We start from the raw sequence: 55,782 nt of genomic DNA on the forward strand, positions 1-55,782 counted from the left end.
TCTCTTTCAGCCTGATCATCCGGGTCGAGCCCGGCGTGGATATGTCGACGCTGCTCGCCGCGCTGTTCCTCAGCTTCACGACGCTCGCGGGCTGGTCGGCGCTCTATTTCGGGATCAATTTTTATCTGATCCTTGAGGACCAGATCGACCAGATGGAGCATCTGGAGAACCAGGCGTCATCGGCGCAACTGGCGATGCTGCGCTATCAGCTCAACCCGCACTTCCTGTTCAATACGCTGAACTCGATCTCCACGCTGGTGCTGCTCAAGCAAACCGAGCGCGCGAATGCGATGCTGAGCCGGCTGTCGTCGTTCCTGCGCTACACGCTCGCCAACGAACCGACCGCGCATGTCACCGTCGCGCAGGAGGTCGAGACGCTGAAGCTATATCTCGAGATCGAAAAGATGCGCTTCGAGGATCGGCTGCGCCCCAAATTCGACATCGACCCAGCGGCCGAAAAGGCCCGCCTCCCCTCGCTGCTGCTCCAGCCGCTCGTTGAAAACGCGATCAAATATGCCGTCACGCCGCAAGAGGATGGCGCGGAAATCTGCGTCAGCATTCGGCTCGTCGGCGACAGGGTGCTGCTCGGCGTATCCGATACCGGCCCGGGTTTGATGCCGACGAAATCGCGGCCAAGCCTTTCAACCGGCGTGGGCATCGCCAATATCAGGGAGCGGCTGGCACAGGCCTACGGGCCGGACCACCGCTTCGATGTGCGGGCCATGCCGACGGGCGGGTTCGGGGTCGAAATCGAGATCCCGTACCAGCTCGAAGTACCGAACAGAGAGGTGTGATGACCATTCGTACCATCCTCGTCGACGACGAGCCGCTTGCAATCCAGGGGCTCGAATTGCGGCTACAGGCGCACGACGACGTCGAGATCATCGCCAAGTGCCAGAACGGCCGCGAGGCGATCAGCGCGATCAAGACCCACAAGCCCGACCTCGTCTTCCTCGACATTCAGATGCCGGGCTTCGACGGCTTCTCGGTCGTCCAGGGTTTGATGGACGTGGAGCCGCCGCTCTTCGTCTTCGTCACGGCCTATTCCGACCATGCGATCCGCGCGTTTGAGGCGCAGGCGACCGACTATCTGATGAAGCCGGTCGAAGAGTCGCGCCTGGCCGACACGCTCGACCGCGTGCGCCAGCGGCTGTCGGAGCGGCAGAGCGCGGGCGAGGCCGAGAAGCTCAAGGAGGCGTTGGCCGAACACGCGCCCGAAGCGGCCGCCGAGATCGCCGACGGCGGCGATGCGGTGAACGCCAGCCGCTTCGAAAAAATGATCAACATCAAGGATCAGGGCCAGATCTTCCGGGTCGACGTCGACACGATCGAACGCATCGACGCGGCGGGCGATTACATGGTGATCTACACCGGCGACCGGAACCTGATCCTGCGCGAGACGATGAAGGATCTCGAAAAGCGGCTCGATCCGCGCCGGTTCCAGCGCATCCACCGCTCGACGATCGTCAACCTCGATCTCGTCAAGCAGGTGAAGCCGCATACCAATGGCGAATGCTTTCTGGTGCTGGATTCGGGCGCCAACGTGAAGGTCAGCCGCAGCTATCGCGACGTGGTGGCGCGCTTCGTCCATTGATCCGCGTTTCCGCACTTTATCGCTTCGCCCGCTTCGACGATCCGCACGCGCTGCGCGAGCCCTTGCTGGCCGCGGCGCGCGGCGCGGGGATCAAGGGCACATTGCTGCTCGCGGGCGAAGGCATCAACGGCACGATTGCAGGCGCGCCCGACGCGCTCGATACCGTGATCGCGCACATCCGCGCGCTACCGGGCTGCGCGGACTTGTCGCTCAAACATAGCTGGGCCGAGTCGATGCCGTTCCACCGGCTGAAGGTGAAGGTAAAGCGTGAGATCGTGACGATGGGCGTGACCGTCGACCCGCTCACCGACGCCGGCACCTATGTCGCTCCGGCCGAGTGGAACGCGCTGATCGCCGATCCCGAGACGTTGGTGATCGACACACGCAACGATTATGAGGTGGCGGTCGGCACGTTTGCCGGTGCGGTCGATCCCAAGACCGCCGGTTTCTCCGACTTTCCCGACTGGTTTCGTGCGCAACGCGAGACGTTGCTGGCCGGCAAGAAGCGGGTGGCGATGTTTTGCACCGGCGGTATCCGTTGCGAGAAGTCGACCGCTTTCCTCAAGGCCGAGGGCGTGGAGCAGGTCCACCACCTCGACGGCGGTATCCTGCGCTATCTGGAGGAAGTCCCGGCGACCGAAAGCACGTGGCAGGGCGAATGTTTCGTCTTCGATCAGCGGGTCGCGGTCGGCCATGGGCTGGTGCCGGGAACGCATCTACTGTGCTTCGCCTGCCGGATGCCGGTCAGCCCGGCGGATAGCGCGTCGCCCGACTATGTCGAGGGCGTGAGTTGCCCTGCCTGCGTCGGCGAGCGGACCGCGGAGGATCGGGCGGGCTATGCCGAGCGGCACCGGCAGGAGCGGCTGGCGGCAGCCCGCGGCGAGGCGCACGTCGGTCGTGCGTCCGATCAGGAGTGATGCGCCGGCAGGGAACGCCTGACTCCATATCGCGGACCTAATCCAGATCGGTAGCGTTTCCCTGCTGTAACGACATGATGATACCGGGGGCTTCGTAGATGGCGATCGATCGACAGCGCGTCGAGAATGGCGGGCTGATCCTGTTCCTGCTGCTCGTCTCGGTCGGGTTGCTGCTGGTCGTCTCGGGGTTCCTCGGTGCGCTGCTCTGGGCGGCGCTGGCGGCCTTATTGTTCCAGCCCATCTTTCAGCGGTTCGCACGGCGCTGGCCCACACGGCGCAATGTCGCGGCAGCACTGACCTTGCTGGTCATCACCTTCGCCGTGGTGATCCCGGCGTTGATCCTTGGCAGCATGATCGTCGACCAGGCCGCTGGCGTGTACGAGCAGATCCGCAGCGGCCAGATCGACTTCGCGATGTATTTCAAGCAAGTGCATGACGCACTCCCCACGCGCTTGCAACAATTGCTGGACAGCGCAGGGCTGAACAGCCTTGAGCGTGCGCAGGCCCGGGTCACCGCGACACTGAGCAACAGCGCGAGCGTCCTCACCCGTCAGGCGCTATCGATCGGCGCCAACGCCGCGGCGTTCCTGCTGGCGTTCGGCGTCGGCCTGTACGTCACCTTCTTTCTGTTGCGCGACGGCGAACGGATCGGCCCGGCGGTCGTCCGGGCGCTCCCGCTGGAACGTACGGTCGCCGAGCGGCTGGCGGAAAAGTTTGTCGCTGTCGTGCGTGCGACGATCAAGGGATCGGGTGTCGTGGCGCTGGTGCAGGGCGCGTTGGGGCGCGATCACCTTCTGGATCGTCGGGTTGCCCGCAGCCTTGCTGTGGGGCGTGCTGATGGCGGTCGCCGCGCTGCTGCCTGCCGTCGGACCGGCGATCATCTGGGGTCCGGTGGCGGTGTACCTGCTCGCGACCGGCGCGATCTGGCAGGCGGTGGTGGTGATCGTCTCGGGGGTCTTCGTGATCGGGCTGGCCGACAACGTGTTGCGCCCGATCCTCGTCGGTCGCGATACCGGACTGCCCGACTGGCTGGTGCTGGTAACGACGCTGGGCGGGATCGACCTGCTGGGGCTGAGTGGGATCGTGGTCGGGCCAGTCGTGGGGGCGCTATTTCTGACGGGATGGACGATCCTCAGCGAACAGCGCGGCGTGGCAACGACGACAATGGAGGGCAGGGCCGGCTGATCTCCGCCGCCTCCCTTCCCCCTTTCCGCGCGATCGGCTACAGGCGCGCACATGCTTTCTCTTAACGGCATCACCGTGCGGCTCGGCGGGCGCACGATCCTCGATCGCGCCAGTGCCGCCCTCCCCCCCGGCAGCCGCGTCGGGCTGATCGGCCGCAACGGCGCGGGCAAGTCGACGATGGTGCGCGTCATCGCCGGGCTGCTCGACCCCGATGAAGGCTCGGCCGACATGCCGCGCGGCGCGCGGATCGGCTATATCGCGCAGGAGGCGCCTGCGGGCGATGCGACCCCGCTGGAAACGGTGCTCGCCGCTGATACCGAGCGCGCCGCGCTGCTCGCGGAGGCCGAGGCGTTCGACGGCACCGGCTGCATGGACCGGCTCGGCGAGGTGCACGACCGGCTGATCGCGATCGACGCTTATGCCGCACCGTCGCGCGCCGCGCGCATCCTCGTCGGGCTCGGCTTCGACGAAGAGGCGCAGAACCGGCCCCTCGACAGCTTTTCGGGCGGGTGGAAGATGCGCGTCGCGCTCGCCGCCTTGCTGTTCTCGCAGCCCGACCTGCTGCTGCTCGACGAACCCAGCAACCACCTCGATCTCGAAGCGGTCATGTGGCTGGAGGATTTCCTCAAAAGCTATCGCGCAACGATCGTGGTGGTCAGCCACGAGCGCGACTTCCTCAACAACGTCGTCGATCACATCCTGCACTTGCAGGGCGGCAAGACGACGCTTTACCCGGGCGGCTATGACGCGTTCGAGCGCCAGCGCGCCGAGCGACTGGCGCAACTCGCGGCGGCCAAGGCCAATCAGGACGCACAGCGCGCCAAGCTGCAGGATTATGTCGCGCGCAACTCGGCACGTGCCTCGACCGCGAAGCAGGCGCAGAGCCGCGCCAAGATGCTCGCCAAGATGCAGCCGATCGCCGAGGCGGTGAACGACCCGACGCTCAGCTTCGACTTCCCCAATCCGACCGAGTTGCGCCCCCCGCTCATCACGCTCGATCACGCCGCGGTCGGCTATGGCGAGACGCCGATCCTCTCGCGCCTCAACCTGCGGATGGACCCCGAGGACCGGATCGCGCTGCTCGGCCGCAACGGCAACGGCAAGACGACGCTGGCGCGGCTGCTCGCCGCGCAACTCACCCCGATGAGTGGCGAGATGAACGCCACCGGCAAGATGAAGGTAGGCTATTTCACGCAATATCAGGTCGAGGAACTCGAAGCCGACGATACTCCGCTCGCGCATATGACGCGCGTGATGCCGGGCGCGACGCCAGCGGCGGTGCGCGGCCAGCTCGGGCGGTTCGGCTTCTCGGGCGATCGTGCGACCGCGCGCGTCGGCAGCATGTCGGGCGGCGAGCGCGCGCGACTGGCACTGGCGCTGGTCACGCGCGAGGCGCCGCACCTGCTGATCCTCGACGAACCGACCAACCACCTCGACGTCGATGCGCGCGAGGCGCTGGTGCAGGCGCTCAACGCCTATACCGGCGCGGTGCTGCTGGTCAGCCACGACCGGCATATGGTGGAGCTGAGCGCCGACCGGCTGGTGCTGGTCGACAATGGCACCGCGAAGGAGTTCGACGGCAGCCTCGATGATTATATCGCCTTCGTGCTGGCGGGCGACGGCAAGGGCGCGGACAAGCCCAAGGGCACCAAGCAGGACCGCAAGGCCGCCGCGGCGGCGCGCGAGAACGACAAGGCGCTCAAGAAGGAAGCGCGCGACGCGGAGGCGGAACTGGCCAAGCTGACCGCCGAGCGCGCCGCGGTGGATCAGGCGATGTTCGATCCGTCGAAGGCGGAGGCGAAACTCGCCAAGCTGACGATGACCGAGTTGATGAAGCGCCGCGCCGATCTCAACGATCGCATCGAGGCGGCGGAAGCGCGGTGGATGACGGCCAGCGAGGCGCTGGAGGCGGCGTAGAGTCGCTCGCTTCCGTCATTCCCGCGCAGGTGGGAATGCAGGACTGCTGACCTCCCACTTCTACCGACAGACCTGTGCGTCTGGATCCCCGCCTTCGCGGGGATGACAGTAGGAAGTCAGTACGCCTTACGCCACTTCCGGATCACCGGCGGCGTCGCCACCCTCGGCAGCATTCTCGAAATACGCTTCGACCGGGCCGGTCAGCTTGATCGTCAGCGGACGGCCGTGACGGTCGACCTTCTTGCCGAGCGCGACGCGCACCCAGCCTTCGGACATGCTATATTCCTCGACGTCGCGGCGCTCGACGCCCTTGAAGCGGATGCCGACGCCACGTTGCAGGGCGTCCTGGTCGAAGAACGGGCTCGACGGATCGATCGACAGATGGTCGGGAGGAGTATCGCTCATGCCGCGCCCTTGCCGCAAAGCGACGCGCGCGGCCACAAAAAAAGCGGCGCGGGGATCGTCTCCCTGCGCCGCCGTTCGACTCACCAGCCGTAATAGCCGGGCGCGTCATAGCCGCGATAATAGCCGCGCGGCTCGTAATAGACGCGCGGGGGCGGCGGCGCGTAATAACGCTCGCGATAGTAGACCCGCGGCGGCGGCGCGTAATAGGAGCGATCGTCGTAATAATAGCCGCGATCGTCATAGCGCCGGTCGTAGTAGCGATCGCGGTTGCTCGACGCGATCGCCGCGCCGAGCCCCAGCCCGATCACGCCACCGATCAGCGCGCCCGCCGCGGTATCGCCGCCCCGGTCGCGGTGCCGCCAGTAACGCTGCGCCTCCGCGGGCGCGGCACTGGCCAGGGCTGTCGCCATCAGGCCGGTGGCCAAAACGGTCTTCTTCAACGCAGACATAAACCGGACCTCCTGCACTCGCTCGCCTGTTGGACTGAACGCATATCTGTGCGAGCCTGTGCCCTGCCTATGAACCGCAACGGCTGAACCGACGCGGAATGGGGCATTCATGCACGGTTTAATCGAGAAGAGCTGTGGCACATTGGCTGCTGAAGACCGAACCCGACAGCTACGGATGGGACGATCTTGTCCACGAAGGCGAAACCGAATGGACCGGCGTGCGCAATCACGCCGCCGCAGCGCATCTACGCGCGATGGAGGTGGGCGATCTGGCGCTGATCTATCACAGCGGCGCACAGAAGGCGGCGGTCGGCGTCGCGGAGGTAACCCGTGCCGCGCGGGTGGACGGCGCTGCCCCATGGGTGTCCGTTGCCGTAACGGCCCGCAATCCGCTGCCAGCGCCCGTAACGCTCGCCACGATGAAGGCTATGCCGGCGCTGGCCGGGATGGCGATGCTGCGACAGTCACGCTTGTCGGTCAGCCCGGTGACCGTCGCGGAATGGGCGGCGATCACCGGGCTGGCGGATCAGATGAGCTGACCCGTCCGCGGGGCCGACCGCCGACGCAGCGAATAGCCGACCACGCCGAAGCCCAGCATCATCATCGCCCATGTCGCCGGCTCCGGCACCGCGGCGCTGAAGCGGACGTTATCGAGTTCGAGCGAGTTGACGTTCGACGTGAATCGTAGTCCGGTCAGTTGTTCGTTGTTGCCGGCGCTGAAGGTCACCAGGCGATTGGTGGCTGCCGCACTCTGGTTGCCGCTTGCAGAGGCCGGGGCGATCAATTCCGAACCGGTGAAGCTCTTCAGCACGCTGCCGCCCAGCCCCAGCACCTCGACCTTGTTGCCCGCGTCGATCGAACCAAGATAAACCGAGATGTTGCGGAACGCCGACGCGACCGACGAAACGGTCGCGCTGCCGTTCGCCAGGACGTACAGGTAGATGTTGCTATCGGGTGCACCGAACGGGTTGGCCGACTTGCCCGCGACCGCCTGCGTGCTGCCGCCGCTCACGCTGAAGCCTGTATCGGCCGCCTTGTCGAACGTGGCCTGAGCGCCAACGGCCGATGCCGCGAACACGTCGGCCGAACCATTGAGGGTGACGAAGGAAACCGCCGAGGCCGGCGCGGCGGCAAAAAACGCGGAAGCAACGACGCTGGCAGAAAGAAGCGTCTTCATGATGATCGACTCCGGTGAGAGATGTTCGCTCGTGTTGAACGAGCTGATCCCACCGCGCCGATGAGCCGACAACTGGTACCAAAATCGGTAAACACTTCGTTTACTTTGCGGTTCGACTGCCGGGTCAGCGGGCGCCAGGCGCAAAATTCCGCCAGATACAGGGTTAAGGCGCCTTTGGAGAGCCAGCCCCATCGTTCCATTCCGATACAGCCGCCCGTGCGATCGTGCAGCACGGACACATACGGAAAGATTCCGTTACTTTTCATGATGTGGACACAATCGCCCCCTAGCGGCCGCCGCAGGAAGCCGACGCCTCGGCTCGGAAAGTGCCGCATCAGCCGGTACGCCAACGAGGCGCCTCTCCATTGTTCCATAAGGGGTTATCATGCGTCGTTCGTCGAAATCGATCTTGCTCGCCGGCCTTGCCGCCGGTGTTGCCCTATCCGCCCTCCCCGCCGCAGCGCAGACCGGCAGCACCACGCCTGCGACGACCGATGCGACGTCGGAAGCGGGTGATGCCGGGCTGGGCGAAGTGGTGGTGACCGCCGAGCGCCGCACCGAGAACCTGCGCCGCGTGCCCGTGTCGGTCGCGGTCGTCAACGGCGACGACCTGCGCACCTTCCAGGCGGGTGGCGAGGATGCGCTGGCGCTCGCCGGCCGCGTACCGGGCCTGTATGCCGAGACCACGACCGGCCGCATCTTCCCGCGCTTCTACATCCGCGGGCTGGGCAACATCGACTTCTACCTCGGTGCCTCGCAGCCGGTGTCGATCATCCAGGACGATGTCGTGCTCGAGCATGTCGTCCTGAAGTCGAACCCGGTCTATGACGTCGCCAATGTCGAGGTGCTGCGCGGGCCGCAGGGGTCGCTGTTCGGACGCAACACCACCGCGGGCATCATCAAGTTCGACACGATCCGCCCCGGCCAGACGTGGTCGAGCCGCTTCAACGCTTCCTATGGCTCGTACAACACCGTCACCTTCGACGGCGGCGTCGGCGGGCCGATCGTGCAGGACAAGATCGCGGTGCGGCTGTCGGGGCTGTACCAGCATCGCGACGACTGGATCGACAACAGCTACACCGGCGTCAGCCGTGACGGCACGCGTCCTGGCCGTGACGCGATGGGCGGCTTCGACGAGCGCGACGCGCGCCTGCAGGTGCTGCTGACCCCGACCGAGACGCTGTCGGTCAACCTGTCGGGCCATGTCCGCTCCTATGAGGGCACGTCGACGGTGTTCCACCGCGGCGCGCTCATCAAGGGGCAGAACAACATCAACCTCGAACCGCGCGACCGTGTCGCGCTCGACGAGGGCGCGAACAACCCGCAGGCGTACAAGACCTATGGCGGGTCGGTGAACGCGGCATGGGATTTCGGCGCGGCGACGCTGACCTCGATCACCGCCTATGAGACCACCTCGGGCTACAGCCGCGGCGACACCGACGGCGGCGCGGCGACCAACTTCGGCGGGGCCGGCTATGGCGAGAGCATGGGCCGCGTCCGCGACCTCGACCAGTGGACGCAGGAAGTGCGGCTGGCGAGCAACGGCGACGGCGCGTTCAAATGGCAGTTCGGCGGCTTCTATTTCGACAGCCGCGACGTCACCGAATTCTACCAGCGCGGCTATTTCCTGCTGCCGGGCGATGCGCAGCGCAACGTCAACAACTGGGTGCGGCTGCGCAACGTCAACACCAGCTGGGCGGTGTTCGGGCAGGCGAGCTATCGCCTTGCCGAGCGGCTGACGCTGACCGCCGGGGCGCGCTACACCGAGGACGACAAGGAGACGCGGCTGGTGCGCGCCGGGCGCAACGCCGCGGGCACGGTCGACACCTTCCCGGCAACTGCGCCGCGTGCGGTCAAGCTGACCGGCAAGGAGCCGAGCTGGGATCTGTCGGCGCTGTACGAGATCGACCCGACCGCGAGCATCTATGCCCGTGTCGCGCGCGGCTTCCGCGGCCCGACCATTCAGGGGCGCTCGGCGGTGTTCAACACGCCGTTTTCGACCGCGAACAGCGAGACGATCATGTCGTATGAGGCGGGCGTGAAGACGCAGCCGACCTCGAAGCTGCGCCTCAACGCCACCGCCTTCACCTACCGGGTCAACGACATCCAGCTGAACGGCAATGACGCAAACGGCAACGGCACGTTGTTCAACGCCGACCACGCCAATGCCTATGGCGTCGAGGCGGAGATGGACTGGCGGCCGATCCGCAACATCACCTTCTCGCTGGGCGGCAGCGCGATCCACACCGAGATCAAGGACAAGAACGTCTTCGCACAGGTGTGCCAGTTCGGTCGCGACCTGACGTGCACGGTGCTGAACCAGACGGTGCCGGCGACGATCTTCGGCCAGCCAGCCACCTTGGCCCGGATCGACGGCAACCCGCTGCCCAACGCACCGCGCTGGCAGGTCGATGCGGCGGTTCGCTACGACATCCCGCTGTCGGATCGCGGCAACTTCTTCGTGGCGGGCGACGTCAACATGCAGGGCTATACCAACTTCGTCCTGTACAAGACCCGCGAGTTCTTCGCCGACGATAATCTCGAACTGGGGCTCAAGGCCGGTTTCACCACCGCCGACGGCCGCTATGAGATCGCCGCGTTCGCGCGCAACATCACCAATGAGAAGAACCTGAAGGGCGTGATCGAGAACTATAACGCCGCGGTGTTCAACGAACCGCGGATCGTCGGCGTCTCGCTGAGCGGCAAGTTCGACTGAGGTAACGTTCGGGAGGCTTCGGCCTCCCCTCTTTTCACGTCATTCCCGCCTGCGCGGGAATGACGGATATCAAGCGTCCCCGATCTCCTCGATCCAGTCCGGCAACTCCGCCAGCCGCGCCAATTGCCGGAAGCGCGGGTGGTCGGTCGGGGCGGTCGCCACCTCATGCACCCAGGCCAGCGGCTGCGGGATGTACGCGCCCCACGCCCCCGCTTCGAGCGCCGGCAGCACGTCCGAGCGCATCGAGTCGCCCGCCATCACCGCCCGCTCGGGCGCGCAGCCATAGCGGTGGAAGACGCGCACGAAGGTTTCAGCCCGCTTGTCGCTGACGATCTCGATCCCCGTGAACAATTGCCCGAGCCCGGACGCGGCGAGCTTCACCTCCTGGTGGAGCAGGTCGCCCTTGGTCACCAGCACCAGTCGCCCGATCCCCGCCAGCCGTTCGAGCGTCGCGCCGATCCCGTCGAGCAACTCGACCGGATGCGCGAGCAACTCGCGCCCGATCGCGAGGATGCGGCGGACGCTCGCCGCCGGCAGATCGTCGCCCGCCAGTTCAAGCGCGGTTTCGATCATCGACAGCGTGAAGCTCTTCGCACCATAGCCATAGTGGCGCAGGTTGCGGATCTCGATCGCCTGCATCCGTTCGCGCGCCGCGGCATCGTCGGCATAGGGCGCGACCAGTTCGGCGAACGCCTGCTCCGCCGCGGCGAAGAAGCGCATGTTGTGCCACAGCGTGTCGTCGGCATCGAGGCAGATAAGGTCGATCGGCATGGCGGCGCTTCTACCGGCGTCAGAGTTCGCGCACCAGCCGCACGCCGAGCGTCGGGCGCGCGCGGTGATGGCGATGCTTCTCGACCCCCGCCGCCGCCTGCACATTGACCCTGGCGGCCAATCGCTGGTGCAGCTGCGGCGCGACGCGCACCAGCCGCTCGCGCCCGCCGGCCACATTCAGCTCGACTCCCGCGATCGTCCCCGCCGCGACGTCGTAGAAGGTGGCATGATTGAGCAGCAGCGCGTTGCGCCCGTTGCGGCGCTTGAGCGCGATATCGTCGACGCCGACCATGTTCATCATGCTCCATCGCGCATCGAAGCGATGGCCGGCCATGTAGAGCAGCGAATTGCTGTAGCGCCCGGTCTCGCGGTCGTAGATGCGGAGATATTGCACGCCATGCGCGCTACGCCCGTCCGCCGACGCGCCGAATGCCGCCTGTAGGCCGAGCTTGAACGCCTCCAGCTTCGCGCCGTTGAACGGCAGCTCGAACTCGATCGCCTTGCCGTCCGCGAAGGCATATTCGACCTCGGGCGCCCATTCGGCGGCGCGCGGGCGGAAAGGCGAGGTGGTCATCGCCAGCGCATTGATCTCCATCTCGCCTCTCTGGGCACCGAGCGGGCGCATCATGTCGAAGATCATCGGCTCCGGGATCACGGGATAGGCGGTCTGCGCCGCCGCGCCGGTCGCGGCGAGCAGGGTGGTGGCGAGCAGGGTCATGGCGGTGGCGATACGCATCGGGGGCTCCGCTGGAAATGTAACGCGCCGTCCTATCCGGGTGGCGCGGCGCGAGCGTGGATCGTCGGTGACGATGTGTTGCCGGATCAGTGGGTTGCCGGCGCGAATGTTGTGAATGTTGAGACGCTGGCGGGGTGCGCGCGCGGGTCGCGGCGGGGCGATGAGGGCGTGACGCGGAGTCGGGTAGTGGGTCGGCATCACCGGAAATTACCACGCGGTCGCGGGCGTAGGACAGGCGCGCGGTTGACGTCGTGGCGCATGACGGGCGATCCGCCGGCCTCCCGCGCCGTCGCCCCTGCGCAGGCAGGGGCCTATGGCTGTCGCGTCATGCGGTTCGGCTGACACAGGCGCGACGTTTTTGTGTCGGCCGCATCGACGCACGACAGAGACATGGGCCCCTGCCTGCGCAGGGGCGACGGTGGAAATGGTGCGCTGCTGCGCGAGCCGCGAAATGAGAACGGCCACCGCCGGGCGGGCGGTGGCCGTCTGATCTCTCGCTGAGCCCGCCCACGGGCGAAGCCCGTGTCGTCGGACGGCGCCGTAGCGCCGCCGGCCGGGCGAGGCTGTTGCTCGCGGGCAGCGTTGCTGCCCGCTTGCCGCCTCGCCTTAAGCCGCCTTGGCGCGGCTCGCGCGCTTGCGCTCGTGCGGATCAAGATGGCGCTTGCGGAGACGGATTGACTTCGGGGTCACCTCGACCATCTCGTCGTCGTCGATGTACGCAATCGCCTGCTCGAGCGTCATCTTCTTCGGCGGGGTCAGGCGGATCGCATCGTCCTTGCCTCCGCTCGCACGGAAGTTGGTCAGCTGCTTGGCCTTCATCGGATTGACCTCGAGGTCATCCGTCTTGGCGTTCTCGCCGATGATCATGCCCTCGTAGAGCGCCTCGCCGTGGCCGACGAACAGGATGCCGCGATCCTCGAGCGGGCCGAGCGCATAGCCCTGCGCCTCGCCCGCGCCGTTCGAGATCAGCACGCCGTTTTTGCGGCCCTCGATATTGCCCTTGTGCGGGCCGTACTTCTCGAACAGCCGGTTCATGATGCCGGTGCCGCGCGTGTCCGACAGGAACTCGCCGTGATAGCCGATCATCCCGCGCGATGGCGCCGAGAAAGTGATGCGCGTCTTGCCGCCGGTCGACGGGCGCATGTCGGTCATCTCGGCCTTGCGGAGGTTCATCTTCTCGACCACCGTGCCCGAATGCTCCTCATCGACGTCGATGATGACGGTTTCGTACGGCTCGGTCTTGCTGCCGTTCTCGTCCTCGCCGAACAGCACGCGCGGACGGCTGATCCCCAGCTCGAAGCCCTCGCGGCGCATCGTTTCGATCAACACGCCGAGCTGAAGCTCGCCGCGGCCGGCAACCTCGAAGCTGTCACGATCGGCGGCCTCGGTCACCTTGATCGCGACATTGGTCTCGGCCTCGCGCATCAGGCGGTCGCGGATCATGCGGCTGGTGACCTTGCTGCCCTCACGCCCCGCCATCGGCGAATCGTTGACCGCGAAGCGCATCGACAGCGTCGGCGGATCGATCGGCTGCGCCTGGATCGGCGTGCTGACCGAGGTATCGCAGATCGTGTTGGCGACCGTCGCTACCGCCAGGCCGGCGAGCGAGATGATGTCACCCGCGCGCGCCTCTTCGACCGGCACGCGCTCCAGCCCGCGGAAGCTCATCAGCTTTGACGCGCGGCCGGTCTCGATCACATTGCCCTGGTTGTCGAGCGCGTGGATCGGCTGGTTGAGCTTGACGACGCCCGACTGGACGCGGCCCGTGAGAATACGGCCGAGGAAGTTGTCGCGGTCGAGCAGCGTGACGAGGAAGCTGAAGGGCGCGTACTGATCGAGCGACGGCGGCGGCACGTGATCGACGATCTTCTGGAACAGCGGGGTCAGCGTACCCTCGCGACGGTCCATGTCCTCCGAGGCATAGCCGTTGCGGCCCGAGGCGTAGAGCACCGGGAAGTCGAGCTGCTCGTCGTTCGCCTCCAGCGCGACGAACAGGTCGAACACCTCGTCGAGCACTTCCTGAATGCGCGCGTCCGACCGGTCGACCTTGTTGACGACGACGATCGGGCGCAGTCCTAGCGCCAGCGCCTTGCCGGTGACGAACTTGGTCTGCGGCATCGCGCCCTCGGCAGCGTCGACCAGCAGGATCACGCCGTCGACCATCGAGAGGATGCGCTCCACCTCGCCGCCGAAGTCGGCGTGGCCGGGGGTGTCGACGATGTTGATGCGCGTGCCTTCCCACTCGATCGAGGTCGGCTTTGCGAGAATGGTGATCCCGCGCTCCTTTTCGAGGTCGTTCGAATCCATCGCGCGCTCCTCGACGCGCTGGTTGTCGCGGAACGTGCCGGACTGACGGAACAACTGATCGACGAGGGTGGTCTTGCCATGATCGACGTGCGCGATGATGGCGATATTGCGCAGGTTCATACGGGTTCCTGAGGGTGGCCCGCTTGTCCGCAGGCAGTTTCGCCGCGGCGCATAGCGGAAAGTTCCATCGGATGCCAGTGCCTCGACAGCCACCACTTGGCGTATTACATGAACAACACAGTTGAAAGCCGGCCGCGGACGAAGGACAATGGCCGCGCAAGAGAAGGATGACGTGACGATGGCGACCGCTCCGAACGACGCGACCGAGCCGACTTTGGTGCTCACCCCGCCCGATCCGGTGCCCGAGGTCCGCGCCGAAAAGGCCGCCGGGCTGGTGCCGGTCGACGACAGCAAGCGCAGCGAGCTGGAGCGGCGGGTCGATGCGTTCGTCGAGCAGCTCGTCAACGAGGACGTCAATTCGCCCGAGTTCGGCAAGCGCGTCGATGCGATCACCGCGATGGGGCAGAAGGAAATCCGCGACGCCGCCGGCCAGTCGAACCGCTTCCTCGACCGCCCGGTGCGCGCGATGGATCAGGAGGCCGGGGTCGGCAAGGATCTCGCCGAGCTGCGCCGCGTCGTCGAGGATCTCGATCCCGGCAAGCGCGGCAAGCTGACCGCGCCGCAGAAATTATTCGGGGTGATCCCGTTCGGCAACAAGGTCCGTAACTATTTCGACGGCTACAAATCGTCGCAGACGCATATCGCCTCGATCCTGAAGAGCCTGGGCAGCGGCAAGGACGAGCTGCTGATGGACAATGCCGCGATCGATACCGAGCGCGCGAACCTGTGGACCGCGATGGGGCGGCTGGAGCAGATGATCCATCTGTCGCGCACGATGGACGCGCGGCTGGAGGACAAGGCCAACGAGCTGGACCACACCGATCCCGCCAAGGCCAAGGCGATCCGCGAGAGCGCTTTGTTCTACGCGCGGCAGCGGACGCAGGACCTGCTGACGCAGATGGCGGTGACGGTGCAGGGCTATCTTGCGCTCGATCTGGTCAAGAAGAACAATGTCGAGCTGATCAAGGGCGTCGATCGCGCGAGCACCACGACGGTCGCGGCGCTGCGCACCGCGGTGACGGTCGCGCAGGCGCTGACCAACCAGAAACTGGTGCTGGAGCAGATCACGCAGCTCAACACCACCACCGCCGGGCTGATCGATTCGACCGGCAACCTGCTGCGCCAGAACACCGCGCGCGTGCATGAGCAGGCGGCGGCGTCGACGATCCCGCTGGAGACGCTGCAACGCGCGTTCCAGAACATCTATGACACGATGGATGCGATCGACACCTTCAAGCTGAAGGCGCTCGACACGATGAAGGTGACGGTCGACACGCTCGGCAACGAGGTCGAGAAGTCGCGCGGCTATATCGCGCGCGCCGAGGGCGCGACGCAGAACCGCGTCGCCGGCGGGGCCGAGCAGTTCAAGCTGGAGTCGCTGTGACAGACGTCGACGACGCGATCGCCGACGCACGGGTCGCGCGCGAGCGGCGGCGCGGCGGCGCGGTGATCCCGCTCCAGCGCCGCCCGCGACGCGGGCGCGGCGGGCGGCGCAAGCGCGCGGCGGCGGTGGCGATCGGCGCGGGGCTGATCCTGACGGTGGCCACGCTGATGGGGCTCGGTGCGTTCGGGATGGTCGCGGTCGCGGCGCTGATCGCGGCGATGACGCTGCTGGTGCTGTTCGCGCCCGCCACGCCGGTGCCGACGCCCGAGCGGATCGTGAAGTCGGAGGTGAAGGCGGTCCCCGCGCAGGCGGCGCGCTGGCTCGACGCGCGGCGCGCGGCGCTGCCCGCGCCGGCGCAGGGGGTGCTCGACCAGCTCGATGTCCGGCTCGACACGCTGGGCGTGCAGGTCGCGACGCTCGACGAGGACAGTCCGCTGGGAGCGGAATTGCGGCGGCTGGTCGGCGAGCAACTGCCGAGCTTCGTCGCGGATTACACGCGCGTGCCCCCGGCGATGCGCAACAGCCCGCGCAACGGCATGACCCCGAACCAGCAATTGGTCGAAGGGCTCGGCGTCATCGAGCGCGAGCTGGGCGAGATCAGCGAGCGGCTGGCGCAGGGCGATCTGGACGCGCTGGAGACGAAGCGGCGCTATCTGCAGATCAAATATGAGGAGGATGCGCCGCCCGCCGCGTGACCGAACGTCAGCGTGCGAGGTCGTCGCGCACCGCATAGCTGTTCAGTTCGAGCGGGTTGAGCACACGATCGGGGTGGACCGGCACCAGGTTCACGAAACTGAACCCGGCGTCGACGATCGCGGCGATGCTTTCGAGCATCGAAGGACTGTCCTTGTAGAGGCGACGGATCGCGATCTCGCTGGATAGGCCAACGAACTTCGCGATCGCGGCGCCGGCACCACGCAGCACCTCCAGGTCATAACCCTGCGTATCCATCTTCAGGAACGGCCGAGCGAACCCGTGTTGCGCCATCAGCCCCTCGAACAGCCCATCGATGCGCGCCACAGGCACCTCGACCACGCGCTCGACCTGATTGTCGGCCGAGAGCGAAGCGTCCTCCTCGACACTGGGCGCACGGAACGAGGAGAAGACGTCGATCTTCATCACGTTCATCGGCAGCGTGCCATCGACCTGCCCCAAGGCCATGTTGAACGTGTGCCAGTTGCCGTCGCGGCGCGCGGTCGCCTCCAGCTCCTGATACGGCGTGATCCCGGGTTCGAACGACAGGATCAGTCCGCGATAGCCGGCGCGACGCAGGAATTCACCATATTGACCGCGGTTGGCGCCGACGTCGAGCACGCAATCGACCTCCAGCGCCGACAGCAATTGGCCGACGAACCGCTTCTCGATCCAGTCGCCGGTGCCGTCACGACGGAAAATCTCGAGCCCGAGCCGATCGCCCACCACGTCGACCATCTTCCGCTGCAATGACATGACACCCCCCCGGATTCGCCGCCGATCAATCGGCGGTGCGCGGGGAAATGGCAGAAGCCGACCGCATCACGCAAGCCATTACGCCGAGCGACGGATCCTGATCCGGCTTTGAGAATGGTGGGCGCTGACGGGTTCGAACCGCCGACCTACTCGGTGTAAACGAGCCGCTCTACCAGCTGAGCTAAGCGCCCGGCGCAAGGCAATCGTCAGGATCGCCGCCGTGCCGCCTCTCTACACGCGCCGGTCCGCGGATCAAGAGGCGGCGTCATGCCGTTCACACGAACGGCAATCGCGCCTCGGCCAGCGCCGCGACATAGCGGTGCATCGAATCCCGCGCTTCATCGGTCAGTGCGACGAAGGCGCGGCGGCGGTCTTCGGGATCGGGCGCACGGTCGAGCAGGCGCGCGGCCGTCAGCTTCCCGATCCAGCGCAGCGCAGTGGTCGGCGCGACCGCGGCGGCGATACACAGGCTCGACACCGAAACGCGCGCGCCCTCCAGTTGCGCGGCAAACAGGTCGAGCAGCATGTCCCAGGCGGGATCCTCGAACAGCCCTTCGCCGAAGAACCGATCACGCAACCGCCGTGCGCGCAGCACGTCGCGGACCGCGCCCGCGGTGATGTCGGGGGTGGCGGGCGCAGGCGCGAAGGCGCGGCGGCGATCTTCGGCGCGGTCGCCGCCCTCACGCTCGGTAAAGCGCGTCAACATCTCGGCGATGCGCGCCACCTCGGCGCTGAGCCGCGCCAACCGCTCGCGCTCCTCATCGGCCGCGCGGACCGAGCCGGTGCCGCCCGCCGCGGCGATCGCCAGCGCGCCGATCCATTCGGCCTGGCTGGGCGCGCAGAGCAATTGCACCTCGTCCACCGCATCGCCCAGCGCGGCGATCACCAGATCGATCTGCGCCATGCTCATCGCCACGACACAGCGCCATGCGCGCGCCTGCGCCAGCATCCCGACGACGGCGACAACGTCATGCGCCACCTCGTCGGGTGCGCCGTCGAGATCGAGCACCACCACCGGCGCAGGTTCGGGCAAGATGGCAAGCACCGCGGCTGCCTCCTGCAAGGCGACCGGGGCGTCCAATTCACCGCCGATCAGCGCGATCGCTTCCTGCGCGGCGGCGCCACCAGCCGCATCCATGGTCGCGAGCACGAATGGCGTCGTGCGCGCGCCCGCAAAACCGAACGGGGTCGCCATGGCTCAGTCGAGCGCCTTGACGATATCCTCGACCATCTTCTTCGCGTCGGCGAGCAGCATCATGGTATTGTCCCTGTAGAAAACGTCGTTGTCGACGCCGGCATAGCCGACCCCGCCCATCGAACGTTTCACGAACAGCACCGTTTTGGCCTTTTCGACGTCGAGCACCGGCATCCCGTAGATCGGCGAGGTCTTGTCGGTCTTCGCCGCCGGGTTGGTGACGTCGTTCGCGCCGATCACGAACGCGACATCGGTCTGCGCGAACTCGGAGTTGATGTCCTCCAGCTCGAAGACTTCGTCGTAAGGGACGTTCGCTTCGGCCAGCAACACGTTCATATGCCCCGGCATCCGCCCGGCGACCGGGTGGATCGCATATTTCACGCGCACGCCCTCGGCCTTCAATTTGTCGGCCATCTCGCGCAGCACGTGCTGCGCCTGCGCGACCGCCATGCCATAGCCGGGGACGATGATGACCTGCTCGGCCTGGCTCATCAGGAAGGCGGCATCCTCGGCCGAACCGCGCTTCCACGGTCGATCCGTTTTGGCGGCACTTGCCCCGCCCCCGCCCGCCTCGGCGCCGAACCCGCCTGCGATGACGCTCACGAAGCTGCGGTTCATCGCGCGGCACATGATGTAGCTGAGGATCGCGCCCGACGAGCCGACCAGCGCACCGGTGATGATCATCGCGCTGTTGTGGAGCGTGAAGCCCATCGCCGCGGCGGCCCAGCCCGAATAGCTGTTGAGCATCGACACCACGACCGGCATGTCCGCGCCGCCGATCGGGACGATCAGCAGGAAGCCGATCGCGAACGACAGGAGCGTGATCGTCCAGAACACCCACGGGCTCTGGTCGAGCGTGAAATAGGCGACCAGCGCGACGATCGCGGCGAGCACGCCGAGGTTGATGACGTGCCGCGCAGGCAGCAGGATCGGCGCGCCGCCCATGTTGCCGTTGAGCTTGAGGAAGGCGATCACCGAGCCCGAGAAGGTGATCGCACCGATCGCCACGCCCAGCCCCATTTCGATGCGGCTGACCGGGTTGATGAGCGCGACCGCGCCGTCCGGGGTGAGCACCGGCAGCGCGATCCCGAACGCGACCGGGTTGAGGTATGCCGCGGCGGCGACCAGCACCGCGGCGAGCCCGACGAGGCTGTGGAAGGCGGCGACGAGCTGCGGCATCGCGGTCATGGCGATGCGCCGCGCGGTGGTGAGGCCGATCGCCGCGCCGAGCGCGATCGCGGCGACGATCTCGAACACCGCGACGGTGTCGATCGCGGAAAGCAGCGCCGCGTAATCATAGCCTTCGACCAGCACGGTGATCGTCGGCACATGCGTGACGAGCGTCGTCAGCACCGCGATGCCCATGCCGATCATGCCGAAGCGGTTGCCGCGTTGGCTGGTGGTCGGGCTCGACAGGCCGCGCAAGGCGAGGATGAAGCACACGCCCGCGACGAGGTACGCGAAGGCGACCCATGGATTGACGGCGTGTTGCACTAGGCTCTGCTCCCCCGACTTCGTCGCCCCTGCGCAGGCAGGGCCTGTGTTTCATGGGGGCGCTGCTCCCCCGCGGTACGTCGCCCCTGCGCAGGCAGGGGCCTATGTCTCCGGGGACTCTGCTCGCCCCCACCTCGTCGCCACTGCGAAGGCAGGGGCCTATGTCTGTCTCGTACTTCGAGCGGTTTGACACATGGATCGCGTATCTGTGTCAGACCCTGTTCTTCCACTCTACAGCCATGGGCCCCTGCCTTCGCAGGGGCGACGGTTACTTCGCCGCCGGCCGTTCCTTTTTCTTGTACATCGCCAGCATCCGCTGCGTGACCGCGAAGCCGCCGAAGATGTTGATGCTCGCCAGCACCACCGCCAGCAGCCCCAGCCATTTGCCGCCGACGCTCCCCGCCGCCGCGCTGGCGATCAGCGCGCCGACGATGATGACGCTGGAGATGGCATTGGTGACCGCCATCAACGGCGTGTGCAGCGCGGGGGTCACCGACCAGACCACGTAATAGCCGACGAAACATGCCAGCACGAAGATCGACAGGATCGCGATGAAGTCCATGCTGGCCCCTTTCGTTCAGCGCGGCGCCGCGGCCGTGCGGTCGCGCAATGCCACCATTTCGGCGAAGATGCGGTCGCCCTCGGTGAAAATTTCGGTACGGTCGCGCTTCGCCTCCGCGGCGACGAGCCGCGCCGCCTCGCGCTCGGCACGCCGACGCTGGGCGGCCGTCCGGCCGGTCGGCGCGGGACGCGGGGTGGCGGTCGGCTGACAATCGTAGACGGTCTTGCGATCGTGCTTCTGGCGATCCGCCACCGCGCGCGCATAGACGCTCGCCAGCTTCGTTCCCTGCAAGGACTGGACGAAGGCAGCGTCGCGGGCGGCATTCTGCGTGCGGTAGGCGTCGGTCGTCGCCGGGTCGCAATGCGGCACGACGAACATCTGATAGCGGTCGACGAGATCGTAGAAGGTCTGGCGATCGGCCTTGTCGGGCGATTGCGCTGCGGCGGTCGTCGCCAGCAGCAGTCCGCCCAGCGCCGCCCAGCCGCGCCTCACGACAGCAGCCGGGCGTTCACGACCTTCCCGTCCTTCGTCAGCCGGATCGCGTCGCCGATCTCGGCATCGAGCACCGGGCGCGCCTGTTCCTTGTCCCAGAAGGTCGAGAGGAAATTGTAGAGGTTGCGCGCAAACAGCGCCGAGGCGTCGGCGGGCAGCCGGCCCGCGACGTTGCGGTGACCGACGATCTTGACGCCGTGTCGCTCGACCACCTCGCCCGCCACCGCGCCTTCGACATTGCCACCCTGCTCGACCGCGAGGTCGACGACGACCGAGCCGGGGCGCATCGACGCGAGCTGCGCATCGCTGACCAGCCGCGGCGCGGGACGGCCGGGGATCAGCGCGGTGGTGATGACGATATCCTGCTTCGCGATGTGCGCGGACACCAGCTCGGCCTGCGCCGCCTGATATTCGGGCGACATCTCACCGGCATAGCCGCCCGAGCCCTCGCCCTCGATCCCGGCGACGTTCTCGACGAAGACCGGCTTGGCGCCGAGCGACTGGATCTGCTCCTTGGTGGCGGAGCGGACGTCGGTGGCCGAGACCTGCGCGCCCAGCCGCCGGGCGGTGGCGATCGCCTGCAGCCCGGCGACCCCGACGCCCATCACGAAGACGCGCGCGGCGCTGACCGTGCCCGCCGCGGTCATCATCATCGGGAAAGCGCGGCCATATTCGGCGGCGGCGTCGAGCACCGCCTTGTAGCCGGCGAGGTTCGATTGCGACGACAGGATGTCCATCGACTGCGCGCGGGTGATGCGCGGCATGAACTCCATTGCCAGCGCCTCCAGCCCTGCGGCAGCATAAGCGTCGACCCGCGCGCGCTCTCCGAACGGGTTGAGCCCCGCGACCACCCATGCACCGGGCGCCACCCCGGAGAGCGACGCCGGGTCCGGCCCCTGCACGCCCAGCACGATCTGTGCGCCGGCCAGCGTGGCGGCGCGGTCGCCGATCGTCGCACCGGCGGCGGCATAATCGGCATCGGCAAGCGACGCCGCCGCACCCGCGCCAGCCTCCACCGCCAGCGTCGCGCCGAGCGCCGCGAATTTCTTCACCGTTTCCGGCGTGGCGGCGACGCGGCGCTCGCCGGCTGCCTGCTCCCGAACGACCGCGATCTTCACCGCGCGGCTACGAGATGAGCCAGATGACGAGGAATGCGAGCAGGAAACAGGCGACGGCGCCATATTTGAGCAGACCGATCATGCTCGTATACGTTGCCTCATGTGCCTTCAGATCGGCAGGTTCGGCCATGATGATCCTCTTCCCCTTGGTCGGTTCGCGCAACCGTAGTTAAGCAAGGAGAAACAGGCAATATGGTGATGGTCTGATGATGCCAGGATTTAAGTTCCCCTTTACTCAAGGGCGCTAGGGCAGCATCGGACGAAACATGGGGCCGGGCCAGAACATGACGCGCAACGGACAACGTCTGCTGATGCTGATCGACGCCGAAGCCGCGCAGCGTCGCGTCGTGGCGACGATCGCGGCGCGTGGTGGCTGGCGGACGATCATGGCCGAGGACGCCGGCAGCGCGCTGGCGACGCTGGCGACCGAAGACGGGATGCAGCTCGACGCGATCCTGCTCCATCACGCCGAGGCCGATGTCGAGCCGGCGCCGGTGATCGCGCAGTTGCGCGCCTATCGTCCGCAGCTCCCGATCCTGCTGCTGACCGCGCACGCCTCGGTCGCGAGCGCCGTCGAGGCGATGCGCGCGGGGGCGACCGATTATCTCAGCAAGCCGCTCGCCCCCGAACGGCTGCTCCACGCGCTCGAAGCCGCGGTCGGCGCAACCGCCGGGGGCGAGCTGCGCCCGCTGACCGAGAAAATCCCGGCGATGCTCGGCTTCGACGAGATCGTCGGCACCGCGCCCGACTTTCGCGCGGCGCTGTCGATCGCGGCCAAGGCGGCGCGTGCGCGGGTCGCGGTACTGATCGAGGGCGAGAGCGGGGTCGGCAAGGAAGTGGTGGCCGAGGCGATCCACGCCGCCTCGCCGCGCAACGCGCTGGAGCGCGTCACGGTCAATTGCAGCTCGGTGCCCGCAAATACGATTGCCAGCGAGTTGTTCGGGCATGAGCCGGGCGCGTTTGCGGGCGCGTTCGAGCGACGGCAGGGTCGCTTCGTCGCCGCGCATGGCGGCACCCTGTTTCTCGACGAGGTCGACTGCCTGCCGCTCGACGCGCAGGCGCTGCTGATGCGCGTGCTCCAGAGCGGCGAGGTGCTGCCGCTCGGCGCGCGCCATGCGCAGGCGGTCGACGTGCGCGTGATCGCCGCCACCAACAAGAAGCTGGCCGACGAAGTGGCCGCCGGGCGGTTCCGCGAGGACCTGTTCTTCCGGCTGAACGCCGTCACCGTGCCGATCCCGCCGCTGCGCGAGCGCGCCAGCGACATCCCCGCGCTTGCCCGCCATCTGCTCGAGCGGATCGCCAGGCAGCCGGGCTTGCGTCACCTGAACATCACCGACGACGCGCTGACCCTGCTGATGCTGTACGACTGGCCGGGGAACGTCCGTCAGCTACAGAACGCGCTCTTCCGCGCCGCGGTGCTGTGCGAGGGTGACACGCTGACCCGCGCCGACTTCCCGCAGATCGCGGCGCTCGGCAACCGCCCCGCCCCCCGCGCTCGCGGCGAGGCGCCCGGCGTGGCGCTGTTCGGCGCAGACGGCCATCTGCGCCCGCTCGAGGAAATCGAATCGGACATCATCCGGCTGGCGATCGCGCATTATCGCGGGCGGATGACCGAGGTCGCGCGGCGGCTGGGGATCGGCCGTTCGACGCTGTACCGCAAGCTCAACGAGCTGGGGATCGACACCGCCGCCTGAAGGCGGCACGATTGCGGGCATGACACTGCCCTATGCCGATCGCGCCTACCTCGTAACGGGCGCCGCTTCCGGGATCGGACTGGCCTGCGCGCGGCATCTGGCGGCGGGCGGTGCCGGGCGGCTGGTGCTCGCCGACCGCGACGCTGGAGCGCTGGCTCGCATCGACCTCGGCTGCACGATCGATCTATTGCCCGGCGATGTCGCGGACGAAGCCATGTGGGACGACGCGGCGGCGGTGCTGACCGGGATCGACGGCGCGGTGGTCAACGCCGGGGTCGCGGGGGCGGGTGCGATCGCCGCCCTGCCGTTCGCCGAGTGGCGGCGGATCCTGTCGGCCAATCTCGATGGCGCGTTCCTGACGCTGCGCGCCGCGATGCGCGCGATGGAAGGCCGCAGCGGGGCGATCGTCGCGGTCGCCTCTGCGGCGGGGATCAAGGCCGAGCCCGGCGTCGCCGCTTATGGCGCGTCGAAGGCCGGGCTGATCCAGCTCGTCAAGGTCGCGGCCAGGGAAGGCGCGGCGCAGCGGCTCCGCGTCAATGCAATCGCGCCGGCCGGGGTCGAGACGCCGGTGTGGGATGCGGTGCCGATGTTCGCCGAACGGGCCGCGGCGATCGGGCGCGACGCGGCGTTTGCCGAACTGGCCGCGCTGGCGACGCCGCTCGGGCGCTATGCGAAGCCGGAAGAGGTGGCGGCGCAGGTCGGATTCCTGCTGTCCGACGCTGCGGCGTTGATGACCGGCACGGTGCTGGTGAGCGACGGCGGGTATCTGCTTTGATCGTCGCCCCGGACTTGATCCGGGGCCCCGCTACTTACCGCACGGCGTGGAAAAAAGCGGGACCCCGGATCAAGTCCGGGGTGACGACCGGAAGGTCACCACAGCACGCCGGTCTTGTCGGGCACCATCGGCTCGGGCGCTTCGTCGCCGATCGCCTGAAGCAGGTCGATCTCGATCGTGCGGCACATCGCGTTCAACGGCAGGTCGTGGACGGTGTTCGCGAACGGATCGACCAGATCGTCGCCGATCGCCAGCACCGCCAGGAACATCAGCCCCGCCACCGTCGAGCCGAGCGGCGTCGCGAAGCCCAGCGTCTCGACCAGCCCGATCGGCAGCAGGATGCAGAACAGGTGCGTGAAGATCGTCGGGAAGAAGCGATATTGATTGGGCAGCGGCGTGTTCTTCAGCCGCTCCATCCCGCCCTGCGCGTTGGCGATGTCGATCAGCACGCTTTCCATCGACGTTTGCTGAATGGTGTCGATCCAGCCGTTCAGGCGCGCTTCGTTGATGCGGCGGCCGGTGCCGTCGACGATGCCGTTGGCGGTGTTGGTGCGCGACAGCGCGAAGTCCGCCTCGCCCTTTGACAGGAACCGCAACACCTCGTCGTCCACCTTCTGCCTGCGCAACTGGCAGCGCAGCGCGTTCACATAGGCGATCTGGCGCAGCACGATCGTGCGCTTCATGTCGCGCGCCTCGGGATCGGGCAGGAAGTTGCGCGCGGCACGCGCCAGGTTGCGGCTGGCGTTGATCATCAGCCCCCACAGCGACCGCCCTTCCCACCAGCGCTGGTAGGCGGAATTGCTGCGGAACCCGAGGAACAGCGCCAATGCCGAGCCGAACAACGTCAGCGGCAATTCGGGCGCATGGAACGGCAGCACGTAATAAGTGATGGTGACGATGACGTCCCAGACGAACAGGACGACGAGCGGCTTCCAGACCTCACGAACGATCTGGGTGAGACGAGGTACTGCGGTAACGATCATGCCCGGCTAACGCACATCAAAAGGATCCGTGCCAGTTTCATTTCATTGCCGTCACGAGGGTATCGAGAGCGCCCGATCGCGCAAGCCCCGCCAGACGCGCAGCGCCTGTACGGTCTCCACGACATCGTGGACGCGTAGTAACTGCACGCCCGCCTGTGCGCCCGCAAGCGCCAGTGAGATCGATCCGCCGAGCCGCGCCGCAACCGGCGCTTCATTGTCGAGCGCACCGATCAGCCGCTTGCGGCTCGCGCCGAGCATGATCGGGCAGCCGAGCCCGTGGAACAGCGCCAGGCCGTTGAGAAGCGCGAGATTGTCGGCGAGCGACTTGCCGAAACCGATCCCGGGATCGACCATGATCCGCGCGCGATCCACCCCCGCGGCGACCACCGCATCGACGCGCGCCTCCAGCCAGTCGAACACCTCGGTCACGACATCGCGATAGGTCGGGCGACCGTGGCCGCCGGCTTTCGGGTCAGGCGAGTGCATCAGGATCACCGGTGCGCCGCTGCGCGCGACGATGTCCAGCGCGCGTTCGTCCCACAACAGCGCCGACACGTCGTTGACGATCGCCGCGCCCGCCGCCAGCGCCGCCTCGATCACCGCCGCCTTGCGGGTGTCGACCGAGACGAGCGCCCCGGCGCGCGCCAGTCGCTCGACCACCGGCGCGACGCGGCGCGCCTCGTCCTCTTCCCAGACCAGCGCCGCGCCGGGGCGGGTCGACTCGCCCCCGACGTCGATCACCGCCGCACCTGCCGCGGCCATCGCCATGCCCGCCGATGCCGCACCGGCCGGATCGTCGAGATGCGCGCCGCCGTCGGAGAAACTGTCCGGCGTGACGTTGAGGATCGCGGCGACCTGCGGCTGGTCGAAGCGCAAGGTCCGCTCGCCGAGCACCCAGGGCGCGCGCGGCGCGGTGATGCGCGCGTGGAGCGTCGCGGCGCGTTGGCCGATTTGCGCGATGTCGGCGACGGGGACGATACGGCGGGCGATCGGTTCGATCACCTCGTAGGCGGCGAACCATTGCAGCCCGCCCGCCAGTCGCGCGACATGGCCATCCGGGTAGGCGAAGGGTGCGTCGGTGAAATGGGTCGGGCGGAGGTGAAGCGTCATGCACTTGCGGTAGCGGGTTCACCCGTGCAGCGGAACCCGCCTGCCCTTTTGACCGTCGCCCCTGCGTAGGCAGGGGCTTATGTCTGTGTAGTCGGTCGTGACCGCCGGACACACGACCGACACCGATGTGTCCACGTCATCCGCATACGAGACAGACATGGGCCCCTGCCTGCGCAGGGGCGACGGCGTTCAGGGAAGCGTTGCGAACAGCGACATCAAGGGCAGTGCGTCCAGCAGCTTTCGCCAGCGCCACACCTGACACACCACCGTGGCGCGGCGGTGCGCCGAACATCTGGCGTGGTCGGGCGGACGGCTTCGATCCACTCCCCGCCCAACCCGCCGTCGCCCCTGCGCAGGCAGGGGCCCATGGCTGTCAAATCGGCTGCGGCGGCCAGACACTAAACCGACGCCAGTGTGTCAACGTCATCCGCACTCGGGACAGCCACGCCCTCGCAGAGACGACGACGATTACGGCTGCGTCGCGAGCAGATACGTCTGCCGCAGCGCGTCGATCGGTTTCAGCGCGCCCTCGGCCTCGTAATGCCAGAAGGTCCAGCCGTTGCACGCCGGCGCGCCCTGCACCGTCGAGCCGACCTTGTGGATCGAACCATTCGCACCGCAAGGCGACGACAAAGAGCCATCGGCGCGCACCATCGCCTGCCAGCGGCGCTTGGTGTCGACCAGCATCGTGCCGGGCGCGAGATAGCCGTTCTCGACCAGCACCCCGAACGCTACCTTCGGCTGCGACTTGGGGCTCTGCATCGTCGCCAGCGCCGATTCGTCGAGCGGCAGCGCGGCGGCAATCCGTTCCTCGGCGGCGGCGATATAATCGCCCTCGCGCTCGATCCCCATCCAGCGGCGGCCGAGCCGCTTGGCGACCGCGCCGGTCGTGCCGGTGCCGAAGAACGGGTCGAGCACCACGTCGCCAGGCTTCGTGCAGGCGAGCAGGATGCGGTACAGCAAAGCCTCGGGCTTCTGGGTTGGATGGACCTTGACCCCGTCCTTCTTCAGCCGCTCGCCGCCGCCGCAGATCGGGAATTCCCAGTCCGAGCGCATCTGCAGCTCGTCGTTGAGCGTCTTCATGCTGCGGTAGTTGAAGGTGTATTTCGCCTTCTCGCCCTTCGACGCCCAGATCAGCGTCTCGTGCGCGTTGGTGAAGCGCGTGCCGCGGAAGTTGGGCATCGGATTGGCCTTGCGCCACACGATGTCGTTAAGGATCCAGTAGCCGAGATCCTGCACCGCCGCGCCGACGCGGAAGATGTTGTGATAGCTGCCGATCACCCAGATCGTGCCGTCATCCTTGAGGATGCGGTGCGCCTCCGCCAGCCACGCGCGGGTGAAGGCGTCGTATTGCGCGAAGGTGTCGAACTTGTCCCAATCGTCGGTGACCGCGTCGACATGGCTGCCGTCGGGGCGGAACAGCTCGCCGCCGAGCTGAAGGTTGTACGGCGGATCGGCGAAGATCATGTCGACCGACTTCGCGGGCAGCGCCTTCATCTGCGCGATGCAATCGCCGCGCAGGATCTGGTCGAGCGGCAGCACCGCCGGCGTTTCCGCCAGCGTCGCGCGACGCCCGCGCACGACCTTTTCCATGACCCCCATCGAATTCCTGCTCCCCGTCTGCGAGCCCCAAAAGGGCGGGAAAGCGCGAGTCCGTCAAGAGTCGTGCGGCGAAGCGAGTCCGCGTTCCGATCGTTGTCAAGGCGGAACAAGACGAGTCCGTTTCTATATGTTGAGTCACCGGCGACTCGACAGACTCAAGCGGTGGTGGTGTGGCCGAAACGACTCAGAACGGCAAAATGCATTGTGCGACCGGCGCGAAGCTGCGGCGGTGGAGCGGCGACGGTCCGTGCTCGCGCAAAGCGGCGAGGTGCTGCGCGCTGCCATAGCCCTTGTTGGCGTGCCATCCGTAATGCGGATGTGATTCGGCGGCGGCGATCATGATCTGGTCGCGGGTGTGCTTGGCGACGATCGAGGCGGCGGCGATCGAGCGGCTGTGCGCATCGCCCGAGACGATCGCGGTCGCGGCATAGCCCCAGCGCGGCAGACGGTTGCCGTCGACCAGCACATGGCCCGGCGCGCAGCCGAGCACCTCCGCCAGCCGGTCGACCGCGAGCGTCATCGCCTTCATCGTCGCCCAATAGATGTTGAGCGTGTCGATCTCGGCGGGCTCGACGATGCCGACGCCCAGCGCCGCGCAATCGGTGAGCCGCGCATAGAGCCGCGCGCGCTCGGCGGCGGAGAGCTTCTTCGAATCATCGATCCCGCGCGGCACGCCCCTGGCGGGGAGCACCAGCGCGCAGGCGACCACCGGCCCGGCAAGCGGCCCGCGCCCGGCCTCGTCGACCCCGGCGACCGGCGGCAGGCAGGCGCGCTCGTGCTTCAGGCCGGGCATCCGCGCTCCCACAGGTCGAACGGCGCGTCGCCGAGCGCATGGCCCATTGGCCCGTGCCCTGCCCCCAGGCCCGGCGCGGCAAGCAGCGCGGCGCGGACGTAGCGGATCGCGCGCGCAATCGCGGGTTCGAGCGTCAGCCCCGCCGCCAGTCCGGTCGCGATCGCGCTGGCGAGCGTGCAGCCGGTGCCATGGCTGTGGCGCGTGTCGATCCGCGGGCTCGCCCATTCGGCAATCACGCCCTCGGCACCGATCAACCGATCGACCACCGTCTCGCCTTCGGCATGGCCGCCCTTCACCAGCACCGGCGCGCCGATCGTCGCGGCATAATCGCGCGCGGCGGGCTCGACGTCGGCAGCGTCGAGACCGTCGCGTCCGACCAGCGCGGCGAGTTCGGGAAGATTGGGGGTGACGAGCGTGCTCATCCGCGCGAGCCGCGCAAAGCCGGCGATGGTGGACGCGTCGGCAAGCTGCGCGCCGCTGGTCGCGACCATCACCGGGTCGAGCACGATCGGCGCGGCGTACAGGCCGCTCGCCAGCTCATCGGCCACGGCGGCTGCGATTGCGGCCCCGCCGAGCATCCCGATCTTGACCGCGTCGACGCCGATGTCCTCGACCACGCAGGTCATCTGTCGCCGCACCATCTCCGGTGACAGCGCCGCCACCGCCTCGACACCCAGCGTGTTCTGCGCGGTGATCGCCGTGAGGGCGGTCATCGCATGGCCGCCGAGCATCGTGACGGTCTTGATGTCGGCCTGAATACCCGCACCGCCGCCCGAGTCGGAGCCGGCGACGATCAGGACGCGCGCGATCGTCATGCGCGGTGATGCCGCTCGGTCGCGGCGGGGTATTTCTTCAAGGTCTTGCCGACCCGCGCCGGCCTGTCGAGCAATTCGCCGCCGCAATTCGGGCAGGTTTCGTCGAGCGCATCGGCGCATTCGGCGCAGAAGGTGCATTCCATCGAGCAGATGAACGCGCCGCCTTCGTCGGCGGGCAAATCAACGCCGCAGCGTTCGCAATCGGGTCGCATCTCGAGCATGGCGGGCGTTTAGCGCGGCGTGCCCGTTTCCACCACCTTCCGTTCGCCCTGAGGAGAGGCTGAGCTTGTCGAAGCCTCGTCTCGAAGGGTTCGCGCCGCAAACGTACTTCGAGACGGCATTTCGACAAGCTCAATGCCTCCTCAGCACGAACGGTGGCTAATCACCTCTTCGTCAATCCACGAACGCGCGCTCGATCACGAATTGCCCCGGGTTGGCGTTCGAGCCTTCGACGAATCCCTTGTGCTCCAGGACCGACGCGATCTCGCGGATCATCGCGGTCGAGCCGCACAGCATCACGCGGTCGTTCTCCGGATCGAAGCGCGGCTCGCCGTCCAGCCCCTCGAACAAGCGCCCGCTCTCGATCAGCGCCGGGATACGGCCGGTGGTATGGAAATCCTCGCGCGTGACCGCGGGGACATAATGGAAACGCATCGCCGCCTCGTCCGCCACCAACGGATCGTCGGCGAGCCGCGCGCTCAATTCGTCGTGGAACGCCAGATCGTTGACGCGGCGCACGCCGTGGACGACCACGATCTGGTCGAAGCGCTCGTACACGTCGGGATCACGCGCGACGCTGAGGAACGGCGCGAGCCCAGTGCCGGTCGACAGCAGGAACAGCCGCTTGCCGCCGAGCAGCGCGTCGAGCACCAGCGTGCCGGTCGGCTTCTTGCCGAGGTATAGCTGGTCGCCTGGCTCCACCGCCTGCAACCGCCCGGTCAGCGGACCGCCCGGCACCTTGATCGACAGGAACTCCAGCTCCTCCGCCCAGGCCGGGCTGGCGATCGAATAGGCGCGCATCACCGGCTTGGCGGGTTTGTCCTCGGTCCCGCCCTCGCCGGGGAGGCCGATCATCACGAACTCGCCGGACCGGAAACGGAACGAGGCCGGACGCTCGACCGCGAAGCTGAACAGATGCTCGTTCCAGTGGCGCACCCATTTGACCGCCACGGTGTTGAAGGCGGTCGATTCAGGGATAAGCACTGGCGCACGCAGGTCGGTCATCGGCGATCCGGTCTGATATGAGGATTTCTTGCGAATGGCGCGCATTATGGTGCGGCGCGGGAAGGGTCAACCATAGCTGGACTTGGGCGCGGGCAAGGCGCGTCAGTCACGCTGAACGAGCGGCGCCTGCACGAAGCGCAAGGCGACCCACTCGGCAGCGATCGCGATCTGCTCCGCAACGCCGGGCGCGGCGGTGTCACCGACCAGGGTCCCGGCGATCCGGCGGACAGCCCGCCCGTCCCCTTCCAGAGCCGCCGCGAACATCGCCAGCAAGGTCGCCTCCGCCGCAGTCACATGCTCCGCCCCGGGCATTCCGAAGCGCAGCCAGCGCAGTGCATGGCTGTCGAGCGACGCCATCAACCTGGTGAAGTCGGGCAGCGCCGCCATCACCCCGCGCCAACCGAAGCCCGGCGCGAGCGCCGCGCAGGGGCAGCGACCGGCCCGCGCGGCGGCGGTCCAATGCCGCATCGCGCCGATCAGGAAATGAAAATGCTCGTCGAGGTTCGGCGGCAGGCGGTCGAGGAAGCGGTACATGGATCACCTCGATTTGCGAATGCCTCGCAGTATCGAAGATCATGTGCACCGTCAATGTGCGGTCGGTCCGCAGCACGCGTGGGGTTACGGGATGCTGATCGCCGTCCCGGTCACGACCGGATAAGAGGTCAACGCCGCCTGACTAAGCTCGGCCGCCAATGACTGGGACTTGGCGGCACTCTGCGGGCCGGGGCGCACGGTGACCGCACTGCCATGCCACAGCACCGCCGGACTGCCGCGCTTGCGGATGCGGATCTCGACAGTGGTGCGCTGCATCGCGACGAATGACGACTTTCCGGACGCCAACGGGATGTTCACCCCCGACCCCATGACCGCCGGTGCGTCGCGGCGCGCGCGCGTGACCGATGTGCCGACGTCGCTCCGGCTCGTGATCACTTCCGCGACATAAGCGGCGTGGTCGCGGTCGTTGAGGATCGTGAAGCCGCGGTCGCCGAGCCGGGCGGTGGCGGCTTCGCGGGCCTGCCGGTCGAAGGCGTCGTCGGGATCTGCCTCGCCCGGCGAGGTGATCGCGATCGTACCGCCGCTTGGCGGTGTGGCAGCGCTGGCGTGCGTGGCCGCTGCCATCAGCGCCGCGCCGCTCGCCAGCATCCTGATCGTGCCCCGCGCCATATGCCCTGTCCTCGCTTCGCACCGGGACAACGCCCGACGTCGATAATGAGCCGATAGATCAGCGGCGCGGTTGCGCCCAGCCGCTTTCGCCGGGCGTGCGATCACCGCTAGCGCGTGGCCGGCGGCGCGGCGTCGATCGCCGCACCGAGCGGGTCCTTGACCGCCACCGCCCTGCCCGCTGCGGTGAAGTCGAGCAGTTCGTCGGCGCGCCGATCGTAGCGCGGCCAGCGCGGCAGCCCCGCGCCGTTCGGGTCCCCGGTCTTGGCGAAATTGACGACATAGGCGCTGATGGTGCGCGCCGCCTGCCGGTCGCGCGCCGTGGTCGCGTCGCCATATTTGATCGCGGCGGTGTCGAAGAAGAACGGAATGTCGGTGGCGTGGCCCGCGCCGGGCTTGCCGATCGACTCCGCCACATATGAAAAGCGATAGTGATAGGTCGGCGCGCCGGCCGCTGCGATCGCACCGGCGAGTTGACGCGCCCCCGCGACCATATAGCCGGTCGGCCCGCCGATATCGTTGTCGGTCGCGCCGATCATGATCGGCACCTTCGGAAACGCGCCGCTGCGATAGGCGGCGGCGGCATCGACCGCGACGACCCCATCGGCATAGGGGCTGGCGAAGGTCTTCACCGCCGATGGCGGCGTGAACATCGCCGCCAGGTTCAGCCCGTCGGTCACCTGCTGGGGCGACAGCGCGCGCAGCTTGGCCAGCGCGGCGGGATCGTCGCGCGAAATGCCCTTGCTCGCCGCGAAGTCGACGCCGATCTTCTCGGCGGCCGCCAGCCCGTCGGTGCCTCGACCGCCGCCGTCACCGCCCGACATCACGATCGCGCGCGCGAACAGCCCCCTGGCGAGCGGCGAGGTGACCATCGTGTTGACCGACATGCCGCCCGCGCTTTCACCGACGATCGTGACGTTCTTCGGATCGCCGCCGAACGCGGCGATATTGCGCTGGACCCACTGGAGCGCGGCAAGCTGGTCCATATAGCCGTAATTGCCGAGCCGCCCCCGGTCGGGGTCCTGCGCGGTCAGTTGCGGGTGCGCGAAGGTGCCGAACCGCCCGAGCCGGTAGTTGAAGCTGACGAACATCACCCCCTGCTTCGCGAGATTGTCGCCCGCATAGGTCGGCGGCGAGGCGCCACCGTTCACGAACCCGCCGCCATAGATCCACACGATCACCGGCAGCTTCGCCTTCACCGCGGCGGGCTTCCACACGTTGATCGTCAGGCAATCCTCGGCGGGCGTGGTGCCGAGCGGCGCGGCGTCGCTGGGGAACGGCAATTGCATACAGTCGTGGCCGTAATCGGTCGCCGGACGGACGCCGCTCCACCGCGCGGCGGGCTGCGGCGCGCGCCAGCGCAGTTCGCCGACCGGCGGGGCAGCGAAGGGGATGCCCTTCCAGCTCGTGACGCCAGCGGCGGTGCTGCCCGCGACCTTGCCGGACCCGGTCGCCACTGTCTGAGCCTGCACGGTGCCGGAGAGCAAGGCGCCACCCATCGCGAGCACCATCATGCCGAACTTTATCATCGCCTCTTCCCGCTCCCCTGCAACGACCCGCCGTCGTCGTCCGTGTCGCCTTCGTAGATGGCATCTTCGATCCGCCAGACAAAGCGTTGATTGAACGACGATTGCCGTCGCGACGATCGAAGGCCGCGCGCACCGCGACGCAAGGCGGGCTGCGGTACGTGGCCGTCAGGAGTGCAGTTCGTTCTTCACCTGTGCGTGTGCCAGCAGCGCGAACAAGCCGGTGCCGCCGACGATATTGCCGAGCAGCGCCGGCAGCACGAACCCGCCGATCGCCCAGCCGGCACTCGCCTGCCCCGCCCACATCAGCAGGAACGCCTCCGACGCGCCGGCGACGACGTGCGCGAAGCCGCCGAGCGAGATCGCATAGGTCACCGCGAAGACGATCCAGAAATCGCCACTGTTCACCGCCGATCGGATCCACGCGATCGAGGCGATCAGGAAGCCCGCCGGGATCGCCTGCATCAGCGTGTCGACCGGGGTACGCTCCAGCAACTTGGCCGAGACGTCGATCATCCCCGCCAGCGTGTCCGCCGGCTGGATGTGCGCAAATACCGCCAGCGCGGTGGCGATCAGCGCGCCGAACATGTTGGCGGCGAAGATCACGCTCCACAGCCGCGCGAGCAGCAGCAGGTTGCGGCGCGTCGGCGCGCGCACCACCGGCAGGACCGCGACCGCGGTGTGCTCGGTGAACAATTGCAGGCGACCGAGAATGACGATCAGGAAGCCCGCCGGATAGCCGAGCGCGACGACCGGCTCCGCCCAGCGCGCCGCCGGCAGATAATGGCGCAGCGCCCCGCTGACCCACACCGACGCCATGATCGCGATCCCGGCCGCGAAGCCCGACCAGAACAGGGACGCGATCGGGCGTGCGAGTTCGTCCTCCCCCTGCTCGACCACCGCGGCATGAACGACGCGCGCCGCCGGGGCGCTGCGCTGTTCGGCTTCCTCGTCTTCGCTCATCTGTTCGTCGTGCCGATCGGACATCGCAGCCTCCAGGGTGCCGGTAACGTCCGATCGCGACCGAACGCTCAACGTGGCTGTCGATTTCACGCGAAGCCGCACGCCTTGGCTGCGGCGTCGATCGTCCTTGCCGGTGATCGAAGCGGATCGCCGAAGGTCGCGGCTTGACCGCGCGACCGGCATCGGCATCGTGCCGCGACACGATATGACGAGGCACCAATGAGTTATCCGATCGATCGCCGTGCGCTACTGGCCGGCGCCACGCTAGGTGGGCTGACGCTTGCCACCGCCGAGGCGCAGACGCCGGCGCGCCGCGCCGGGGCCGCGCCGGAGATATACGAGCTGCGCACCTATCATCTCGTCAACGGACCGATGCGCGCGCGGCTCGACGCCTATCTGCGCGATGCCTTCATCCCGGCGGCGCGGCGTGCGGGATGTGGACCGATCGGCGTCTTCACGGTCAGCGTCGGGCCGGCGAGCCCCAGCGTGCTGGTGCTGATCCCGCATCCCACGCTGGCCGATTTCGCGGCGCTGCCGGCGCGGCTCGCCGCCGATGCAGGCCATGCGAAGGCCGGTGCAGCCTTCCTCGACGCCACGCCGGACGCGCCCGGCTTCGCTTCGCTCGACGTGAAGCTGATGCGCGCCTTTCCGCACATGCCGCGCATCGAGGTGCCGGCGGGCAAGGCCGAACGGCTGTTCGAGCTGCGCACCTATTTCAGCCCCAGCGACAAGGCCGGAGCGACCAAGGTCGCGATGTTCGATACCGGCGGCGAGATCGAGATTTTCCGGCGGACCGGACTGACCCCGGTCTTCTTCGCGCAGGATTTGACCGGCGAGCGACTGCCGAGCCTGACCTACATGCTCACCTTTCCCGACCTGGCGACACGCGAGCGCAACTGGCGAACCTTCGGGTCCGATCCGGCGTGGAAACGCCTGATCGCCACGCCGGGGCTGACCGATCCGGAGATCACCACCGGGATCGACAATCGCATCCTCGGCCCGACGTCTTATTCGCAGATCTGACGCACGGGGTAAGCGTGGAGCGCGGTGGTCAGCCGCGCGCCGGGCTCAGGCGCTGCGCCATCGCCCGCTCGACCGGGGTAAGCCCCGCGAGCGGATCGTCGTTGATGCGGCGCTTGGGCGTCGGAGCCGATTTGGCGGTGCCGAACAGGCTCAGGGTCTTGCGGTTCATGTCCATCCTCTGGGTGGCGGCGCGGCGTGCACCGACATGTCAGGAACCGGAATGTTCGGGCTTGGTTCCAAGCGGGGCACGAGGGAGCAGACGATGGACGACGACCGCTACAGGCACGATCTGGAAGAGGCGCAGCTCGCGCTGGTCGAGGCGCAACTGGCGGCGGTCGCGGCAGGCGAGCGGGTGGTGATCGTGCTGGAGGGGCGCGACAGTGCCGGCAAGGACGGGGCGATCAAGCGGATCGTCGAACATCTGTCGGTGCGCTTCACGCGCGTCGTCGCGCTGCCCAAGCCGTCGGACCGGGAGCGGACGCAATGGTATTTCCAGCGCTATGTCGCGCATCTTCCCGCGGCAGGCGAGATCGTGATCTTCAACCGTTCGTGGTACAATCGGGCTGGCGTGGAAGTGGTGATGGGCTTCTCGACGCAGGCGGAACAGGCCGAATTCCTGCGCGACGCGCCCGATTTCGAGCGGATGCTCGTCGAAAGCGGCATCCGGCTCATCAAATTATGGCTCGACATCGACAAGGACGAGCAGGAAAAACGCCTGAAGGCGCGCCGCACCGATCCGCTGAAACAGCTCAAGGTGTCCGACATGGACAAGGTCGCGCAGGCGCGGTGGGACGACTATACGGCGGCGCGCGACACGATGCTGATGCGTACCCACACGCCGCTGGCGCCATGGGTGTGCGTACGTGCCGATCACAAGAAGGCGGCGCGGATCGCGGTGTTGCGCCATCTGGTGCACCGCATCGCCCCGGCCCGGATCGCGCAAGACGTGCCGGTCGCGGACCCCAAGGTGCTGTTCACGTTCGAGGGGGCGGCGCTGGAGGACGGGCGGCTGGCGCGCTGACCTGATTGGCGCTACGTCTGCGGCGCATGGCAATCCTGTGCGTCCTCGGGCTTCATCGCTGGGCCGGCAAGCCGACCGCGCGCGCGGGCACCACCGTCTATCGCTGCGCCGCCTGCGGCACCCGGCTGGTGCTGCACGGGCATCGCACACGCTGGCGCAAGCGTGGCTGGCTGGCGGGGGCGCTGCTCGTTTCGGCGGCGCTTTGGTTCGTCAGCTACAATCTGATGTTCCACGGGCGCACCCGCGTGCTGCACACCGCGTCCGCGGCCGCACGCAAGGCGGAGATCGCCGCGTCCCGGGGGCGTGCGGCGATCCACCGCGCGCAAGGGGATAGCGGCGCTTATGTCGACGGGAACGACCCGAAGTAAGACGCCTCGTCAGTGCGATGAGGCGGCTGCCGCGCCGATCCCGGTTTCGGCGCGGACATGCTGCGCGGCATAGCCGCCGCGATCCACCGCCGCACGGCCGCTGCGGTCGAGCAGCGACACCAGCCAGATCGTGATGAAGGCGGCGGGCATCGAGAAGATCGCCGGTGACGAATAGGGGAAGATCGCCGCCGGATAGCCCAGCACCTTCTCCCACACCGCCGGTGACAGCACGGTCAGCACCACCGCCAGCACCAGCCCGAGCGTCCCGCCCGCCACCACGCCGCGCGTCGTGCAGCCCTTCCAGAACAGCGACAGCAGCAGCACCGGGAAATTGCCGGACGCCGCCACGGCGAAGGCAAGACTGACCATGAAGGCGACGTTCTGCTTTTCGAAGATGATGCCGAGCAGGATCGCGACCATTGCGAGCACCAGCACCGTTCGCCGCGACACGCGCAGCTCGGCGGCTGGGTCGGCGGCGTCCTTGCGCAGCACGGTCGCATAGAGGTCATGGCTGACCGCCGACGCACCCGACAGCGTCAGCCCGGCGACCACCGCGAGGATCGTCGCAAAGGCCACCGCCGAGATGAAGCCGAGGAACAGATTGCCGCCCACCGCATGGGCCAGATGGATCGCGGCCATGTTGCCGCCCCCCAGCAAACCGCCGGTCGGGTCGAGATAGCGCGGCGCGGTCGCGACCAGCACAATCGCGCCGAAGCCGATGATGAAGGTGAGCAGGTAGAAATAACCAATCCAGCCGGTCGCCCACAGCACCGATTTCCGCGCCGCCTGTGCATCGGGCACGGTGAAGAAGCGCATCAGGATGTGCGGCAGCCCGGCGGTCCCGAACATCAGCGCCAGGCCGAACGACACCGCGGATACCGGGTCCTTGATGAAATTGCCCGGCCCCATGATCGATCGCCCCTTGGCGACCGCCCCGGCAGGATCGGCACCGGCCCCGGCGGCGAGATCGGTCTTCACCTGCACCGCGCGCGCGAACAGCGCCTCAAACGAAAAGCCGAACTGCGCCAGCACGGCGAGCGCCATGAACGTGGCGCTGCCCAGCAGCAGCACCGCCTTGACGATCTGCACCCAGGTCGTCGCGGTCATGCCGCCGAACAGCACGTACAGCGTCATCAGCACGCCAACGATCACCACCGCATATTCGTAGCGCAACCCGAACAGCAATTTGATGAGCTGCCCTGCGCCCACCATCTGCGCGATCAGGTAGAAAAGCACCACCGTCAGCGTGCTGATCGCGGCGAAACTGCGCACCGGGGTCTGCGCGAAGCGGAAACTGGCGACATCCGCGAACGTGTAACGGCCCAGATTGCGCAACCGTTCGGCCATCAGGAACAGGATGATCGGCCAGCCGACGAGAAAACCGATCGAATAGATCAACCCATCATAGCCGTCCGCGAAGATCTGCGCCGAAATGCCGAGGAACGACGCCGCCGACATGAAGTCGCCCGCGATCGCCAACCCATTCTGGAAGCCGGTGATTCCGCCGCCGGCGGTGTAGAAATCGCCGACCGTCCGCGTCCGCCGCGCTGCCCAGCGCGTGATCCCGAGCGTGAGCAGCGCGAACGCCGCGAACATCAGGATCGCGGTCCAGTTCGTCGCCTGCTGCACGCTCTGTCCGGCCAGCGCGTCGGCGAAGGCCGGCGCGGGCACAAGAACGGCGAGCACGACAAGCGCGAGCGCGTGCCGCCTCATGCGTCATGCTCTGCGCGCAACGCCGCGACCAGCGGGTCGAAATCGCGCGCGGCGCGGCGGACATAGACACCGGTGAGCAGGATCGCGAGCACGATCACCGCAAAGCCCAGCACGATCCCGATCGAGGTAACGCCCGCGCCGATCGGCTGCGCCAGCAACGGCTTGTCGAACGCGATCAGCAGGATGAAGCCGAGATAGGCGACCAGCATCACCCCGGTCAGCGCCCAGGTGAATCGCCCACGCCGCCGCACCAGTTCGCGATACCGTGGGTCCGCCGCCACCCGCGCCGCCTTCGCGTCGTCCATCCCCGCCCCCGTCTGTTTGTTGCCGCTACCATGCAGCAATGCGGACCGGGCGCAAGGGCGTGATTGCGCTTACGGCAGCTTCGGCGCAGCGGCGTCGGTCATGCGGACGGGGAGGATACGGCCGTCGCTCGCATAACGAAGCCGGTCGATCGCCACCTGGCGCTCACCGGCGAACGGCGCCGGGCCGCGCGGGTTCTCCCAGCGGTGGTACACGATCAGCCACTTGCCGGCGGGGGTCTTCACGAAGCTGTGGTGCCCCGGCCCCTTGCGGGTCGCGTCGCTGGTCAGGATCGCGCCGCGGTACCGCCATGGGCCGGTCGGGGACGGCGCGGTTGCGTAATGGACCGAATAGTCCGCGGCGTTGAAGCGGCCGTGGCTGTACGACAGGTAATAGATGCCGTCGCGTTCGTGCATGAACGCCCCCTCGGTGAACTGCGGGGGTGTCGCCACCGGCACCTCGCGCGCCAGGCCGACCATGTCGGGGGTCAGTTCCCACACGCGCAGCTTCGCGCCCGCGCTGCCCCCGGCGTAGAGATAGGCCTTGCCGTCCTTGGGATCGACGAACACCATCGGGTCGATCGCCTCGAACCTTTGGCCGCCGGTCACCAGCGGGCGACCGCTGTCCCGATAAGGTCCGTCGGGACGATCCGCGACTGCGACGCCGATCCGGCTGGGAGTCGGGTTCTGCGGGCCGACCGAGTAATAGAGATACCATTTGCCGCCGCGCGTCGCGACGCCGGGCGCCCACAGGAAATGCTCGCGCGCGCCATCCGCGTCGATCCATGCGATCTGATCGCGGCGGATCAGCTCCCCCCGCGGTCGCCACGTCTTCAGGTCGCGCGACGAGAAGGCGCCGAAGCGATCCGCGGCCCAGCTACCGCCCGGCCCGCCGGTCGGGAACACCCACAAGTCGCCGTCGATCATCATCGCATGGGGGTCCGCGCCCTGGAATTGCGGATTGTCGGCAAGCGCCGACGAAGCGGTGAGCAGCAGAGCGGCGGCGAGGGCGTGGCGTAGGTTCATCGGCAAATCATAGGATAATTCCTCGCCTTTGCCGATAGTTGAGTTGTATGCCCCATGTGGGACCTTCGATAAGAGAGGAGAGGAAACGATGAACAGGCGGCTCCTGACGATGCTGCTCGCCGTCGCTGCGACCGGCGTCGCTTTGCCCGCGGACGCCCGCGCGCGTTGGAGCGAGGCGCAGGCCAAGGCATGGTATCGCGCGCAGCCGTGGCTGGTCGGCGCGAACTACACCCCCGCGTCGGCCATCAACCAGCTGGAGATGTGGCAGCGCGACACATGGGACCCACAGGCCATCGAGCGCGAGCTTGGCTGGGCGCAGGGCATCGGGATGAACACGATGCGCGTCTTCCTCCACGATCAATTGTGGCAGCAGGACGCAGCGGGCTTTCAGCGGCGGATCGACGAATTCCTCACGATCGCCGCACGCCACAAGATCAAGCCGCTGTTCGTGCTGTTCGATAGCTGCTGGGACCCCGATCCGAAGCTCGGACCGCAGCATCCGCCGATCCCCGGTGTCCACAATTCGGGCTGGGTCCAGGGTCCCGGAATGCCGGGGCTGCGCGACAAGCGCCGCTACCCGGCGTACAAGGCCTATGTGCAGGGCGTGATCGGCGCGTTTCGCGACGATCCGCGCGTGCTGGGCTGGGACGTATGGAACGAGCCCGACAACAACGCCGACCAATATAAAGGGCAGGACGGCAAGGAGCCGCTGGTCCGCGCCTTGCTGGCGCAGGTGTTCGTGTGGGCGCGGGACGCCGATCCGTCACAGCCGCTCACCTCGGGCGTATGGCAGCATGACGACTGGAGCCCGCGCGGCGGAAAGCTGACCGCCATGGAGACGTTGCAACTCGGCCAGTCGGATGTGATCTCGTTCCACGATTATAGCTGGCCCGAGACGTTCGAGGCGCGGGTAAAGCAATTGCTCCCGTATCGCCGACCGATCCTGTGCACCGAATATATGGCGCGCGGCAACGGATCGACGTTCGACGGATCGCTGCCGATCGGCAAGCGCTATGACGTGGCGATGATCAACTGGGGGTTCGTCGACGGCAAGACGCAGACGCGGCTGCCGTGGGATAGCTGGAAAAAGCCCTATGTGCTGGAAGAGCCGGTGATCTGGTTCCACGAGGTTTTCCGCAGCGACGGCACGCCATATCGGTCGGCGGAAACGGATCTGATCCGGTGGCTGGCCGGCACGCCGCGCGAAGTGGCGCCCGCCGTGCGCTGATCCCCCTGAAATCACCGAAACCGTAAGGAAAAAAGCCGATCGCTTCTTACCTGCCTTATGACAAATTGACTGAAATTATATAATTGCCGGTCCATGGTCATGTCATGGCGCGTCTGATCGCCCGTCTGCGGGAGCTACGGCATTCCGATCACCGCATCACGCCGCAGGTGCGCGCGGCGCTGGTCGGGTCGCTGTATGCCTCCACGCAATCGCTGGTGATCGGCGCGCTGACCAGCACGACGATTGCCGCGGTGGTGGCCTGGGCGACGCGCGATGCGTGGCTGGCGGTTGGTGCGGCGACCATCGGGCTGATCGGCGCGCTGCGGATCGTCGACGTTCGACGCCCGCAGCGCGCAAGCCCCGATCCGGGCACGGCCGCGGTGCGGCACGAGATCGGCTACCGGGTCGGCGCGCTGGCCTATTCGGGGATGCTCGGGCTGTTCGGCTTCCTGACGCTGACGCGCAGCGACGACGGTGTGTGGTGCAACTGCTCGCAGTCACCACCGCGATCGGCTATGCCGCCGGGATCGCAGGGCGCAACGCCGGGCGACCGCGGATCGCGCTCGCGCAACTCTGCCTCGCGTCGCTGCCGCTGTCGGCGGGATTGCTGGTCGGGTTCGAGCCGCTGAAGCTGGTGCTGGCGGTGGTCATCGTGCTGTTCGTCATCGCGATGATCGACATCACGCTGCAGACGTATGCCGCGCTGCTGAAGGCGACGCTCGTCAGCCACGAGAATGCCGCGCAAGCGCGCCGCGACGACCTGACCGGCATCGCGAACCGCACCGCCTTCCGCGAGCAGTTCGAGGAGCGGTTGCGGACGTTGGCCGATCGCCGCGGAAAACTGGCGCTCTACTGGCTCGATCTCGATCGCTTCAAGGAAATCAACGATACGTTCGGGCATCTGGCGGGCAATGCGCTGCTCGCCGCGGTCGCCGGGCGGCTGCGCGCGCATTTCGATCAGGACAGCGTCGTGGCACGGCTGGGCGGCGACGAATTCGCGATCCTCTGTCCCGTGGAGGACCAGCAGGAAGCCGCGACGACCGGGGCGGCGATCCTGGCGCTGGTTCGCCGGCCGGTCGCGCACGATGGGCACAGCCTGCGCACCAGCGTGTCGATCGGTGTCGCGATCGCGCCCGAGAACGGGGACGAGGCCGACACGTTGCTGAAGAACGCCGATCTTGCGCTCTACCGCGCCAAGGAGAGCGGACGCGGGCAATTGTATTTCTACGAACCGGTCATGGACGAGAAGATCGAGCGGCGTCGCCAGCTCGACTATGAGCTGCACGGCGCATTGGAGCGCGGCGAATTCCACCTGCTGTTCCAGCCGATCTTCGATCTCGCGGCGACGCGCGTGCTGTCGTGCGAGGTGCTGCTGCGCTGGACCAACCGTCATCACGGCGCCGTGTCACCGACAGAATTCATCCCGATCGCCGAGGACAATGGCCTGATCGACGCGATCGGCCATTGGGTGCTTTACCAGGCGTGCGAGGTGGCACGCGGCTGGCCGGCCGACGTTTCGATCGCGGTGAACCTGTCGCCGATCCAGCTCCGCGCGACGCGCCTGCCGACCGTGGTGCTCGACGCGCTGAACACCAGCGGATTGCCACCGGAGCGGCTCAACCTCGAAGTCACGGAAACGGTGCTGCTCGAGGATGTCGAGGCGTCGCTCGCCGCGCTGGAGGCGCTCAACCGCTTGCGGGTGCGCACCACGCTCGACGATTTCGGCACCGGTTATTCCTCGCTCAGTTATCTCACGCGCTTTCCCTTCCAGACGCTCAAGATCGATCGCTCTTTCGTCACCGATCTGGAACGCAGCCCGGCCTCGATCGCGATCGTCCAGACGATCGTCGATCTCGGCGCGCAACTGGGGATGCGGACGATCGCCGAGGGCGTCGAGACGCAGGCGCAGCTCGACCAGCTACGCCGCACGCGCTGCGACGCGGTGCAAGGCTATCTGCTCGGCCGCCCGATGCCGGCCGCCATGATCTCCGCCATGTTGGCCGGCAAAGGGGACGAGGCGACCGGCTGACGTTCAGCCGGGCATGATCAGCGCGCCTTTTCCAGCAACCGCTCCTGCGCACTCACCAGCCGCCGCATCAGCTTGAGGTCGCCCTCGCCCAATCGCAGCGCCGCATCGGCCCATAGCTCGACCACCGCCTCCAGCTCGCCGAGCGTCAGCGGGTTCACCGCGCGCGACGCTTCGTAGATTGCGGCATGGGCGCTGTGGCGGCGACGGTTGGCGCGGATGTAATCCTCCACCACCTTCCGGCCGGTGCCCGGCTCCGCCAGCGCGTGGACAAGGCCCATCTCGTACAATTCCTCGGCACGATAGGTGCGCCCGCTGAGGATCATCTGCTCGGCGCGCGCCGCGCCCAGCCGACGCGACAGGAAGCAGTGCGCGCCCATGCCGGGGAACAGCCCGAACAGGGTCTCGGGCAGGCCGAACCCCACGCCGCGCTCCGCGACGACGACGTTGAACGACATCAACGCCTCGAACCCGCCGCCCAGCGCATCGCCTTCGACCAGCCCGATCGTCACGATCGATCGCTCCAGCCCGAGCATGTTGCGGTGGAGGATCCGCACGCATGCCTTGCCGTAACGGACCAGCGCCGCCCGATCGCGCGCGCGGATCAGTTGCGCAAACAGATCCAGGTCGCCGCCAAGCGAGAAGACACCTGGGAAACGCGAGCCGAGCACCAGATAGCGGATCGGCATCGCGCCGCTGCCATGGGCGATGTCGATATCTTCCTGCCACTGCATGAAGTCGTGGAGCAAGGCGGGGTTGAAGCTGGGCCGCACGCGCGGGCGCATGTAGGTCCACAAGGTATCCAGCGTCGGGTCGAAAACGGCCTCCAGCTGGTCGAAGGCGAACAGGGCGCGTGCGTCAGATGCCGCCGCGGCAATCGTGGCTTGATGGATGGTCATTGCGACTTCCTCTTTCCTGACAGCGGCTTGCTGTCGGTTAAGGATAACTCACCACGGCTTTGCTGTCGGTGTCGAAGCGCCGCTGGTCGCCGCAGCCCAGGCATGGCATGGCGCGAACATGACGCTCTCGCCGCGCATCCTCGTCGACGCCGATGCCTGCCCGGTGAAGGAGGAGATCTACCGGGTCGCCTATCGCACTTCGGTGCCGGTGGTGATCGTCAGCAACGCCCATCTGCGCATCCCCGCCCATCCGTTGCTCTCGCGGGTGGTGGTCGACGACGGCTTCGACGCCGCGGACGACTGGATCGTGGCGCAGGTCGATGCCGCATCGCTGGTGGTCACCGCCGACATCCTGCTCGCCGACCGCTGCCTGAAGGCCGGCGCGGGCGCGGTGATCGCGCCGACCGGCCGCCCGTTTACGACCGCCTCGATTGGCAATGCGGTGGCGGTGCGCGCGATCATGAGCGACCTGCGCGCCGGCGGCGACCGCATCGGCGGCCCGGCACCGTTCAGCAAGGAAGACCGCTCGCGCTTCCTGTCGGCACTGGACGCGGCGATCGTCCGGGTGCGGCGGCAGCCGCACGCCTGATCGGGCGGAACACATCGTCAACGCGCCCTTTCGCTGCGCCGCACGCGCGCCCATATTGCCGCGCATGGCGATCCAGATCCGCACCAATCTTGCCGAACCCGAAACCGATGCGGCGTTCGTTCCGCACCGCCCCGCCCGTCCCGAAAAGGTCGAGGGCGGCCGGCCGTTCAAGCTGGTCAGCGACTATCAGCCGTCGGGCGATCAGCCGACCGCGATCCGCGAACTGGTCGACACCGCGCGGGCGGGCGAGAAGAACCAGGTGCTGCTCGGCGTCACCGGCTCCGGCAAGACCTTCACGATGGCCAAGGTGATCGAGGAAATGCAGCGCCCCGCGCTGATCCTCGCGCCCAACAAGATCCTCGCCGCGCAATTGTACGGCGAGTTCAAGTCGTTCTTCCCCGACAATGCCGTCGAATATTTCGTCAGTTACTACGACTATTACCAGCCCGAAGCCTATGTCCCGCGCTCCGACACGTATATCGAGAAGGAATCGAGCATCAACGAGGCGATCGACCGGATGCGCCACTCGGCGACGCGCTCGCTGCTCGAACGCGACGACGTGCTGATCGTCGCTTCGGTCTCGTGCCTGTACGGCATCGGCTCGGTCGAAACCTATTCGGCGATGATCTTCGACCTGAAGAAGGGTCAGAGCGTCGATCAACGCGAGATCGTCCGCAAGCTGGTCGCGCTGCAATACAAGCGCAACGATGCCGCGTTCCAGCGCGGCAACTTCCGCGTCAAGGGCGACAACCTCGAAATTTTCCCGTCGCACTATGAGGACAGCGCGTGGCGCGTGTCGTTCTTCGGCGACGAGATCGAGGAGATCGTCGAATTCGATCCGCTCACCGGCAAGAAGTCGGCGAGCCTGAACTCGATCCGCATCTACGCCAATTCACACTATGTCACGCCCGGTCCGACGATGAAGCAGGCGACCGAGGCGATCAAACACGAGCTGTCGGAACGGCTCAAGGAACTGGAGATCGAGGGCAAGCTGCTCGAACGCCAGCGGCTGGAACAGCGCACCAATTTCGACCTCGAGATGATCGCCGCGACCGGCAGCTGCAACGGCATCGAGAATTACAGCCGCTTCCTGACCGGCCGCCTGCCCGGCGAGCCGCCGCCGACGTTGTTCGAATATCTGCCCGAGAACGCGCTGTTGTTCGTCGACGAGAGCCACCAGACGATCGGCCAGATCAACGGCATGTCGCGCGGCGACCACCGGCGCAAGATCACGCTCGCCGAATATGGCTTCCGCCTGCCCTCGGCGATCGACAACCGCCCGCTCCGCTTCAACGAATGGGACGCGATGCGCCCGCAGACCGTCTGCGTCTCGGCGACGCCGGGCGCGTGGGAGATGGAGCAGGCCGGCGGCGTCTTCGCCGAACAGGTGATCCGCCCCACCGGGCTGATCGACCCGCCGGTCGAGATCAAGCCGGTCGAGGAACAGGTGCAGGATCTGATCGTCGAATGCGGCAAGACCACAGCGCTCGGCTATCGCACGCTCGTCACCACGCTGACCAAGCGGATGGCGGAGGACCTGACCGAATATATGCACGAGGCGGGGATCAAGGTCCGCTACATGCACTCCGACGTCGAGACGCTGGAGCGCATCGAACTGATCCGTGACCTGCGGCTGGGCGTGTATGACGTGCTGATCGGGATCAACCTGTTGCGCGAAGGGCTCGACATTCCCGAATGCGGGCTGGTCGCGATCCTTGATGCCGATAAGGAAGGCTTCCTGCGCTCCGAAACCTCGCTGATCCAGACGATCGGGCGCGCCGCGCGTAACGTCGACGGGCGTGTGATCCTCTATGCCGACCGCATCACCGGCAGCATGGAGCGCGCGATGAACGAAACCGCGCGCCGTCGCGAGAAGCAGGAGGCGTATAACGCCGAGCACGGCATCACCCCGACGACGGTGCGCAAGAACATCGGCGACATCATCGCGCATGTCGCGTCGAAGGATCAGGTGACGGTCGAGATCGACGAGGATCGGCCGCACATGGTCGGCCACAATCTGCGCGCGTACATTGAGGAGCTGGAGAAGAAGATGCGCAAGGCCGCGTCCGATCTCGAGTTCGAGGAGGCCGGGCGGCTGCGCGACGAGATCCGCGCGCTGGAGCAGGAAGAGCTCGGGCTGCCGGTCGAGCAGCAGAAGCTGCCGATCATGGGGCGCAGCAACGAGGGCAAGCCGGGCACGCGCAAGACGCGCTTCGGCAAGACGCAGCGGAAGTTCGGGAAACGGTAGGGCTTGCCGCTTGCGTACCCCGGCGCAGGCCGGGGTCCAGTTGGGGGACGCCTGAAGAAGAAGCGCAGCGGCGGTCGCGCTGGAATGCGGCGACGTTTCGTAGCTGGACCCCGGCCTTCGCCGGGGTGACGATTGAGGACAAAGCGGCGCAATGGTGCGTGATCCCAATCACTCCCGGTTCAGCCGCCCGCCCCTATATCCCACACCATGTACGCGCAGCCTTCCCGCGAACGGATCGCTCCGGCGCTCGCCGCCGCGGCGGTGAGCGCGGCGCTCGGCTGGGCGTTGTTCGTCGGGCTCGCCGGCGCGCCGCTCGCGCAGCGCGTCGAGGAAGGGCTGGCGGTGTTCCGGGTCGCGCCCCCCGCGCCGCCGCCCGTCAAGGTCGTGCCCAAGCGGACGCACACGTCGCGCCCGTCGGGCCGCGCCGCGCCACCCAGTATTCGCTCGCAGGCGACGCAGGTCGCCGCGCCAAAGCCGATCGTCGTCGTGCCGCTCCCGCCCCCCGCCGATCGCGGTCGCGCTCAAGCCGTTCGCGGGCAATGAGGCGACGCAGGGCGCGACCAGCAAGGTCGGGCCCGGCACCGGCGCGGGCGGCGTCGGCGACGGGACCGGCAGCGGCGGCTGGGGCGATGGTGACGGTGGCCCGGGCGAGGAGACGCCGCCGATCTGGAAACGCGGGCGCCTGACCGACGCCGACTATCCGCGCGACATCGGCGACGCGGGCTTTCAGGGGACGGTGGCGGTCAAGTACCTGGTCTGGAGCGACGGCCGGGTACGCGACTGCCGCGTCACCAAGAGCAGCGGCAATGCGACGCTCGACGCGACAACCTGTCGGCTGATCCAGCGGCGCTTCCGCTACGATCCGTCACGCGATGCGGAGGGTCGCCCTGTCCCGGCGTGGATCGTCGAGAACCATGAATGGATCATCGTGCCGGAGCCCGCGACCGATCGGTGAAACCGTCATCCCTGACCTAAAGTCGGGATCCCGCTTTTTCCTTGGGCCGCTTTGATCGGCCGACATACACGACGTCATCGCGAGCGTAGCGAAGCAATCCAGCGCCGGATCAGGACGCCCTGGATTGCTTCGCTACGCTCGCAATGACGGACGGATTGCAGGCTGCAATCCCGCAATCGGTCAGCGATCCTTGGCCGGCTCCGCATCGGTCGTCTGCGGTGGCGGCGTGCTGTTGCCCTTGTCGGGCGCATCCGGGTCGGTCAGCAGTTCCTCGACCGCTTCCTGCACGTCATTTTCCTTACGCTCGCTCATCGCTCCGCTCCTCATGCGATATTCAAATTCTCGCCCTGCACCTGATAGTAACTGGCGACGCGGTCGGCATAGGCCTGATCGAAGACCGGTGCGTTGTTCGCCCAACTCGGGCCGCCCTCCAGCAGGCGCCGGTCGATCGTCACGACGTAACGATCCCGCACCGGATCGAATTGCAGCAGCGAGAAAGGCAGCGGGTAATAGCTCTTCCCCATGCCGAGGAAGCCACCGAGGCTGAGCACCGCATGGGTAGCGCGCCCGGTCGACTTGTGGACCATGAACGCCTGCACGGTGCCGAGATGGTCACCGTCGCGCGTGTCGACCTTCATCGTGTCGCTGAGGTTGGCCTGCACCAGGATCTGGGTCGGCGCGTCGTCGGCCATGGCGGGATTCTCCTATGTTAAGCGATCTCGCGCGGTGAACCGTCGTGCCGGTGCGGCGGTTCCGGGCGGAGCGGTTGAGCGCGCGGCGGTGATCCGTCATAGCGTCGCGGGTGACCCGTCATCTTTCTTCGCTGCCGCTCGCGCTGCTCGTGCTGGGGAGCGCCGCCTGCGTCCCGCGCGCCGTGCCACCCGCACCCGTCGCTCGGACACCCGCACCCGCGCCCGCGCCGGAACCGCTTCCCGCCCCGGCACCGGTCGCCGACTGGCAGGACTGGCCGTGGACGCCGGGCGCGTGGCGCTACGTTCGCGATGCCGCCGGCCCTCGCGCCAGCTATGGGGTGACCGGGCAAGCGCCCGCGGCCGAGCTGCGCTGCGATCGCGCCGCCCGCGCGCTGCTGCTCTCGCGCCCGGGGAACGATGCCGCGCCCTTCACGATCCGCACCAGCGCCATGACCCGCAATGTTGCGACACAGCCCGCTGCGGGCGCGGTGCCGCAGGTGGTGGCGCGCTTCGCGCTCGACGACCGGCTGCTCGATGCGATGGCGTTCACGCGTGGGCGCTTCACCGTCGAACAGCCGGGCGCGGCGCCGCTGGTGCTGCCGCCCTGGGCGGAGGTGGGCCGGGTGATCGAGGATTGCCGCGGCTGAGGCATTTGCGGCGGGCGCGAAGTCGCGGATGTTCGTCCTAAACGGGACGCATTACAAGTCTTGTATCCTCATCGCTTGCCCCTCACATTGCGGGTGCGGCTTACGCGGTCGCAACTGTTATCAACCAGCGAAAGGAGGTGATCCGATGTCTCATGGTTCAGCAATGGGGTCGGTTCAGTTCGTTCGGGAGATGCGCTTCTAAGCATCGTCGCCCGCTGCGGGAGGGTTCATCCTCTCTTCAACGTAGCGGACACGACGGTTCTTGGAGGCCAACATGGTCTCCCGGGCTGGAGCTCTCCGGCCGCTGACCATGTCAAGGGGTTGTCGGGCGTCCGTTCGCGGGCGCTCGGCAACCTCTTCTCATATCTGGTGTGTGCGGGATCGCAGGCGCTTTCCCAACGCGCCGTCGCCCCTGCGGAGGCAGGGGCCCATGTCTCTCGGGTGTGGCGGATCATCTGACACAGACGGGGCGGTCCCAAATGCACGGTCGACGCTGAACGACACAGCCATAGGCTCCTGCCTTCGCAGGAGCGACGGCAGCCTGAAAGTTATTGATACTCACTCGCACTGTCGATAGAGGCCCTTGCATTCAAAGGGGTTCTCATGTTCGTCCGTCATTCCAGCAGCTTCCTCACCCTCGCCGTCCTGCTCGCCGCCACTCCGGCCGCAGCGCAGCAGCATAGCGACACCACCACGCCAGACGACGTGATCGTCACCGGCCGGCAGATGCCCGACCTCGCCAGCGCCGGCACCAAGTCGGCGCTGCCGCTCGCCGAGACCGCCCAGTCGATCACCGTCGTCACCGGCGACCAGATCGAGGCGCTCGGGCTGCAGAATCTCAACCAGGCGCTGCGCTTCGTCGCGGGCGTGACCCCCGAGACGCGCGGATCGAGCGCCGAGGTCTACGACCAGTTCAAGCTGCGCGGCTTCGACGCGCCGGTGTTCCTCGACGGGCTCAAGCAGTTCGGCAGCACCACCGGCTATGCGATTCCGCAGGTCGACGTATCGCGGCTGGCGCGCTTCGAGGTGCTCAAGGGTCCGGCCTCGACACTCTACGGCCAGTCGAGCCCCGGCGGGCTGGTCGCGCAGTCGAGCAAGCTGCCGGTCGACGTACCGCTCTATGGCTCGATCGCGGGCACGTACGGCGAATACAACCTCTACCGCGTCGATGCCGATGTCGGCGGAAGCACCAGCGACGTGCTGTGGCGCGTCTATGGCAGCGTGAACGGCAGCGACACGCAGCAGCGCTTCGCCAAGCGCGAGCGGCAGACCGTGTCGGGCGCGGTGACGCTCGGCAACGGCTCGCGCACCACCTTCACCCTGCTCGGCACCTATTCGCACGATCCGCATAACGGCGCCTATGGCGTCTTCCCGGCGCTCGGCACGCTGATCGATAACCCCAATGGCACATTGTCGACGCGCTTCGACGGTGGCGAGGCGGGCAACCGCTACCAGCGCGAACAGGCGGCGGGGACGTACATCTTCACGCACGACTTCGGCGGCGGCTGGCGCTTCCGCTCGTCGGGCCGTTACCAGAACGTCACCGCGCAGCTCGGGCTGGTCTATGTCAGCGGCGCGCCGGTGGCGGGCAGCACGCGCGTCTATAACCGCGCCAGCTATGCGACCGACGAGGAGCTGAACAACTGGACCTATGACAACCAGCTCGCCGGCACCGTGCGCACCGGGCCGGTGACGCACCGGCTGTTGTTCGGCGTTGACCGGCAGGTCGCGCATTCGACCGAGGTCTATCAGTTCGGCGGCGCGACTCCGCTCGACGTCTACAACCCGGTCTATGGCACGATGACCGTTCCACGCACCCCGGCGCAGGTACCGAACGGCTTCGGCGTAGACAGCATCGATGCACGGCTGCGTCAGCAGGGTATCTACGCACAGGACCAGATGGAGCTGGGCGCACTGCGCGTCACGCTCGGCGGCCGGCAGGACTGGGCCGATGGCAAGCAGATCACCTCGGTCGGCACTAGCGAGAAGAAGGACGACAGGTTCACGTGGCGCGCCGCGGCGCTCTACACCCTGCCCTTCGGCCTCGCGCCTTATATCAGCTACTCGACCTCGTTTGAGCCGCAGTCCGCGACGGTGCGGCGCGGTGACGGCTCGCTCGGGATCGCCGACCCGTCGTTCGGCAAGCAGATCGAGGCCGGCGCTAAGTTCAGCGTGCCTGGCACGCCGATCCTGCTGTCGGGCGCGTGGTTCCGCATCGACCAGACCAACGTCGTGACCTCGACCCCCGATTTCTCGATCTCGCGCCAGACCGGCGAGGTGCGCTCGACCGGTGTCGAGTTCGAGGGCAGCGCGCCGCTCGGGCTTGGCTTTACCGCACGCGCCGCGTACAGCCGCCAGCGCGTCCGCGTGACCAGCGATCCGCAGGATCCGTCGCGGGTCGGGCGCGGGCTGGAGACGGTCGGGCGCGGCGGCGCGTCGCTGATCCTCGACTGGGCACCCGAGCGTGGCACCTTCCAGGGCTTCGCGCTGGGAGGCGCGGTGCGGCATGTCGACGAGGTCTATGCCGGCGTCTACACCCCGCCCGAGAACCCTGCCGCCGCGGCGCCGCTCAACAGCCCGTCGTACACCGTCTATGACGCTTGGGCGCGGTTCGATCTCGAGCGATTGAGCCCGTCGCTCAAGGGGCTGACCGCCTCGGTCAACGCCTCCAACCTGTTCGACAAGACCTACATCACTTCGTGCTTCGCCAATTACGCATGGTGCTGGTACGGCAACCGCCGCGTCGTGCAGGGGACGATCGCCTACCGGTTCTGATCAGAGCCGCCATCGTCATGGCGACCCCGGCGAAGGCCGGGGGAAGCAATCCAGGGCGTCCTGGTCCGGCTCTGGATTTCTTCGCTGCGCTCGCAATGACGAAGTAACTCGATATCAATACGATTTGCGGTGAACCTCTGATCGGCCCGCCCGTTCGCGCCCGGATACCGGGAGAGTTGCGACATGGACGATCAGGGCACCACGCGCCGTACCATTCTGGGCGGCGCCGCTGCGGCGGGACTGACCTTCGGCGGCGCGGGCGGCGCGGCGGCGCAAGCGGGCGCCGCGCCCGCTCCGGCGGTGCCGCTCCGCGACCCGCGCAGCAAATATACCAGCCAGCCCTTCCCCGAGCAGCGCCAACCGTGGCCCGCGCTGCAGGGCAAGATGACGCCACGCCCCGACAGCGGCGAGACCAGCTACCGCGGCTCGGGCCGGCTGGCCGGGCGCAAGGCGTTGGTGACCGGCGGCGACAGCGGGATCGGCCGCGCCGCCGCGATCGCGTTCGCGCGCGAAGGCGCCGACGTCGCGATCAATTACTATCCGACCGAGGAGCCCGACGCGCGCGAGGTCAAGGCGCTGATCGAACAGGCCGGGCGCAAGGCGGTGCTGCTCCCCGCCGACATCCGGAGCGAAAAGGCCTGCACCAAATTGGTCGCCGATGCGGTGCGGCAGCTCGGCGGGCTCGACCTGCTCGTCAACAACGCCGCCTATCAGCAGAGCAAGGCCGACATCTCGGAGATCAGCGACGAGCAGATGGTCCGCACCTTCGAGACCAACATCTTCGCGATGTTCCGCATCGCCAAGGCAGCGATCCCGTCGATGCCGCCGGGCTCGGTCATCATCAACACCGGCTCGGTCAACAGCTACGACCCCGGCGAGGAGTTGCTCGATTACGCCAGCACCAAGGGCGCGATCCTGATCTTCACCAAGGGGCTCGCCAAGCAGCTCGCCAAGAAGGGCATCCGCGTCAACATGGTCGCACCCGGCCCGATCTGGACGCCGTTGCAGGTCGCGGGCGGGCAGTTGCCGGGCAAGATGGGCGAGTTCGGACAGGACACGCCCATGGGCCGCGCCGGGCAGCCCGCCGAGCTGGCCCCGCTCTACGTGGCGCTGGCCGAGGACGGGACGAGCTTCTCGACCGGCACCGCGGTCGGCGCGCACGGCGGCAAGGGTAATCCATAACCACTTCGTCATTGCGAGCGCAGCGAAGCAATCCAGGGTTCCGCGCGACGCCCTGGATTGCTTCGCTGCGCTCGCAACGCCGGGCTTGCAGCAACCTCACTGACCCAGATCAACGCACGGCTTTTCCACGGAACGCCCTTCCCCGACCGGCGATTGACCGCGCGACAGGAAAGGAGCCGCCATGGCCGATGACGCCCCGCTCGCCGCCGCCAAACACGACAAGCCGACCGCGCTTGCCGCCCGCGCCGTCACGATCAACCAGCCCGTCGCCGAGGTCTATTCCCGCTTCCGCGACTTCGCCGCCTGGCCCGCGTTCATGGAGAATGTCGTGCGCATCGACGTGCACGACGAACGCCGCTCGCACTGGGTCGTGAAGGCGCCCGGCGGCAGCAACGTCGAATGGGACGCGCGGATCACCGAGGAGGTCCCCGGCAAATTGCTGGCCTGGGAGAGCAAAGACGGTGCCGAAATCCCCAATCGCGGCCGCGTCGAGTTCCGCGATGCCGGGGCGCGCGGCACGGTGATCGTCGCGACGATCGACTATGATCCGCCCGGCGAGGTGATCGCCAAGATGTTCCAGCGCGAGCCGGCGATCCAGGCGCGCCGCGACCTGCGCCGCTTCAAGCAGCTGCTGGAAACCGGCGAGATCGCCACCCCCGCGATGAACGCCAAGCAATTCGAGGAGATGGGGCTGTGAAAGCGATCGCCTGGCACGGCAAGCACGATGTCCGCGTCGACACCGTCGACGATCCCGGCATCGTCAATCCGCGCGACTGTATCATCAAGGTGACCTCGACCGCGATCTGCGGCTCGGACCTCCACCTCTACGACGGTTATATTCCGACGATGCAGTCGGGCGACATCCTCGGCCATGAATTCATGGGCGAGGTGGTCGAGGTCGGCGCGAAGTCGACGCTCAAGAAGGGCCAGCGCGTCGTCGTTCCCTTCACGATCTCGTGCGGCAGCTGCTATCATTGCACCAAGCAGCAATTCTCGGCCTGCGACAACGGCCTGCCCGCCGACAATCAGGACATCGCGCAGGAGCTGTACGGCCAGCCGATGGCCGGACTGTTCGGCTACAGCCACATGACCGGCGGCTATGCCGGCGGGCAAGCCGAGTACGTCCGCGTGCCGTTCAGCGACGTCGGTCCGATCGTGATCCCCGACGGGGTCGAGGACGACAAGGTGCTGTTCCTCTCCGACATCCTGCCGACCGGCTGGATGGCGGCGGAGAATGCCGACATCGAACCGGGCGACACCGTCGCGGTATGGGGCTGCGGCCCGGTCGGGCTGTTCGCGATCCAGTCGGCGTTCCTGCTCGGCGCCGAGCGCGTGATCGCGATCGATCACTTCCCCAACCGGCTCAAGCTGGCCGCGCAGTTCGGCGCGGAGACGATCAATTTCGAGGAAAGCGCAGTCTATGAGGCGCTGATGGTGATGACCGGCGGGATCGGCCCCGATGCGGTGATCGACAGCGTCGGGCTGGAGGCGCACGGCTTCTTCGTCGACAACGTTCTGGACCAAATTAAGGTCTCGACCTTCACAGGCACCGACCGCGCGCACGCCAACCGACAGGCGATCATCGCGTGTCGCAAGGGCGGACGCGTGTCGATGCCGGCGGTCTATGGCGGGTTCGTCGACAAATGGCCGCTCGGCGCGTTCATGGAAAAGGGTTTGCAGCTCAAGACTGGGCAGACCCACGTCCAGCGCTACCTCCCCGCGCTACTGACCGCGATCCTCGAAGAGAAGATCGACACCACCTTCCTGATCTCGCACCGGATGCCGCTGGAGAAGGGGCCGGAGGGATACAAGATGTTCCACGACCAGCAGAATGACGTGACGAAGATCGTGCTCAAGCCGGGGATGGCGTGACAGGCCGTCTCGGGACCACCCACCTCCGTTCGCCCTGAGGAGGAGCTGAGCGAAGTCGAAGCCCCGTCTCGAAGGGCACGCGCGACAATGGTGCTTCGAGACGGCCTCTCGACTTCGCTCGATGCCTCCTCAGCACGAACGGTTTACGAACAGGAAACCCACCATGCCCAACAAATTCGCGATCATCACCGGCGCCTCGACCGGCATCGGCTTCGAACTCGCCACGCTGGCTGCCAAGGACGGCTATGACATCCTCGTCGTCGCCGACGAGCCGCTGATCGACGCCGCCGCCGCCGACTTCAAACAGTTCGGCACGCAGGTCACCTCGGTCGAGGCCGATCTGTCGACGATCGACGGCGTCGACCGGCTGCTCGCCGCCGCGGAAGGCCGCCCGATCGACCTGCTCTGCGCCAACGCCGGCAAGGGGCTTGGTCGCGGGTTCCTCGATCAGGACGTTGCCGACTGGCGGCGGGTGGTCGACACCAACATCACCGGCACGCTCTACCTGCTCCAGAAGGTGCTGCGGCAGATGACCGAGCGGCATCAGGGCAAGGTGCTGGTCACCGGCTCGATCGCGGGTTT

The 55,782-nt window shown here is 67.4% G+C and carries 57 protein-coding genes, 1 tRNA gene and 1 pseudogene (1 of these 59 only partly in view); 27 read left to right on the forward strand and 32 right to left on the reverse strand.

Annotated elements, in window-relative coordinates; genetic code table 11:
* The 5 genes and pseudogenes from PGN16_RS07855 to PGN16_RS07875 form a co-directional block, all read left to right on the forward strand.
* A partial coding sequence (locus PGN16_RS07855; protein ID WP_335308862.1) for a sensor histidine kinase occupies nt 1-794 on the forward strand: 794 nt, incomplete at its 5' end.
* Nucleotides 794-1,594 (forward strand): LytR/AlgR family response regulator transcription factor, encoded by an 801-nt coding sequence (locus PGN16_RS07860; protein WP_335308863.1) that lies wholly within the window; start codon nt 794-796, stop codon nt 1,592-1,594. The genes PGN16_RS07855 and PGN16_RS07860, both read left to right, overlap by 1 nt.
* Entirely contained in the window at nt 1,591-2,511 is a 921-nt protein-coding gene (gene trhO / locus PGN16_RS07865) for an oxygen-dependent tRNA uridine(34) hydroxylase TrhO (RefSeq protein ID WP_335308864.1), read from the forward strand. Before PGN16_RS07860 ends, trhO begins: the two co-directional genes overlap by 4 nt.
* Before the next feature lie 98 nt (nt 2,512-2,609).
* Nucleotides 2,610-3,696 (forward strand): annotated as a pseudogene (locus tag PGN16_RS07870) (AI-2E family transporter).
* A 51-nt stretch (nt 3,697-3,747) separates the two neighbouring features.
* Nucleotides 3,748-5,613 carry an ABC-F family ATP-binding cassette domain-containing protein gene (locus tag PGN16_RS07875; protein WP_335308865.1) on the forward strand — a complete coding sequence of 622 codons (1,866 nt, stop codon included), beginning with the start codon at nt 3,748-3,750 and terminating at the stop codon, nt 5,611-5,613.
* Nucleotides 5,614-5,739: 126 nt separating this feature from the next.
* Here PGN16_RS07875 and PGN16_RS07880 read toward each other — a convergent pair whose 3' ends face one another.
* Nucleotides 5,740-6,018, reverse strand: coding sequence for a DUF3297 family protein (locus PGN16_RS07880; protein WP_335308866.1), 279 nt, complete (start codon nt 6,016-6,018; stop codon nt 5,740-5,742).
* An 80-nt stretch (nt 6,019-6,098) separates the two neighbouring features.
* On the reverse strand, nt 6,099-6,428 hold the full coding sequence (locus tag PGN16_RS07885) for a hypothetical protein (RefSeq protein WP_260396407.1): 330 nt from the start codon (nt 6,426-6,428) through the stop codon (nt 6,099-6,101).
* Nucleotides 6,429-6,601: 173 nt separating this feature from the next.
* Here PGN16_RS07885 and PGN16_RS07890 point away from each other — a divergent pair, with 173 nt between their 5' ends.
* On the forward strand, nt 6,602-7,006 hold the full coding sequence (locus PGN16_RS07890; protein ID WP_335308867.1) for an EVE domain-containing protein: 405 nt from the start codon (nt 6,602-6,604) through the stop codon (nt 7,004-7,006).
* Here the strand turns inward: PGN16_RS07890 and PGN16_RS07895 are convergent.
* On the reverse strand, nt 6,994-7,836 hold the full coding sequence (locus tag PGN16_RS07895) for an Npun_F0296 family exosortase-dependent surface protein (RefSeq protein WP_335308868.1): 843 nt from the start codon (nt 7,834-7,836) through the stop codon (nt 6,994-6,996). The two genes, PGN16_RS07890 and PGN16_RS07895, sit on opposite strands and share 13 nt — an antisense overlap.
* A gap of 193 nt (nt 7,837-8,029) precedes the next feature.
* On the opposite strand from PGN16_RS07895, the gene PGN16_RS07900 reads away from it, so the two are divergent.
* Nucleotides 8,030-10,360 (forward strand): TonB-dependent receptor, encoded by a 2,331-nt coding sequence (locus PGN16_RS07900; protein WP_335308869.1) that lies wholly within the window; start codon nt 8,030-8,032, stop codon nt 10,358-10,360.
* Nucleotides 10,361-10,429: 69 nt separating this feature from the next.
* On the opposite strand, the gene PGN16_RS07905 is transcribed toward PGN16_RS07900, so the two are convergent.
* The 3 genes from PGN16_RS07905 to typA form a co-directional block, all read right to left on the reverse strand.
* Nucleotides 10,430-11,131 carry an HAD family hydrolase gene (locus tag PGN16_RS07905; RefSeq protein ID WP_335308870.1) on the reverse strand — a complete coding sequence of 234 codons (702 nt, stop codon included), beginning with the start codon at nt 11,129-11,131 and terminating at the stop codon, nt 10,430-10,432.
* 19 nt (nt 11,132-11,150) lie between these two features.
* Nucleotides 11,151-11,867 (reverse strand): hypothetical protein, encoded by a 717-nt coding sequence (locus PGN16_RS07910; protein WP_335308871.1) that lies wholly within the window; start codon nt 11,865-11,867, stop codon nt 11,151-11,153.
* A 606-nt stretch (nt 11,868-12,473) separates the two neighbouring features.
* Nucleotides 12,474-14,294 (reverse strand): translational GTPase TypA, encoded by a 1,821-nt coding sequence (gene typA / locus PGN16_RS07915; protein ID WP_335308872.1) that lies wholly within the window; start codon nt 14,292-14,294, stop codon nt 12,474-12,476.
* Between the two features lie 178 nt (nt 14,295-14,472).
* Between typA and PGN16_RS07920 the strand changes: the two genes are divergently transcribed.
* Both PGN16_RS07920 and PGN16_RS07925 read left to right on the forward strand, forming a co-directional pair.
* Nucleotides 14,473-15,678, forward strand: a complete 1,206-nt coding sequence (locus PGN16_RS07920; protein WP_335308873.1) for a toxic anion resistance protein — start codon at nt 14,473-14,475, stop codon at nt 15,676-15,678.
* Nucleotides 15,675-16,373: a hypothetical protein gene (locus PGN16_RS07925; protein WP_335308874.1), complete on the forward strand. Its 699-nt coding sequence runs from the start codon at nt 15,675-15,677 to the stop codon at nt 16,371-16,373. Before PGN16_RS07920 ends, PGN16_RS07925 begins: the two co-directional genes overlap by 4 nt.
* Nucleotides 16,374-16,380: 7 nt before the next feature.
* Here PGN16_RS07925 and PGN16_RS07930 read toward each other — a convergent pair whose 3' ends face one another.
* The 8 genes from PGN16_RS07930 to PGN16_RS07965 all read right to left on the reverse strand — a co-directional run bounded on the left by PGN16_RS07930 (nt 16,381) and on the right by PGN16_RS07965 (nt 22,118).
* Nucleotides 16,381-17,127 (reverse strand): FkbM family methyltransferase, encoded by a 747-nt coding sequence (locus PGN16_RS07930; protein ID WP_335308875.1) that lies wholly within the window; start codon nt 17,125-17,127, stop codon nt 16,381-16,383.
* A gap of 115 nt (nt 17,128-17,242) precedes the next feature.
* Nucleotides 17,243-17,318 (reverse strand) — tRNA-Val (locus tag PGN16_RS07935).
* An 83-nt stretch (nt 17,319-17,401) separates the two neighbouring features.
* Nucleotides 17,402-18,322 (reverse strand): winged helix DNA-binding protein, encoded by a 921-nt coding sequence (locus tag PGN16_RS07940; protein WP_335308876.1) that lies wholly within the window; start codon nt 18,320-18,322, stop codon nt 17,402-17,404.
* A gap of 3 nt (nt 18,323-18,325) precedes the next feature.
* Complete coding sequence (locus PGN16_RS07945) at nt 18,326-19,816, reverse strand: NAD(P)(+) transhydrogenase (Re/Si-specific) subunit beta (protein ID WP_335308877.1); 1,491 nt, start codon at nt 19,814-19,816, stop codon at nt 18,326-18,328.
* 268 nt (nt 19,817-20,084) lie between these two features.
* Entirely contained in the window at nt 20,085-20,378 is a 294-nt protein-coding gene (locus PGN16_RS07950; RefSeq protein WP_335308878.1) for an NAD(P) transhydrogenase subunit alpha, read from the reverse strand.
* Nucleotides 20,379-20,393: 15 nt separating this feature from the next.
* A complete protein-coding gene (locus tag PGN16_RS07955) occupies nt 20,394-20,870 on the reverse strand; it encodes a hypothetical protein (protein ID WP_335308879.1) in 477 nt (158 codons plus the stop codon).
* Nucleotides 20,867-21,988 carry an NAD(P) transhydrogenase subunit alpha gene (locus PGN16_RS07960; protein ID WP_335308880.1) on the reverse strand — a complete coding sequence of 374 codons (1,122 nt, stop codon included), beginning with the start codon at nt 21,986-21,988 and terminating at the stop codon, nt 20,867-20,869. Before PGN16_RS07960 ends, PGN16_RS07955 begins: the two co-directional genes overlap by 4 nt.
* A gap of 7 nt (nt 21,989-21,995) precedes the next feature.
* Nucleotides 21,996-22,118: an aa3-type cytochrome c oxidase subunit IV gene (locus PGN16_RS07965; protein WP_159759386.1), complete on the reverse strand. Its 123-nt coding sequence runs from the start codon at nt 22,116-22,118 to the stop codon at nt 21,996-21,998.
* Nucleotides 22,119-22,272: 154 nt separating this feature from the next.
* On the opposite strand from PGN16_RS07965, the gene PGN16_RS07970 reads away from it, so the two are divergent.
* Together PGN16_RS07970 and PGN16_RS07975 are read left to right on the forward strand one after the other, a co-directional pair.
* On the forward strand, nt 22,273-23,682 hold the full coding sequence (locus PGN16_RS07970) for a sigma-54-dependent transcriptional regulator (RefSeq protein WP_335308881.1): 1,410 nt from the start codon (nt 22,273-22,275) through the stop codon (nt 23,680-23,682).
* Nucleotides 23,683-23,701: 19 nt separating this feature from the next.
* Entirely contained in the window at nt 23,702-24,457 is a 756-nt protein-coding gene (locus tag PGN16_RS07975; protein WP_335308882.1) for an SDR family NAD(P)-dependent oxidoreductase, read from the forward strand.
* Nucleotides 24,458-24,552: 95 nt separating this feature from the next.
* Here PGN16_RS07975 and PGN16_RS07980 read toward each other — a convergent pair whose 3' ends face one another.
* The 11 genes from PGN16_RS07980 to PGN16_RS08030 all read right to left on the reverse strand — a co-directional run bounded on the left by PGN16_RS07980 (nt 24,553) and on the right by PGN16_RS08030 (nt 34,658).
* Complete coding sequence (locus PGN16_RS07980) at nt 24,553-25,440, reverse strand: bestrophin family protein (RefSeq protein WP_335308883.1); 888 nt, start codon at nt 25,438-25,440, stop codon at nt 24,553-24,555.
* Nucleotides 25,441-25,491: 51 nt separating this feature from the next.
* The gene (gene folP / locus PGN16_RS07985; protein WP_335308884.1) at nt 25,492-26,550 is read right to left on the reverse strand and encodes a dihydropteroate synthase; all 1,059 of its coding nucleotides are present in this window, start codon (nt 26,548-26,550) and stop codon (nt 25,492-25,494) included.
* A 468-nt stretch (nt 26,551-27,018) separates the two neighbouring features.
* On the reverse strand, nt 27,019-28,152 hold the full coding sequence (locus PGN16_RS07990) for a site-specific DNA-methyltransferase (protein WP_335308885.1): 1,134 nt from the start codon (nt 28,150-28,152) through the stop codon (nt 27,019-27,021).
* A 184-nt stretch (nt 28,153-28,336) separates the two neighbouring features.
* Nucleotides 28,337-28,945 (reverse strand): ribonuclease HII, encoded by a 609-nt coding sequence (locus tag PGN16_RS07995; protein ID WP_335308886.1) that lies wholly within the window; start codon nt 28,943-28,945, stop codon nt 28,337-28,339.
* Nucleotides 28,933-29,760 carry a bifunctional hydroxymethylpyrimidine kinase/phosphomethylpyrimidine kinase gene (thiD, locus tag PGN16_RS08000; RefSeq protein WP_335308887.1) on the reverse strand — a complete coding sequence of 276 codons (828 nt, stop codon included), beginning with the start codon at nt 29,758-29,760 and terminating at the stop codon, nt 28,933-28,935. The genes PGN16_RS07995 and thiD overlap by 13 nt, the downstream gene beginning before the upstream one ends.
* Complete coding sequence (locus PGN16_RS08005; protein WP_335308888.1) at nt 29,757-29,981, reverse strand: DUF1272 domain-containing protein; 225 nt, start codon at nt 29,979-29,981, stop codon at nt 29,757-29,759. Before PGN16_RS08005 ends, thiD begins: the two co-directional genes overlap by 4 nt.
* Nucleotides 29,982-30,153: 172 nt before the next feature.
* Complete coding sequence (locus PGN16_RS08010) at nt 30,154-30,984, reverse strand: ferredoxin--NADP reductase (protein ID WP_335308889.1); 831 nt, start codon at nt 30,982-30,984, stop codon at nt 30,154-30,156.
* A gap of 102 nt (nt 30,985-31,086) precedes the next feature.
* Nucleotides 31,087-31,518, reverse strand: coding sequence for a hypothetical protein (locus PGN16_RS08015; protein ID WP_335308890.1), 432 nt, complete (start codon nt 31,516-31,518; stop codon nt 31,087-31,089).
* Nucleotides 31,519-31,602: 84 nt separating this feature from the next.
* Nucleotides 31,603-32,148, reverse strand: a complete 546-nt coding sequence (locus PGN16_RS08020; RefSeq protein ID WP_335308891.1) for a hypothetical protein — start codon at nt 32,146-32,148, stop codon at nt 31,603-31,605.
* A gap of 107 nt (nt 32,149-32,255) precedes the next feature.
* Nucleotides 32,256-33,674 carry a carboxylesterase/lipase family protein gene (locus PGN16_RS08025; protein ID WP_335308892.1) on the reverse strand — a complete coding sequence of 473 codons (1,419 nt, stop codon included), beginning with the start codon at nt 33,672-33,674 and terminating at the stop codon, nt 32,256-32,258.
* A 165-nt stretch (nt 33,675-33,839) separates the two neighbouring features.
* Nucleotides 33,840-34,658: a formate/nitrite transporter family protein gene (locus tag PGN16_RS08030; RefSeq protein ID WP_335308893.1), complete on the reverse strand. Its 819-nt coding sequence runs from the start codon at nt 34,656-34,658 to the stop codon at nt 33,840-33,842.
* A gap of 195 nt (nt 34,659-34,853) precedes the next feature.
* Between PGN16_RS08030 and PGN16_RS08035 the strand changes: the two genes are divergently transcribed.
* A complete protein-coding gene (locus PGN16_RS08035) occupies nt 34,854-35,657 on the forward strand; it encodes an NIPSNAP family protein (protein ID WP_335308894.1) in 804 nt (267 codons plus the stop codon).
* A gap of 28 nt (nt 35,658-35,685) precedes the next feature.
* Here the strand turns inward: PGN16_RS08035 and PGN16_RS08040 are convergent, their stop codons facing one another.
* Nucleotides 35,686-35,826, reverse strand: coding sequence for a hypothetical protein (locus tag PGN16_RS08040; protein ID WP_335308895.1), 141 nt, complete (start codon nt 35,824-35,826; stop codon nt 35,686-35,688).
* 93 nt (nt 35,827-35,919) lie between these two features.
* Here PGN16_RS08040 and ppk2 point away from each other — a divergent pair, with 93 nt between their 5' ends.
* A complete protein-coding gene (gene ppk2, locus PGN16_RS08045; RefSeq protein ID WP_335308896.1) occupies nt 35,920-36,678 on the forward strand; it encodes a polyphosphate kinase 2 in 759 nt (252 codons plus the stop codon).
* A gap of 26 nt (nt 36,679-36,704) precedes the next feature.
* A complete protein-coding gene (locus PGN16_RS08050) occupies nt 36,705-37,046 on the forward strand; it encodes a hypothetical protein (protein ID WP_335308897.1) in 342 nt (113 codons plus the stop codon).
* 9 nt (nt 37,047-37,055) lie between these two features.
* Here PGN16_RS08050 and PGN16_RS08055 read toward each other — a convergent pair whose 3' ends face one another.
* From PGN16_RS08055 to PGN16_RS08065, 3 genes are all read right to left on the reverse strand, one after another.
* Nucleotides 37,056-38,759 (reverse strand): cation acetate symporter, encoded by a 1,704-nt coding sequence (locus tag PGN16_RS08055; RefSeq protein WP_335308898.1) that lies wholly within the window; start codon nt 38,757-38,759, stop codon nt 37,056-37,058.
* Nucleotides 38,756-39,064, reverse strand: a complete 309-nt coding sequence (locus tag PGN16_RS08060) for a DUF485 domain-containing protein (protein WP_335308899.1) — start codon at nt 39,062-39,064, stop codon at nt 38,756-38,758. The genes PGN16_RS08055 and PGN16_RS08060 overlap by 4 nt, the downstream gene beginning before the upstream one ends.
* A 69-nt stretch (nt 39,065-39,133) precedes the next feature.
* Nucleotides 39,134-40,087: a family 43 glycosylhydrolase gene (locus PGN16_RS08065; protein ID WP_335308900.1), complete on the reverse strand. Its 954-nt coding sequence runs from the start codon at nt 40,085-40,087 to the stop codon at nt 39,134-39,136.
* A gap of 88 nt (nt 40,088-40,175) precedes the next feature.
* On the opposite strand from PGN16_RS08065, the gene PGN16_RS08070 reads away from it, so the two are divergent.
* The 3 genes from PGN16_RS08070 to PGN16_RS08080 all read left to right on the forward strand — a co-directional run bounded on the left by PGN16_RS08070 (nt 40,176) and on the right by PGN16_RS08080 (nt 43,344).
* The gene (locus PGN16_RS08070) at nt 40,176-41,315 is read left to right on the forward strand and encodes a 1,4-beta-xylanase (RefSeq protein ID WP_335308901.1); all 1,140 of its coding nucleotides are present in this window, start codon (nt 40,176-40,178) and stop codon (nt 41,313-41,315) included.
* A gap of 104 nt (nt 41,316-41,419) precedes the next feature.
* On the forward strand, nt 41,420-41,944 hold the full coding sequence (locus PGN16_RS08075; protein ID WP_335308902.1) for a hypothetical protein: 525 nt from the start codon (nt 41,420-41,422) through the stop codon (nt 41,942-41,944).
* 41 nt (nt 41,945-41,985) lie between these two features.
* Complete coding sequence (locus tag PGN16_RS08080) at nt 41,986-43,344, forward strand: putative bifunctional diguanylate cyclase/phosphodiesterase (RefSeq protein WP_335308958.1); 1,359 nt, start codon at nt 41,986-41,988, stop codon at nt 43,342-43,344.
* 17 nt (nt 43,345-43,361) lie between these two features.
* Here the strand turns inward: PGN16_RS08080 and PGN16_RS08085 are convergent, their stop codons facing one another.
* Nucleotides 43,362-44,240 (reverse strand): crotonase/enoyl-CoA hydratase family protein, encoded by an 879-nt coding sequence (locus PGN16_RS08085; protein ID WP_335308903.1) that lies wholly within the window; start codon nt 44,238-44,240, stop codon nt 43,362-43,364.
* A gap of 118 nt (nt 44,241-44,358) precedes the next feature.
* Between PGN16_RS08085 and PGN16_RS08090 the strand changes: the two genes are divergently transcribed.
* From PGN16_RS08090 to PGN16_RS08105, 4 genes are all read left to right on the forward strand, one after another.
* Complete coding sequence (locus PGN16_RS08090) at nt 44,359-44,829, forward strand: YaiI/YqxD family protein (protein WP_335308904.1); 471 nt, start codon at nt 44,359-44,361, stop codon at nt 44,827-44,829.
* A 64-nt stretch (nt 44,830-44,893) separates the two neighbouring features.
* Nucleotides 44,894-47,077, forward strand: a complete 2,184-nt coding sequence (uvrB, locus tag PGN16_RS08095; RefSeq protein WP_335308905.1) for an excinuclease ABC subunit UvrB — start codon at nt 44,894-44,896, stop codon at nt 47,075-47,077.
* A 207-nt stretch (nt 47,078-47,284) separates the two neighbouring features.
* Nucleotides 47,285-47,620, forward strand: coding sequence for a hypothetical protein (locus PGN16_RS08100; RefSeq protein WP_335308906.1), 336 nt, complete (start codon nt 47,285-47,287; stop codon nt 47,618-47,620).
* 193 nt (nt 47,621-47,813) lie between these two features.
* Nucleotides 47,814-48,032 (forward strand): energy transducer TonB, encoded by a 219-nt coding sequence (locus PGN16_RS08105; RefSeq protein ID WP_335308907.1) that lies wholly within the window; start codon nt 47,814-47,816, stop codon nt 48,030-48,032.
* 180 nt (nt 48,033-48,212) lie between these two features.
* On the opposite strand, the gene PGN16_RS08110 is transcribed toward PGN16_RS08105, so the two are convergent.
* Both PGN16_RS08110 and PGN16_RS08115 read right to left on the reverse strand, forming a co-directional pair.
* Nucleotides 48,213-48,344 (reverse strand): hypothetical protein, encoded by a 132-nt coding sequence (locus tag PGN16_RS08110; RefSeq protein WP_335308908.1) that lies wholly within the window; start codon nt 48,342-48,344, stop codon nt 48,213-48,215.
* 11 nt (nt 48,345-48,355) lie between these two features.
* A complete protein-coding gene (locus PGN16_RS08115; RefSeq protein WP_335308909.1) occupies nt 48,356-48,724 on the reverse strand; it encodes a PRC-barrel domain-containing protein in 369 nt (122 codons plus the stop codon).
* Between the two features lie 110 nt (nt 48,725-48,834).
* Between PGN16_RS08115 and PGN16_RS08120 the strand changes: the two genes are divergently transcribed.
* The 6 genes from PGN16_RS08120 to PGN16_RS08145 all read left to right on the forward strand — a co-directional run.
* Nucleotides 48,835-49,371: a hypothetical protein gene (locus PGN16_RS08120; RefSeq protein ID WP_335308910.1), complete on the forward strand. Its 537-nt coding sequence runs from the start codon at nt 48,835-48,837 to the stop codon at nt 49,369-49,371.
* Nucleotides 49,372-49,974: 603 nt separating this feature from the next.
* Nucleotides 49,975-52,146: a TonB-dependent siderophore receptor gene (locus tag PGN16_RS08125; RefSeq protein ID WP_335308911.1), complete on the forward strand. Its 2,172-nt coding sequence runs from the start codon at nt 49,975-49,977 to the stop codon at nt 52,144-52,146.
* A 183-nt stretch (nt 52,147-52,329) separates the two neighbouring features.
* Nucleotides 52,330-53,328 carry an SDR family oxidoreductase gene (locus tag PGN16_RS08130; protein ID WP_335308912.1) on the forward strand — a complete coding sequence of 333 codons (999 nt, stop codon included), beginning with the start codon at nt 52,330-52,332 and terminating at the stop codon, nt 53,326-53,328.
* Between the two features lie 181 nt (nt 53,329-53,509).
* Nucleotides 53,510-54,025 (forward strand): SRPBCC family protein, encoded by a 516-nt coding sequence (locus tag PGN16_RS08135; protein WP_335308913.1) that lies wholly within the window; start codon nt 53,510-53,512, stop codon nt 54,023-54,025.
* Nucleotides 54,022-55,200 (forward strand): zinc-dependent alcohol dehydrogenase, encoded by a 1,179-nt coding sequence (locus PGN16_RS08140; protein ID WP_335308914.1) that lies wholly within the window; start codon nt 54,022-54,024, stop codon nt 55,198-55,200. The genes PGN16_RS08135 and PGN16_RS08140 overlap by 4 nt, the downstream gene beginning before the upstream one ends.
* A gap of 163 nt (nt 55,201-55,363) precedes the next feature.
* Nucleotides 55,364-55,782: the 5' portion of an SDR family NAD(P)-dependent oxidoreductase gene (locus tag PGN16_RS08145; protein WP_335308915.1), read on the forward strand. It continues 367 nt past the right edge of the window; 419 of the gene's 786 nt are visible here — the first part of the coding sequence; its start codon is at nt 55,364-55,366; its stop codon lies beyond the right edge, outside the window.

Origin of the sequence: Sphingomonas phyllosphaerae (genome assembly GCF_036946485.1) — a bacterium.
Classification (GTDB): domain Bacteria; phylum Pseudomonadota; class Alphaproteobacteria; order Sphingomonadales; family Sphingomonadaceae; genus Sphingomonas; species Sphingomonas phyllosphaerae_E.

Bases quoted from the DNA above. Each gene is read 5' to 3' on its own strand.
- PGN16_RS07860 (WP_335308863.1), top strand. From the start codon at position 794: ATGACCATTCGTACCATCCTCGTCGACGACGAGCCGCTTGCAATCCAG.
- PGN16_RS07875 (WP_335308865.1), top strand. From the start codon at position 3,748: ATGCTTTCTCTTAACGGCATCACCGTGCGGCTCGGCGGGCGCACGATC.
- PGN16_RS07880 (WP_335308866.1), bottom strand. From the start codon at position 6,018: ATGAGCGATACTCCTCCCGACCATCTGTCGATCGATCCGTCGAGCCCG.
- PGN16_RS07885 (WP_260396407.1), bottom strand. From the start codon at position 6,428: ATGGCGACAGCCCTGGCCAGTGCCGCGCCCGCGGAGGCGCAGCGTTAC.
- PGN16_RS07895 (WP_335308868.1), bottom strand. From the start codon at position 7,836: ATGGGGCTGGCTCTCCAAAGGCGCCTTAACCCTGTATCTGGCGGAATT.
- PGN16_RS07900 (WP_335308869.1), top strand. From the start codon at position 8,030: ATGCGTCGTTCGTCGAAATCGATCTTGCTCGCCGGCCTTGCCGCCGGT.
- PGN16_RS07905 (WP_335308870.1), bottom strand. From the start codon at position 11,131: ATGCCGATCGACCTTATCTGCCTCGATGCCGACGACACGCTGTGGCAC.
- PGN16_RS07910 (WP_335308871.1), bottom strand. From the start codon at position 11,867: ATGCGTATCGCCACCGCCATGACCCTGCTCGCCACCACCCTGCTCGCC.
- typA (WP_335308872.1), bottom strand. From the start codon at position 14,294: ATGAACCTGCGCAATATCGCCATCATCGCGCACGTCGATCATGGCAAG.
- PGN16_RS07920 (WP_335308873.1), top strand. From the start codon at position 14,473: ATGGCGACCGCTCCGAACGACGCGACCGAGCCGACTTTGGTGCTCACC.
- PGN16_RS07930 (WP_335308875.1), bottom strand. From the start codon at position 17,127: ATGTCATTGCAGCGGAAGATGGTCGACGTGGTGGGCGATCGGCTCGGG.
- PGN16_RS07940 (WP_335308876.1), bottom strand. From the start codon at position 18,322: ATGGCGACCCCGTTCGGTTTTGCGGGCGCGCGCACGACGCCATTCGTG.
- PGN16_RS07950 (WP_335308878.1), bottom strand. From the start codon at position 20,378: ATGGACTTCATCGCGATCCTGTCGATCTTCGTGCTGGCATGTTTCGTC.
- PGN16_RS07965 (WP_159759386.1), bottom strand. From the start codon at position 22,118: ATGGCCGAACCTGCCGATCTGAAGGCACATGAGGCAACGTATACGAGC.
- PGN16_RS07970 (WP_335308881.1), top strand. From the start codon at position 22,273: ATGACGCGCAACGGACAACGTCTGCTGATGCTGATCGACGCCGAAGCC.
- PGN16_RS07975 (WP_335308882.1), top strand. From the start codon at position 23,702: ATGACACTGCCCTATGCCGATCGCGCCTACCTCGTAACGGGCGCCGCT.
- PGN16_RS07980 (WP_335308883.1), bottom strand. From the start codon at position 25,440: ATGATCGTTACCGCAGTACCTCGTCTCACCCAGATCGTTCGTGAGGTC.
- folP (WP_335308884.1), bottom strand. From the start codon at position 26,550: ATGACGCTTCACCTCCGCCCGACCCATTTCACCGACGCACCCTTCGCC.
- PGN16_RS07990 (WP_335308885.1), bottom strand. From the start codon at position 28,152: ATGGGGGTCATGGAAAAGGTCGTGCGCGGGCGTCGCGCGACGCTGGCG.
- PGN16_RS07995 (WP_335308886.1), bottom strand. From the start codon at position 28,945: ATGCCCGGCCTGAAGCACGAGCGCGCCTGCCTGCCGCCGGTCGCCGGG.
- thiD (WP_335308887.1), bottom strand. From the start codon at position 29,760: ATGACGATCGCGCGCGTCCTGATCGTCGCCGGCTCCGACTCGGGCGGC.
- PGN16_RS08005 (WP_335308888.1), bottom strand. From the start codon at position 29,981: ATGCTCGAGATGCGACCCGATTGCGAACGCTGCGGCGTTGATTTGCCC.
- PGN16_RS08010 (WP_335308889.1), bottom strand. From the start codon at position 30,984: ATGACCGACCTGCGTGCGCCAGTGCTTATCCCTGAATCGACCGCCTTC.
- PGN16_RS08015 (WP_335308890.1), bottom strand. From the start codon at position 31,518: ATGTACCGCTTCCTCGACCGCCTGCCGCCGAACCTCGACGAGCATTTT.
- PGN16_RS08020 (WP_335308891.1), bottom strand. From the start codon at position 32,148: ATGGCGCGGGGCACGATCAGGATGCTGGCGAGCGGCGCGGCGCTGATG.
- PGN16_RS08025 (WP_335308892.1), bottom strand. From the start codon at position 33,674: ATGATAAAGTTCGGCATGATGGTGCTCGCGATGGGTGGCGCCTTGCTC.
- PGN16_RS08030 (WP_335308893.1), bottom strand. From the start codon at position 34,658: ATGTCCGATCGGCACGACGAACAGATGAGCGAAGACGAGGAAGCCGAA.
- PGN16_RS08035 (WP_335308894.1), top strand. From the start codon at position 34,854: ATGAGTTATCCGATCGATCGCCGTGCGCTACTGGCCGGCGCCACGCTA.
- PGN16_RS08040 (WP_335308895.1), bottom strand. From the start codon at position 35,826: ATGAACCGCAAGACCCTGAGCCTGTTCGGCACCGCCAAATCGGCTCCG.
- ppk2 (WP_335308896.1), top strand. From the start codon at position 35,920: ATGGACGACGACCGCTACAGGCACGATCTGGAAGAGGCGCAGCTCGCG.
- PGN16_RS08050 (WP_335308897.1), top strand. From the start codon at position 36,705: ATGGCAATCCTGTGCGTCCTCGGGCTTCATCGCTGGGCCGGCAAGCCG.
- PGN16_RS08055 (WP_335308898.1), bottom strand. From the start codon at position 38,759: ATGAGGCGGCACGCGCTCGCGCTTGTCGTGCTCGCCGTTCTTGTGCCC.
- PGN16_RS08060 (WP_335308899.1), bottom strand. From the start codon at position 39,064: ATGGACGACGCGAAGGCGGCGCGGGTGGCGGCGGACCCACGGTATCGC.
- PGN16_RS08065 (WP_335308900.1), bottom strand. From the start codon at position 40,087: ATGAACCTACGCCACGCCCTCGCCGCCGCTCTGCTGCTCACCGCTTCG.
- PGN16_RS08070 (WP_335308901.1), top strand. From the start codon at position 40,176: ATGAACAGGCGGCTCCTGACGATGCTGCTCGCCGTCGCTGCGACCGGC.
- PGN16_RS08075 (WP_335308902.1), top strand. From the start codon at position 41,420: ATGGCGCGTCTGATCGCCCGTCTGCGGGAGCTACGGCATTCCGATCAC.
- PGN16_RS08080 (WP_335308958.1), top strand. From the start codon at position 41,986: ATGATCGACATCACGCTGCAGACGTATGCCGCGCTGCTGAAGGCGACG.
- PGN16_RS08085 (WP_335308903.1), bottom strand. From the start codon at position 44,240: ATGACCATCCATCAAGCCACGATTGCCGCGGCGGCATCTGACGCACGC.
- PGN16_RS08090 (WP_335308904.1), top strand. From the start codon at position 44,359: ATGACGCTCTCGCCGCGCATCCTCGTCGACGCCGATGCCTGCCCGGTG.
- uvrB (WP_335308905.1), top strand. From the start codon at position 44,894: ATGGCGATCCAGATCCGCACCAATCTTGCCGAACCCGAAACCGATGCG.
- PGN16_RS08100 (WP_335308906.1), top strand. From the start codon at position 47,285: ATGTACGCGCAGCCTTCCCGCGAACGGATCGCTCCGGCGCTCGCCGCC.
- PGN16_RS08110 (WP_335308908.1), bottom strand. From the start codon at position 48,344: ATGAGCGAGCGTAAGGAAAATGACGTGCAGGAAGCGGTCGAGGAACTG.
- PGN16_RS08115 (WP_335308909.1), bottom strand. From the start codon at position 48,724: ATGGCCGACGACGCGCCGACCCAGATCCTGGTGCAGGCCAACCTCAGC.
- PGN16_RS08125 (WP_335308911.1), top strand. From the start codon at position 49,975: ATGTTCGTCCGTCATTCCAGCAGCTTCCTCACCCTCGCCGTCCTGCTC.
- PGN16_RS08130 (WP_335308912.1), top strand. From the start codon at position 52,330: ATGGACGATCAGGGCACCACGCGCCGTACCATTCTGGGCGGCGCCGCT.
- PGN16_RS08135 (WP_335308913.1), top strand. From the start codon at position 53,510: ATGGCCGATGACGCCCCGCTCGCCGCCGCCAAACACGACAAGCCGACC.